The organism is Micromonospora sp. NRRL B-16802 (assembly GCF_001279555.1).
In the GTDB taxonomy this organism is placed as follows: Bacteria; Actinomycetota; Actinomycetes; order Mycobacteriales; family Micromonosporaceae; genus Micromonospora; species Micromonospora profundi.
On sequence record NZ_LGEB01000086.1, the window covers coordinates 113518 to 169501 of the forward strand.

Below are 55984 nucleotides of genomic sequence, written 5' to 3' on the forward strand. Positions count from 1 at the left end.
CCAGGTACTGGCGGGGCACGGTGTCAACGCCGCCGCCGCGCCGGACGGGCGACGTGACGACGACCGGGAAAAGGGGCACGGCACGTCGATGGCCGGCATCATCGCCGGGCGTGGTGGTGACCAGATGCGGCAGTTGGGCATCGCCCCGGCTGCGAAGATCCTGCCGGTCTCGATGGGTGCCCGGTTCAACAGCGACGACGTGACCCGCGCCGTCCGGTGGGCGGCCGACGCAGGTGCCGACGTCATCAACCTCTCCGTGAGCATCGGTGACGGTGCGCCGCCCCCGGATCTGGCCGACGCGATCACCTACGCGTTCAGCAAGGACGCGGTGCTGGTGGCCTCCGCCGGAAACGTGGAGCAGGGTGATCAGCGGGTCACCTCGCCCGCAAACATCCCCGGCGTCATCGCCGTGTCCGGTCTGGACAAGCGGGGCAACTTCTTCGCCGGCTCGGTGCGCGGCCCGGAGACGGTGATCGCGGCACCGATGGAGAGCATCATCGGGCCGGCACCCAAGGCGGTCTCGTCCAACGGCTACACAGTGGGCAGCGGCACCAGTTCGTCAGCCGCCATCATCTCCGGGGTGGTGGCGCTGGTCCGCGCCAAATATCCGCAGCTCGACGCGGCAAACGTCATCAACCGCCTGATCAAGACGGCCCGCGACGCCGGGCCGGCAGGCCGGGACCAGCAGTTCGGCTTCGGCGCGGTCGACCCGGTCGCGGCGCTGACCCGCTCGGTGCCAGAGGTGACGGCCAACCCGCTGCTGGAGGGCGCGACCGAGCCGACCCGGCCCGGTGGCGCCGCCCGGCCCGACGATGACGAGGGTCCGGCTGTCGAGTTCGGGGTGTCGAACAAGGCCGGCGCGATCGTCCAGGTCGTGCTCTGCGTGGCCGTGCCGATTGTCGCGCTGATCGTCCTGCTGGTGGTGCTCAGGCGCCGCAAGCGGCGTACCCCGGCCGTGCCCGGCCCGTCTGCCGGCGCACCCGGGTCGCCGCCGCCCGGCTGGCCTGCGGGCCCGGCCGGCTGGCAGAGCCCACCGGGGCACGTCGCGCCGCCGCAGCCCGTTCCGGGGTACGGTCCGCCGCCGGCCCAACACGGTCATCCGCCGCCGGGCTATCCGCCGCCGGCTGGCCAGCCCGCACCGGGCTATCCACCGGCCGCGCCGCCGCCGGGCGGACCCGGATGGCCGGGCACGGGCCAGGCGCCGCCGCAGTCCGGCCCACAGCAGTAGTGAGCACAGACCACCAGTCAGGGTTTCGGGGAGGGGACCGATGACGGACGACAGGACCAGCCAGCCGGAACGGTTCAAGAACGACGACATGTACATTCCGATTCCGGTCGGCACCACGCCGGTGTCAGGCCTGGCGTTGACCGGCTTCGAGATCGACAACGTCAACCATGCCGCCACGCCGGAGGGTCTCGTCACCGCGCCCGGCGAGGCCGGCGTCAAGACCGAGTGGGACGCGAGCAGCCTCGATTCCGCGATCGACTGGCTGGAAACCCACGCGGCGTACCTGAACAAGCTCACCTACAAGATGGTCGACATCCAGGACCTGATGGGTGGTGCGGCCGCGGGCATGGCGGGTGGAGTCGGCGGCCAGGCGAGCCCGCTCGGTGGGTTCGAATGGGCGGGCCGGTTGGCTGCCAAGCATCAGGGGCTCTACCGGGACACCGAGGCTGGTGTGCAGAGGCTCGCCCAGAATCTCTACGACGCGGCGGAGGCGTTGCGTCAGGTCAAGCAGAACTACGAGACGGCGGAGGAGCAGAACAGGATGTCCGCCCTCGACATGCAGCGGGTCTTCGGTGACGTGGCCGGCCGCGGCGACGGCCGTTAGGACGGGGAGGACGGCAAATGGCTCTGAGCTGGGAAGAGATGTGCCAGAAGGTCGTCATTGACGGCCGGCCTGGTGACGTGGAGAGCGCGGCGCTCGGTTGGGAACAGCTGATCAAGAACCTCAACAACGTCAAGCAGAGCCTTGAAGCCAACATCAAGGACCTGGGCGCGACCTGGAAAGGTCCGGCGTACGAGGAGTTCAAGGGTCACGTCGAGCTGATCGCCAAGGACACGGGTCAGCTCGTGGCGGACACCGAGAAGGGCGGCGGCATCGTCCAGTCGCTCAAGGCCGCCGCCGACAGCCTCAGCGCCGCCCAGCGGGACTTCCCGATCCCGGCGACCTGCGTCAACGACGTCCTGGAGGCGCGCAACGCCAAGCTGACCATCGGGGTCGGTTTCTTCGAGGCCAAGGTCTCGCCGGACTTCCTCGGCTGGCTCGACCCGGTGAGTGCCGTCGCCGACTGGATCAACGACCAGTCCAAGGACGCTGCCGAGGTCTATCAGCGGGTCAGCGGCGAGTACCAGACCATCGCCCCGAACACCCCCGGTAATGCCTTGCCCGGTGACACCGCGGACCCGACCCGTCAGCAACCGAATCTGGGTGGTGGCGGTGGTGGCGGCGGCGGTGTCGGTGGCGTGCCGAACATCGGCGGCGGCGGGCCCGGCGGTGGTCTGGGCGCCAAGCCCTCGATCAGCGGGGCGAGCCTGGTACCGGAGACGGGCAACCTGCCCGTCGGTTCCGGCATCCACCCGGCCTTCTCGGGCGAGCCCGGCACGGGCGGCTACCCAGGTGTCGGTGGTGTCCCCGGCACGGGCGGTCTCGACGAGGAGTACAGCACCGGCCTCGCGGGTGCCGGCGGCGGCGTGCCCGGTCTCGGCTCTGGCGGTGGTGGCCTCGGTTCCGCAGGCCTCGGCGCCGGCGCCGGCGGTGGCGGTGGCGGTCTGGGCAGCGCCGGGGCAGGCGGCGGCGTGCTCGCCGGAGGCGGCGCGCTCGGCCGAGCGGTCTCCCCGGGCATGGGCCCGATGATGGGCGGTGGCGGTGCGGCGGGCGCCGGTCGCGGCGGAGGCCGGGGCGCGGGCGGCCGGCTCGGCGCGGGCGGCAAGCCGGGCGGCGGGATGATGCCCGGAATGGGCGGCGTCGCCGCTGGTGGCGGCGGTGCCGGTCGGGGCGGTGCCGGTCGCGGCGCGGCGGGTGCCGGTGCGGCCGGTCGGGGCGCGGGTGCCAGAGGTGCCGGGATGGCCGGGATGGGCGGCGGTGCCGGCTACGGCGAGGACGACACCTCGCGCAACACGTGGCTGGAGGAGGACGAGGACGTGTGGGGTGCCGACGGCGGGGGAACCTCCGGCATCCTGCGCTGAACGTCTGGACGCGACGGTGCCGATGCGGTTGACCGCATCGGCACCGTTTCCTGTTCGACGCCGGCCAGTGGCCGGCGACACGGTGGTCTACTCGCTCCGGGACAGCTGATGGACGTCGTTCAGCCGGTGACCGGCGTGTCGGGACGTCGGCCGGGGCGCCAGCCGCGTCGGCGGCCCCGCGCCACGATCGGTCGCGCGATAAGCAGCAGCCCGGCGAGCAGACCGCCGACGACGGCGGCCCAGAGCGCGACGGTGCGTTGCCAGCTCAGGGGGTCTGCCGCGTTGTCGGGGGCCGGGAGCGCGTCGGGCGGCGGGTCCGAGCGGGTGCCCAGCAGACTCGACACCGCCCGGTACGGGTTGACCACGCCGAAGCCGACCTCCGCGTTGTGCCCGTCCGGCGGGTTGTCAGCGGTTCGTTCCAGCCGTTCGGCGACCTGTTCCGGTGTGAGGTCCGGGTGGGCGGATCGGACCAGCGCGGCGACGCCGGAGACGTACGCGGCGGCGAAGCTTGTGCCGCCCGTCGGCTCGGCGCGGTAGCCGGCCCCGCCCGGTGCCGGGCCGACGATGTTCAACCCTGGCGCGGCGACGTCGACGTACGCGCCGCTGACCGAGGTGCCCACGTGGCCGCCCTGCTCGTCCACACCGGCGACAGCGATCACCCCGGGATACGCGGCGGGGTAGGCCGGTTTGTCCTCCTGCTGCTCCTGCCGGTTTCCGGCTGCGGCGACCAGCACGACCCGCTTGGCGAGGGCGCGTTCGACGGCCTTCGCCAGCTCGGGGCGGGGCAGTGTCACCAGGGAGAGGTTGATCACGTCGGCGCCGTTGTCGACAGCCCAGTCGATGGCCGAGGCGATCTGCCCCGGTAGGGCTTCGTCGTTTGTGCCCTTGGCGTCCGGCAGGACCCGGATCGGCAGGATGCGGGCCCCCGGGGCGATGCCGCTGAAGGGTGCCCCGGTGCCGTCCCGGCCGGCGATGATGCCGGCCACCATCGTGCCGTGACCGACAAGGTCGCACTGGCCCTGGTTGGCGGGCAGACCGTTGAAGTCGCGCCCCGCGAGGACCTGACCCTTGAGCAGGGGGTGGATGGCGGACACCCCGGAGTCGATCACCGCGACCGTCACTCCGGCGCCCCGGGAGAGGGGCCAGGCCGACGCCGGGTCCAGTCGGCGCAGCCCCCACGGGATCTCCACCAGGCCGTCCTCCCCGGCCGGGCCGCAGGTGGGCGGTGCCGCGACGGCGGGGGAGGCGGGGACCACCAGGGCGGTGCCGAGCAGGGCCACCAGCGTTCCACTGAGGACTGCTCGAACGCCACGGCGTAATCCCGTGGTCGCGCTGGACGGCAGGCTTTGGCGCACCCGCAGAGATTACCGCCGTGCCGCATCGGGCAGCGTCCCGGCGGGGATCGGTCACGGCTGGTGTGCGGCGTCCTCGGTTGGCGCTTCGGCGAAGAGCGCGAGCAGGTCACCGACCTGGCGGTACGCCTCGGCGGGGTGCCGGAACCGGCCGGCCGGGTTGAGGGTGTACTCGTTGCGGCGCCCGACCCGCGTGCGGTGCAGGTAACCGCCCGCCTCCAGGTCGGCGACGATGGCCTGGGCGGCGCGTTCGGTGACGCCGACCTCGGCCGCCACGTCCCGCAGCCGAGCGGTGGGATCGCGGGCGATGGACAGCAGCACATGCCCGTGGTTGGTGAGGAATGTCCAGTTCCGGCTGCTGCCTGTGCTGCCGTCGGCTGTCGCCGTGCTCGCCATCGTGGGACCGCCTCTCCGGTTGCCCGCCTCGCGCCTGTCGCAGGCGGGTCGAACCGGGCCAACGTATGAAATCTATATCACGCATATCTTGACGCATCTTCTGGTGCGTGTGAACGTGGAGCCCGAGCCAGCGCCCGCCGCCGGGCCGGTCGACGTGCGGGTTGAGCAGGTCAAATGCATGGAGACGAGGTGCGGGGATGAGCCTTTCCGCAATGCCCGGTGGGCAGCCGGGTCCGCAGCGGGCCACCGATCAGGCACCGGCGCTCACCGAGCCGTCACGGGCGTACGCCGAGCTGGCCGACGGTAACCGGCGCTTCGTCAGCGGTGCTCCACGCCACCCCAACCAGGGCGCCGAACACCGGGCCGCTGTGGCCGACGGGCAGCACCCGTTCGCGGTGATCGTCGGCTGTTCCGACTCCCGGCTGGCTGCCGAGATCATCTTCGATCGGGGCCTGGGTGACCTCTTCGTGGTCCGTACGGCCGGGCACATCGTGGGCCCGGAGGTGCTGGGCAGCGTGGAGTACGCGGTGACAGTGCTCGGCACCCCGCTGGTGGTGGTGCTCGGTCACGACTCCTGCGGTGCCGTCCAGGCGGCCCGCGAGGCGGCCGCCACCGGCACCGCACCCGTGGGGCACCTGCGCGCGGTGGTCGACGCGGTGCTGCCCAGCCTGCGGCGCGCCACGACCGAGGGTGTGGACGACATCGACGGCATCGTCGACATCCACATCGCGCAGACTGTCGAGACGCTGCTCGGACAGTCGCCGGTACTGGCCGAGGCGGTGGAGCAGGGCCGTTGCGCGGTGGTGGGAATGTCGTACCGCCTGGCCATCGGTGGGGTGCGTCCGGTGACCGCCGTGCCGGTCGGTGCCGCGACCCTCGACGTGCCCAGCGTCCCGGACGGCCCGGCCGCGACCGCCGCTGCCTGACAGGACCCGGACCGCCGACCCGCCACGTGCGACGAGGGCCGCCCCGCGTGCTGCGGGGCGGCCCTCGTCTGCGGTACGTGCCGTCAGAGCAGTGACATGTGGACGTGGTCGGTGTGGTTCGACGGTCCGCTGTACGAGCTCCACCCGGTCGCCGGGAACCAGATCTGCCGGTTCCAGATCACGTAGTAGATGCCGAGTCGGTCGGCGTTGCGGATGAGGAACGCGGCGACGTTGTTGCCGTACTTGCGGGTGTCCTCGTTGTGCCACGGGGAGAAGCCGCTCTTCTGAAGCGACCAGTCGCAGGCGCGGCCCTTCGGGTGCTCCCACGGCCCGCCGGGGCGGTAGCAGCCGACGAACCGGGTGAAGCCGGCCCGCCTGACCTCCTTGTAGGCGTGCAGGGTGCGTGGTGTGACGCAGCCGGAGGTGGTCGGGTCGTCCTCGCTGCACGACTGCGGCTTCCAGTCGCCGTCGGCGGTGCGACCCGGGCCGATCCTCGCGACCGGCGAGGTGGCGTCCACGAGACCGCCTGTGAAGCCCTTGCCGCCGACGAGGGAGAGCGCCTTGTCCGCCTCGCTCTTGCGCTTGGCCATCAGGGCTGTCTGCTTCTGCTGCTCGCGGACCTCCGTGTCGAGGGCCAGCTTGGCCTGCTCGGCGCGGGACTTGACCGCGTTGACCTCGGCGAGCTTCTTCTCGTTGACCATGTTGAGCTCGTCGAGCGCCGCGGCCCGCTTGACGAAGGTGTCGGGGGCGGTGCTGTCCAGCAGCATCGCCATCGCGCCGACGCGGCCGGTGCGGTACGACTGGGCGGCGATCTGCGCGACCTGCGGTTCCAACGCGTCCAGGTCGGCCCTGGCCCGCTCGACCTCGATCGCCAACTCCAGCTGTCGCTTCTTGGATTTGTCCAGCTTGGACTTTGCCGCGGAGTAGTCGCGGTTGGCCTGCTCGATGACGTCGTTGAGCAGCTTCGGCTCGCCGTCCTCCTCGTGCCCGGACGGGGTGGGGGTCGTCGGGGCGGCATGGGCCGGTACGGGCCCGGCGAGCACGGTCAGTGCGGCGATCACGGCCACCACAGGTGTCAACCAGCGGCGTAGGGGTGCCGTCACAATGTTCCCTTCCGTCGACCGCCGACCGGGTTAGCTGACGGGTTCGGGGCGGAAGTGGCCCCTACCGCTGGCGCGGATTCACCCCAGGTACCTGGGTCCCCGGCTCGCCGGTTGGCGATTGGGCGGTGGCACCGCAGGCGCCGCTTCGCGCCTTCATCGGTAACCGGCAGCGAGGTTACCCGAGAGTCGGCCGGGTGAGCTACGCCTGGATGCCCATCAAAAGCGTCATATCGCCATGGCGTTGAGTGACCAGTGCTGCTGTCGTCGGGGCGAGGGCCCGATCTGGTCACGCTGAGGAGTGTCACCATGCCGTCTTCGTGCTCCTGTCCGGCTCTGGCCACTGGTCGGTGGCGGTGGATGGGGATGGGGTGTGCTCGGGGTCGGGCCGGCCCGCGCGTGGACGGCTGAGGGCGGCCAGTACGTCGGCTCGCTCCGGTCGCGGCCGGGGCGCGTCGCCGGTCGGGGTCGACCCGGCGGCGGTCACCAGGGCGGCCAGCCCGGTGGTAAGCGGTACGGCGGCGATCAGGCCGAGCGTGGCGACCGCGCTGCGGACGATCTCCTGCGCCAGGAACTCGCTTGTCAGGATCTGTGTGATGGGTCGTGTGTCGGCGGTGAGCAGGAGCAGCAGCGGCAGCGAGGCGCCCGCGTACGCCAGGACGATGGTGTTGACCGTGGAGGCGATGTGGGCGCGGCCGACCCGCGTGGCCGCCCGGTAGAGCTGCAACCGGCTCAGCCCCGGGTTGGCGTTCGCCAGCTCGGTGACGGTGGCGGCCTGGGTGACAGTCACGTCGTCGAGTACGCCGAGTGAGCCGATGATGATTCCGGCGAGCAGCAGGCCGTGCAGGTCCACGTCGGCCTGGAACATCGACAGCGTGGTGGCGTCCTCGCTGCCGAAGCCGGTCAGGTTGGTGGCGGCCGTGGCGATTGTGGCGAGCACTCCGGTGAGGATCAGGCTGCCCAGGGTGCCGAGGACCGCGACCGAGGTCTGTGCGGTGACCCCGTGGGTCAGATAGAGCACCACGAACATGATGAGCGCGGCGCCGACCACCGCCACCAGCAGCGGTGACCCACCGGCGGCGATGCCCGGCAGCACGAAGGTGAGCAGGATGGCGAAGCTGGCCGCGAGCCCCGCCAGCGCGGCGAGGCCCCGCCACCGGCCGAACGCGACGATCGCGGCGGCGAAGACCACCGCCAGCCACAGCAGCGGCGTTCCCCGCTGGTGCTCGGCGATGTTCCAACTGCTGGCGGCGGGATCGGTCGGGTCGGTCAGCTCGACCATTATGACGTCGTCGCCGACCTCGACCCGGGGCGCGCCCGGCCCGGCGGGAATCGGGGTCTGGACCTGCTGGCCGGCGTTCGGCCCGTCCTCGACGCGGACGTCCACCGTGCCGCAGGGTCCGGCCGACGGGCCGCCCTCGGGTGCCGGCGCTGGCGGGCAGGGTTCGGTAACCACCCGGGTCACGGTGCCGTGGTACCGCGGCACGTCCGCCCCGCCATCGGTCTGCGGCGACCCGTCCCGTGGCCAGAGCACCACCGCCGCGAGGACGGTTGCCACGAAGAGCGGCACCACCGTCGCGACGAGGATCCGTCGCACCCGCGGCGGGGCGGGTGGCGCGGAATGGCTGTGGTCGGAACCCAATGCGAGACTCCCAACGATCCGGTGCGAAGTACGTGTCAGCGGAGCGGTCGGTTCACCGTCGACGGGGGAAACGCCGCGGGAAGCGCGCCGGATCGTCGCCCGGCGATCGTCCGATCACGGACGGTCAACGTCCGGCCCAGTCGACGGGAAGCGACGCCACGACGTGGTGGCGTCGCAGCCTGACTGCGCGGCGGCGTATGGAGGCTCATCCTGGGAGATGCTATCCAGCCCGTATCGGGGCGGCAGTTCGTGACGGGGTGTCGGATAAGCGAACCGCTCGCGCGGCAGCCCTCGGCCGGGCATGTTTGAGGCATGCCGCCTCTGTCACCACCCGACCCCGACCACAAGCGGCACGGCATCCCCGCCGCACACACCGGGCATGACAAGCACGCCGGGCATGACAAGCACGCCGGGCATGACAAGCACGCCGGGCACGATCCGGCGATGTTCCGTCGCCGCTTCTGGGTCTGCCTGGTGCTCACCATCCCGGTGGTGGTGACCAGTCAGCTCGTATCGGATCAGTTGGTTCTGAGCTGGGACTTCCCCGGCCGGTCCTGGCTGGGCCCGGTGCTCGGCTCGGTGGTGTTCTGGTGGGGTGGTTGGCCGTTCCTGGTGGGCGCGGTCCGGGAGGTGCGGGACCGGGCGCCGGGCATGATGCTGCTGATCGCGATGGCGATCACAGTGGCCTACACCGCGTCGCTGGCTACCAGCCTGGGTGCCTTCGACCTGGACTTCTGGTGGGAGTTGGCAGCGCTGGTCACCATCATGCTGCTCGGGCACTGGCAGGAGATGAAGGCCATCGGGCAGGCCCGGGGCGCACTCGCGGCACTGGCCGCGCTGCTGCCGGACGAGGCCGAGCGGGTGGCCACGGACGGGCAGGTCGAGGCGGTGCCGGTGACCGACCTGCGGGTGGACGACGTGGTGCTGGTCCGCCCGGGGGGTCGGGTGCCGGCGGACGGTCGAATCGTCGACGGCAGCGCGGAACTCGACGAATCGATGATCACCGGCGAGTCGCGGCCGGTCGCGCGGTCGGCGGGCGACCGGGTGGTGGCCGGCACCGTGGCCACCGACTCGGCGATCCGGGTACGCGTCGAGGCGCTCGGCGAGCAGACCGCGCTCGCCGGCATCCAGCGGATGGTCGCGCAGGCGCAGGCCTCCGGTGGCCGCGCGCAACTGCTTGCCGACCGGTTCGCCGCCGCGCTGTTCTACGTGGCCACCGGCACGGCCGTGCTGACAGTGCTGGTCTGGACGGCGCTCGGCCGGCCCGACGAGGCGGTGATCCGCGCGGTCACCGTCCTGGTGATCGCCTGCCCGCACGCGCTCGGGCTGGCCATCCCCCTGGTCGTCGCGCTGTCGACCGCGCTTGCCGCGCGGTCCGGGATCCTCGTCAAGGACCGGTTGGCGTTGGAGCGTATGCGCACAGTGGGCGCGGTGCTCTTCGACAAGACCGGCACCCTGACCCGGGGCGAGCACGTGGTCACCGACGTGGTGGTGGCACCGGGCACCGACCGGGACGAAGTGCTGCGCATCGCGGCGGGCGTCGAGTCCGACAGTGAACATCCCTTGGCCCGCGCGATCGTGTCGGCGGCCGGTCGCGCCGGCCCGGCTCCGGCTGCCGGATTCCGGTCGCTGCCGGGCCGTGGGGTGCAGGCCACCATCGACGGCGCGGAGTACGCGGTGGGCGGGCCGGCGCTGTTGCGGGAACGGGGACTGTCGCTTCCGGCGGACGTGGAGGAGGCGACCGGGCGGTGGTCGACGCGAGGTGCGGCGGTGCTGCATCTGGTACGGCTGCCGGAGACCGTGCTCGGCGCGTTCGCGCTTACCGACGAGGTACGTCCGGAGGCCCGTCGGGCCATCGACGAGCTGCGCGCCGAGGGTGTCCGGACGATCGCCATGATCACCGGTGACGCCCGCCCGGTGGCGGAGGCGGTCGCGGCGGAACTCGGCTTCCGGCCCGGAGTCGACGAGGTTTTCGCCGAGGTGCTGCCTGCGGAGAAGGACAGCCGGGTGGCCGAACTCCAGCGGCGGGGGTTGACAGTGGCGATGGTCGGCGACGGGGTGAACGATGCGCCTGCGTTGGCGCGTGCGGACGTGGGCATCGCCATCGGTGCGGGCACTGACGTCGCGATCGAGTCCGCCGGGGTGGTGCTGGCGTCCTCGGACCCGCGTGGGGTGGGTGCCGTGGTCCGCCTGTCCCGGGCGTCGTACCGGAAGATGCGGCAGAACCTCGCCTGGGCGGCCGGCTACAACGTGGTGGCGTTGCCGCTGGCAGCGGGAGTGCTGGCGGGGGCCGGTGTGGCGTTGAGCCCGGCGGTTGCCGCGCTGCTGATGTCGGCGTCCACCATCGTGGTGGCGCTCAACGCACAGTTGCTGCGCCGGGTCAGGCTCGGGCCGGCAGCGGACTGAGGGCCAACGGCGGGCTGGGAGCGAACCGGCGCGGCAGCGGGCTGAGGGCCGGCAGCGGGCTGAGGACCGTCAGCCGCGCTTCATGAGTCGTCCGACCGCCGCCATCATCTCGGTGGCCATCTCGTCGGCCCGGCCCTCGGCGGCACCCTCGTGCATGCAGTGCCGGGCGTGCCCGTCGAGCAGGCCCAGCGCCACCTTGTCGAGTGCGGCCTGGATCGCGGAGATCTGCGTGAGCACGTCGATGCAGTACCGGTCCTCGTCGACCATCTTCTCGATGCCCCGGACCTGCCCCTCGACACGGCGGAGCCGGGTGAGCAGCTGGTCCTTGCTGGCGGTGTACCCGCGGATCGGGGTCGGTGTGGTCATGGCGACCAGGATAGCTTACCCCTGGGGGGTATGGTACTGTCGCTCTCGCTGATACCCCCACCGGGTATCGGTACATCACAAACGCACGGGTCCGCCTTCGCCTTACCCCCCGGGGGTATATGGTCGGAGGTGACGGAGGGAGTTCGTTCGATGGTCAGCACGACGTACCAGGTGAAGGGCATGACCTGCGGGCACTGCGTCAGCGCGGTCAGCTCCGAGGTGGGTGCCATCGCGGGCGTGCACGACGTCCAGGTCGACCTCGCCAGCGGCCAGGTCACCGTCAGCAGTGAGCAGCCGGTGGCTGTGGAGGACATCCGGGCCGCCGTCGACGAGGCCGGTTACGACCTCGTCGAGGCGTGATCGAAAGGCGTGCGATGAACACGGTCACCAGACTGGGCGGCTTCGCCCTCGGTCTCGCGGCGGTCTTCGGCGCGGCGTACGGGATCGGCCGGGTCGCTGACCCGGCCGCCCCGGTCGCCGAGAGCCGCCACGACGGCGGTGCCGCACACGCCTCGGACCCCACCGAGCAGGGTGGGCACGACGAGGCGGCCGGGCTGCCCGGCGGCCTGCTCGTCTCCGACCGTGGCTACACCCTCGAACCGGTCGCCGCCCCGGCCGGCGAATTCGCCTTCCGGGTCACCGGGCCGGACGGCCAGCCGGTCACCCGGTACGACGTGGCGCACGACAAGCGCATGCACCTGATCGTGGCCCGGCGGGACCTGTCCGGCTTCCGCCACGTCCACCCCGACCTCGCACCGGACGGCACCTGGCGGGTCGACACCCCGCTGGCAGGCCCCGGGCAGTGGCGGGCGTTCGCCGACTTCACCCCGACCGGCGGTGAACCGCTGACCCTCGGAGTGGACGTGACAGTCCCCGGCGCGCTGACCGAGCGCCCCCTGCCTGCCCCGGCCACCAGCACCACCGTCGACGGCTACACGGTCACGCTGGCCGGTGAGCCGCAGCCCGGCCGCACCTCACCACTCACACTCACCGTCAGCCGGGACGGCCAGCCGGTCACCGACCTGGAGCCCTACCTGGGCGCGTACGGGCATCTGGTGGCGCTGCGCCGGGGCGACCTGGCGTACCTGCACGTCCACCCGGAGGGAGCGCCCGGCGACGGGCGGACCCGGCCCGGCCCGGATGTCACGTTCTTCGCCGAGGTGCCGTCGGTCGGCAGCTACCGGCTCTACCTGGACTTCCGGCACGGCGGTCGGGTGCACACCGCCGAGTTCACAGTCGTCGCCGGCACCCCGACGGCGGACGCCCCGACGACCGGCGCCGAGCCCACCCCGAGCGGATCCGCGCCGGCCGACCACGGCACCCCCGGCCACGGGCACAACTGACGGGACGGACGATGACCACCACAAGTAGACCGCTGCCCGAGGCGCCGAACCGGATCGAGCTGGCCATCGGCGGGATGACCTGCGCCGCCTGTGCCGCCCGGATCGAGAAGAAGCTGAACCGGATGGACGGGGTCAGCGCCACAGTCAACTACGCCACCGAGAAGGCCACCGTCCGGTACGCCGACGCTGTCACACCTGACGACCTGATCGAGACCGTGCAGAAGACCGGCTACACGGCCGCTGTGCCGTCGCCGCCCGCCGCCACCGAGGAGCCGGTCGACCCGCTGAAGGGGCCGCGTACCCGGCTGTGGGTCTCCGCGGTGCTCACCGTGCCGGTGATCGTGCTGGCAATGGTGCCGCCCTGGCAGTTCGACTACTGGCAGTGGCTGTCGCTGGTTCTGGCCGCCCCGGTGGTGGTGTGGGGTGGGTTGCCGTTCCACCGGGCAGCCTGGACCAACCTGCGGCACGGCGCGGCGACGATGGACACTCTGGTGTCGCTCGGCACCCTTGCCGCGTTCGGCTGGTCGCTGTGGGCGCTCTTCCTCGGCGACGCCGGGATGCCGGGGATGACGCATCCGTTCCGCTTCGACATCACCCGCAGCGACGGCGCCGGCAACATCTACCTGGAGGCGGCCGCAGGGGTGACAGTGTTCATCCTGGCCGGCCGCTACTTCGAGGCACGGTCCAAGCGGACCGCCGGGGCAGCCCTGCGCGCGCTTCTCGAACTCGGCGCCCGGGACGTGGCGGTGCTGCGGGACGGGGTGGAGACCCGGATCCCTGTGGAGCAGCTCGCCGTCGGTGACCGGTTCGTGGTCCGCCCGGGTGAGAAGATCGCCACCGACGGGGTTGTCGACGAGGGCACCTCCGCCGTCGACGCCAGCATGCTCACCGGTGAGTCGGTGCCGGTCGAGGTCGGCCCGGGTGACGGCGTGGTCGGTGCCACGATCAACGCGGGCGGACGCCTTGTCGTCACCGCCACCCGGGTCGGCGGGGACACCCAGCTCGCCCGGATGGCCGACCTGGTCGAGCAGGCGCAGAGCGGCAAGGCGGCCGTGCAGCGGCTCGCCGACCGGATCTCCGGTGTCTTCGTGCCGATCGTCATCACCCTCGCGGTCGGCACGCTCGGCTGGTGGCTCGGCACCGGCGCCGGCCCGACCGCCGCGTTCACCGCAGCCGTCGCCGTGCTGATCATCGCCTGCCCCTGCGCGCTGGGCCTGGCCACCCCGACCGCCCTGCTCGTCGGCACCGGCCGGGGCGCCCAACTCGGCGTGCTGATCAAGGGACCGGAGGTGCTGGAGTCGACCCGCCGGGTCGACACCGTGGTGCTGGACAAGACCGGCACCGTGACGACCGGCCGGATGACGCTCGTGGACGTGGTGCCGGCCAGCGGCGACGACCGCGCCGAGTTGCTCCGGCTCGCCGGGGCGGTGGAGGCCGCCTCGGAGCACCCGATCGCCCGTGCGGTCGCCGCCGGTGCCGCCGAGGCCGGCGTGCTGCCCCCGGTGACCGACTTCGCCAACCTCGAAGGACTTGGCGTCACCGGGACGGTCGACGGTCGGGTAGTGCTGATCGGGCGGCCCCGGCTGCTGCGCGAACGCGACATCGACGTACCGCCGGAGATCGAATGGGCAGTCAGCGAGGCGGAGGCCGCCGGTCGTACGGCGATCGTCGCCGGCTGGGACGGGCGGGCCCGGGGCGTGCTCGCGGTCGCCGACGTGGTCCGGCCGACCAGCCGGGCGGCCGTGGCCCGACTGCGTGACCTGGGGCTCACCCCCGTCCTGCTGACCGGGGACAACACCACAGTGGCCCGCGCTGTCGCCGCCGAGGTGGGCATCGACGAGGTGATCGCCGAGGTGCTGCCGGCCGGCAAGGTCGACGTGATCAAGCGGCTGCAGGCCGAGGGGCGCTCGGTGGCGATGGTCGGTGACGGGGTCAACGACGCTCCGGCGCTGGCCCAGGCCGACCTCGGTCTGGCAATGGGCACCGGCACCGACGTGGCGATCGAGGCGTCCGACCTCACACTGGTCCGGGGTGACCTGGACGCGGCGGTGGACGCCATCCGGCTGGCCCGGCGCACGCTCGGCATCATCCGGGGCAACCTGTTCTGGGCGTTCGGCTACAACGTGGCGGCTCTGCCGCTGGCCGCCGCCGGCCTGCTCAACCCGATGATCGCCGGTGCCACGATGGCGCTGTCCTCGGTGTTCGTGGTGGCAAACAGCCTGCGCCTGCGGAGGTTCCGCTCGGCCGCCGGTGATCTGTGACGGCGGTAATGGTTGGACCGGAGATGCCCGGGGTACTTCTGGTGGCGAAGCGACACTCGCAATGGAGGTTGACATGGGTATCGACGACAAGATCAACAACACTAGCGAGAACGCGGCCGGCAAGCTGAAGGAAGGCGCCGGTCGGGCCACCGACAACGAGCGCTTGGAGGCCGAGGGTCGCGCCGACCAGTCCACGGCCAAGCTCAAGCAGGCCGGCGAGAAGATCAAGGACGCTTTCAAGAGCTGACGTACGACGTAACCCGCACGCCGGGCCGGTGATCATTCACCGGCCCGGCGTGCTGTGTGTCCGGCCCTCTCCCGCAGGCGTGCTCACGACCGCCGGGTGGCGCGTACGACGACGTCGTGAAGCGTCTTCTCCTGGCCCCCCGGGCCGGTGACCGTGCGGTGGTGCTCCTCGGCGGTGAGGATCTCCCAGGTGGTGCTGTCCAGGCCGGCGGTGATGTCGGCAAGGGTGACCGATGCCTCCGCGGGTGGGTGGTGCCCGTGCCCGGTGGCGCCGGGTGCGTGCAGGTGCCCGACGATCAGGAGGGTGCCGCCGGGCGCCACCCAGGTGGAGATGCGGTCGTAGAAGGCCAACTGCGGCATCGCCGGGTGCGCGTAGTGCGTCGTCACCAGGTCGAAGCGCGCCTCCGGAGCCCACGCCGTCAGGTCCGCCTCCACCCATCGCACCCGCTCGGACACCCCGCTTGCCGTCGCGCGTTCGGCGGCGACGGCGAGGGCAGCCGATGCGATGTCGACGGCGGTGACCTGCCAGCCGTGCGAGGCGAGCCAGATCGCCTCCGTGCCGGTGCCGCACCCGGCGTCCAGTGCCGTGCCCGGCGTCAGCCCGGAGGTCTCCTCGGCCAGGTACGGGTGCGGGTCGCTCGTGCCAACGGCACCGCCATGATGGCCCTCCTGCCAGCGTCGCTCCCAGTAGGCCCTGTCGAAATCGTGCTGCTCGCTCATCTGGCTGCTCCTTCGCGCGTCACAGGCGAACTGTGACCGGAGTCGGAGTGGCCCGCAAAGGTTCTTGCCGAATGGCAAAATCGGCGGCATGGACGAGCATCCGGCCGACACGCTCGACGCGGTCGGGCCGAGACTCAAGCACCTTCGGCTCCGCCGCGACCTCACGCTCACCGACCTCGCCGAGGAGACCGGCATCTCCGCGAGCACGCTCTCCAGGCTCGAAGCCGGCCTACGACGCCCGACGCTCGAACAACTCCTTCCACTCGCTCGGGTCCACGGCGTGACCCTCGACGAACTCGTCAACGCGCCACCGACCGGCGACCCCCGCATCAACCTGCGCCCTATCGCCAACGGCGACGGATCGACGGTCCTGCCCCTGACCCGCAGGCCCGGCGGCATCCAGGCGTACAAGTTCGTTCTCCCCGCCGGTGCCGACGACCGGGAGCCCGACCTGCGCACCCACGAGGGCTACGACTGGGTCTTCGTCCTCAACGGCACGCTGCGCCTGGTGCTCGGCGAACACAACCTCATCCTCAAGCCCGGGGAGGCCGCCGAGTTCGACACCCGTACCCCGCACTGGTTCGGTGCCACAAGCGCCGGTCCCGTGGAGTTCCTCAGCCTGATCGGCAAGCAGGGCGAACGCGCGCACGTCCGCGCCAGACCGAAACCCGGTTAGCGCAGGACCCGGTAGGTCACGTGCGTGACGGTCGGCCCGGCCACCACCGCCACCTGCTCCAGGCGCAGAGAATCGAGACCGTCGAGAAGCTTCTCGCCGCCTCCGAGAATGATCGGCACCAGGTGCAGTTGCAGGGTGTCGATCAGCCCGGCGGTCAGGTACTGCCGTACGGTGCTCGCCCCACCCGCGATCGCCACCCGCCGGTCGCCCGCCGCCTCCCGCGCCTGCCGCAGCGCCGACTCGATTCCGTCGGTGACGAATCGGAACTCCGTGCCGCCGTTCATCACCAGCGGCGTCCGGGGGTGGTGGCTGAGCACGAACACCGGGGTACGGAACGGGGGCTCGTCGCCCCACCAGCCCTGCCACGCCTCGTCCCAGTCGCCGGCACCCCCGCCGAACATCCGCCGACCCATGATGTACGCGCCGATATCGCGGGTCATCTCGTCGACGACCTCCGCGTCGATGTTCCGTTCGCCGCCGGTCAGCCCGTGCTGGGCCCGCCAGTGTCCAGGCCGAAGACCCACTCGTGCAGCTGGAGACCTCCCCGACCCAGCGGGTCCTGCAGACTCTGGTCCGGCCCGGCCACGTACCCGTCGAGCGAGATCGACAGCTGACTGATCACCATGCTCATGTCCTTTCGGTTCGGCCGCTTCTACAACTCCGAACAAGCCCGCAGGTAGGCCTTACCGGCCTTTCTGCATCACTACAATCACCACCGACCCCACATCGCCACCGGCGGCCTACCACCCATCACCAGGTTGATTAACGTCCCTGGACAGCACACCTAGAGCGACGTGTTGGCTTCTGTCGCGTCGGCGGGCGCCCGCATAGCGCCCTGATCGCGTATCCGGGACACGGTCGCCCGCAACCCGCCGCCGTGGATCCGCCTGAGCGCCGATGTCGACTGCTCCTCGCGCCGACCCACCGCAAGTTGGCCGCCCATACCCATGCCCATACCCATGCGGGCCCTGTCGAGCTGCCCACCAATGGGGCGGGAGACCCTCCACCAGAGCAACGCCGCGCCCCCAGATGTTTGCGAGCCCTGTCGAGCTGCCCCACCAATCGGGCGGGCGACTCCCTCCACCGAGCTGCCCCACCAATCGGGCGGGCGACTCCCTCCACCGAGCTGCCCCACCAATCGGGCGGGCGACTCCCTCCACCGAGCTGCCCCACCAATGGGCCGGCGACTCCCTCCACGGAGCTGCCCCACCAATGGGCCGGGCGGCCTCCTCCACTCCAGCGGCGACATGCCCCAGATTTGGGGCAGCTCGACAGGGCCCTACAACAGGTACCAAGGGGGCGGCCACGGCGGCGTGGCAAGCACGATGGGACGGGCCGCCCCTCGGCGGACTCATCGTGGCGGGGTCATTCTCGCGGCCTTCAACTCCAGATAGCGCTGCTCGGGCAGGCTCGTGGTGCCGCGTGCCGCCGCCAGGTACGCGTCCCGCGCCGCGCCGGGCTCACCGGCCATCTCCAGCAGGTGCCCCCGGACTGCGGCGAGCCGGTGGTGCCCGGCGGTGCGCTCGTCGGCGTCCAACTGCGTGAGCAGGGCGAGCCCGGCCCGTGGTCCGTCGGCCATGGCCACCGCCACCGACTCGTTGAGGGTGACCATCGGGTTCGGCGCGATCCGGGCCAGCAGCCGGTACAACGCGACGATCTGCCGCCAGTCCGTCTCCGCCGCCGTCGGCGCCTCGGCGTGCACGGCCGCGATGGCCGCCTGGAGCTGGTACGGGCCGGGCGGCGACCAGGTCAACGCCTCGGTGATCAGGGTGACCCCCTCCGCGATGGCTGTCGCGTCCCATCGGGTGCGGTCCTGCTCGGCCAGCGGCACCAATTCCCCGTCCGGGCCGAGCCGGGCCGCCCGGTGCGCGTCGGTGAGCAGCATCAACGCCAGCAACCCGGCCACCTCGCCGTCGTCGGGCAGCAACCCGTGCAGGATGCGGGCCAGCCGGATCGCCTCGCCGGTCAGCTCGGCCCGGTGCAGGTCCGGGCCACTGGACGCGGTGTATCCCTCGTTGAAGATCAGATAGAGCACCCGGAGCACAGTGCGCAGCCGCTCGTCCCGCTCACCCGGCGCGGGCATCGTGAACCGGGCACCGGCGGCCTCGATCCGCTGCTTGGCCCGGCGGATCCGCTGGCTCATCGTCGCCTCCGGAACCAGGTGCGCCCGAGCGATCTGGGCCGTACTCAGACCGCCGACAGCCCGGAGGGTGAGCGCCACCTGCGCCGAACCGGCAAGCGCCGGATGGCAGCAGAGGAACAGCAGAGTGAGGGTGTCGTCGGAGTCCGCCACCGCCGGCTCCGAGTCGGCCGCCGGCGCCATTGCGGCGTACGCCGGCTCACGCAGCGCCACCGCCACCTCGCGGGTCCGACGGGCGCTGTCGCTGCGCCACTCGTCGGTGAGCCGGCGGGTGGCGACGGTGAGCAACCACCCGCGGGGGTTGTCCGGTACGCCCTGCTCGGGCCACTGTGTCGCAGCGGCGAGCAGTGCCTCCTGGACCGCGTCCTCGCACCTGTCGAACTGGCCGTGCCGGCGGACCAGCAGGCCGAGGACCTGCGGCGTGAGCGCGCGCAGCAGATCCTCGACCGTCCGGTCCCCGGTCACATCTCCGTCCCGGCCTCGTCCATGATCGGGCGGACCTCCATGACGCCGCCGAAGCGGACGTCCGGCCAGCGTGCGGCGATCTCGGCGGCCCGCTGCGGGCTGTCGCAGTCGACGGTCAGGTAACCGGCGAACTGTTCCTTGCTCTCCATGAACGGCCCGTCGACGATCTCGGGTTTGCCGCCCACGGCCCGGACGGTCAACGTCTGCGACGGGTCGGCCAGCGCCTGGCCGGCGACCCACTCGCCGCTCTCGGCCAGCTCCTTCATGATCTCGTCGACCTCGCCGAACAGGGCGGTGCGGTCCTCCTCGGAAAGCTCCTCGGTGAAGCCGGGCCGGTTCCAGATCAGCAGCATGTACTTCACGGCGATGCTCCTCAAGCCTCGGTCGCGCCCCGGACGGGGTGCGGCTCACCGGAGGGTCGGAGTCGTCGCCCCGTTCCCTACCGCGTACCGAAGAAAATCGCAGAAAACCCCGGCGGTGGCGGTCCCACGCCGGGGCGGTCAGCGCGGATCGGGCCGGCCCGGCACCTGTCGGGGCTTCCTGCCGCCGCCGACATCAAGCGACGCCCGGTCGGCGGCCGAGGTGCCCGACGACCAACCCTCGGCGTCCCGGGCGCTGAGCCGGTGCCTGGTGACGCCCGGGAACAGGGTGTCCAGCCGCTCGCGGACCGCCTCGCCCCGCGCGGCGAGCACCGGCAACAGCCGTTCCGCCCCGGCCGTCTGCGCAGCCGCCTGGTCCGCCGCGTCGGTTGCCGCGTCGGTGGCCGCCCGCAGCCGCTCGCCGATCCGCAGCGCGAACGCGTTGAGGAACGACTCGTCCCACACCTTCGTCCGCCGACCTGACCCCGCCCGGCGCTCGGCACGCCCCCGCAGCATCGCACTGGTCGCCTGGACCAGCAGCGAGGTGTAGAGCACCTCCACCGCCAGCAGATCGGCGGGCCAACCCAGCACCGTGGTGAACCCGAGATCGTCGGACCAGACCGCCTCGCACCGGTTCGCCGCGGCGACCTCCTGCACCAGCAGCGCCTTCGCGCCCGCGTACGGGGCGTCGGTGCTCAGGCGTACCCCGCCGGGCACGTCGCCGCGATCCGCCCCGGCGGCCAGCAGCGCCTCGTCGATGCTGTGCCGGGCGATCAACTCCTGCGCCTTGCCGGTAAGCGCCTCCGCCTCGGCCGGGAAGGTTGTCGACTCGGCTTTGGCCAACAGCGCCCGTACCCGGTCGAGCATCGGCGACCCGCTGCGTGCCGTACCCGCAGGTCGGGCCGTCGCGGCACCGGCCGAGCCGGGTGGCGGGCGCAGCACCGCGATCGGCGGCAGGCTCTCCACAAGCGCGAGGGCGTCCACGGCAGTGCGCAGCGCGTCGGCCCGGTCCAGCCCTTCCCGCGCCGACCAGGCGGCCAGCACGCCTCGGTCGTTGTCCGACCGCGCCTCGGCGGCCAGCTCGCGCAACTGCTCGTCCCACCACGCCGGAACCGGTTCGGCCTGGTCGCGCCGCTGCGCGGCCATCGCGTCACGGACCAGCCGGGCGGCACGCGCGTCCAGCCGCCGGCTGGTGATCCGGTCCACGTCGACAGGCTGCCAACCACGCGGCCAGAGCCGCGCCACGCCACGGACCAGGCGACGCAGCAGAGCGGCGTCGACCGCCGTGGTGCCGTCCGTCGCGCCGGTGCCGACCATCAGGTGGTCCAGCTGCCGTTCGGCCAGCCGTACGTCGGTGCCGCGCACCGCCGCGAGCGCGTTGGCGACCAGTTCGTCCGCGTCCGGCACGGGGCACCTCCTTCTCCGGTTCCGCTGCCGACGAGGCGTACGCCCGCCCAGCTCCATGATCATGCCGCGAGCCGTGCCGGTGACACGAAACGGGGGATGTCGCCTGCCGCATCGGCTCCGGTGGGCATGGATCGGCCGGTCCAGGGTATTTCCGCACCGACGTGGATGTGAGGTGTGTCGTGGTCGGTTCCAGCCTGCCGAGGAGGCGCACCGTCGACGTGCCGGACGGTCGTTCCTCCACGCTCGCCGGCGTCCTGATCGGCATTGCGATCATGGCGGCGGTGGACGAGATCGTCTTCCATCAGTTGCTGGGCTGGCACCACTTCTACGACCGGTCCACCCCGTCGATCGCGCTGCTCTCGGACGGGCTGCTGCACGCCGCCGAGCTGATCGCCCTGGTCGGGGGCTTCTTCTGGTTCGCCGACCTGCGCCGACGGCGCGCACTGTCGACCCGGCTGACGTGGGGCGGCTTCCTGCTCGGCGCCGGAGGGTTCCAACTCTTCGACGGGCTGGTCGACCACAAGGTGCTCCGCGTTCACCAGATCCGTTACGGCGTACACCTGCTGCCGTACGACGTGGTGTGGAACGTGGCCGGCGCGGTGCTGCTGCTGGCCGGCGTCGCCGTCGTGTGGTCGGCCCGATCCCGTCGGGCAGGCGACGGCCCCCGGTGACAGTCGTCCCTGCCGGCCCGCAGGGCTGGCCCGCGCCGGGGACGGACGGGCCGGCGATGCTCCCGGTCGTCGCGCACGGCGGACACGGTACGGACGGGCCGGGCTGGCTGCCGCTGCTCCCCGTCGTGCTGCTGGCGGGCGGCTATCTGCTGGCGGCGTTCCGCGACCCGCGCGGCTGGGACCATCGGCGCAGCGCCGCCTGGCTGGTCGGCTGCGCACTGCTGGCCGTCGCCGTCGGGCCGCTGGGCCAACTCCCCGACGACCCGCGCGGGCACATGGCGCAACATCTGCTGCTCGGCATGCTGGCCCCGCTGGGGCTGGTCCTCGGCGCCCCGGTGACGTTGCTGCTGCGGGTCGCACCCCCGTCGGTACGCCGGGCGGTGGGTCGGCTGCTGCGCGCCCGCCCGCTGCACCTGATCGCCCACCCGGTCACCGCCGCGCTGCTCAGCACCGGTGGGCTGGCCCTGGTGCTGCTCACACCGCTGTACGCGGCGGCCGAGCGGCAGCCCACACTGCACCACGCAGTGCACCTGCACTACGTGGCCGCCGGGTACCTGCTCGCCTGGTCGCTGGCCGGGCCGGACCCGGCGCCGCGCCGTCCCGGACTGACCGTGCGGATCGGCGCGCTGCTCGGCGCGGCGGCCGGCCACTCCGCGCTCGCCAAATATCTCTACGCGAACGCCGGCAGCCTGCCTCCCGGCCTCACCGACCCGGACGTGGAGGCGTTCCGCTCCGCCGCGCAGCTCATGTACTACGGCGGCGACATCGCCGAACTGCTCCTGGCCGTGGCACTCTTCGCCAGCTGGTACAACAGCCCGGCCCGCCGGCGCTCGGCGATCAGGAGGGCCGCGGGCGACCTGGTGTCGCGGCGCTCCTGATCAGCTAGGGGTACGGGCGTTCAGGGCTGTGGAAAGCTGAGCCAGGAAGGCGCGGATGCTCTCCTCGCTGTGGGGCGTCTCGGCCTGGTCGTTGAGGGGGCCCGAGTAGCGCAGCGCCTGGTCCAGCGCGTCAAGCGTCTCGGCCCGGTCACCCGGATAGAGCCCGCCGACCACCCCGTCGGCGACACGGGTCACCACTGAATCGTCGAGCGCCCTGTCGAACTGGATCCCGTAGAGGATCCCGTTGACGTGGCCCTTCCAATTGTCCGTACCCATGAATCTCTGCTCCCCTAGAAGATCCGGCCGCCGTCCCAGCCCAGGATCGGAACACCAGCCAGGCCGTTGCGTTTGAACTCGGCGTCGAGATTGGCCATGTGGCTCACGTCGGGCTGGTAATGACCGCTGCGCGCCGTGGCGTACTGGACCATACCGTCCTTCACGACCAGCTCGCCCGCCGCCGCGACCGGCTGCCCGTTGCCGAGCGTCGAGTGGTGGAAGTCGCCAACCTTCTGGTAGTTGGACGCGTACAGGTTGCCGTTGCGGTCCATCACGAAGATGGCCTGACCGTTGCCGCTGAACACCGTCTGGGCGCTCGCCGTGTCGAACGGCTCGCCGCTCTTGGCGCTGCGCAGGACCCCGTTGCTGTCGAAGAAGACCCGGTGATCTTCGAGTTGCTCCGGAGTGAGCCGGCGCACCGCCGTCGGGAAGTGCCCGCCGGGCAGGTGCTCGTTGCGGTACTTGTCGAGCATCGGCTGCGTGTGGTGGTAGCGGGGCGTCGTGTGCGGGCCGGGCACGCGGGGACCCCCAGGGCCCTTACGCCCACCGCCCTTGCGGGTGAACTTGCGCAGCAGTGTCTTCGCCCGCTTCAGCAACTGCGGAATGATCTCCTTGACGACCCGCTCGACGACCTCCTTGATGATCCGCTGGATCGCCATCCGGGCCAGGCCGATCGAGACCGGGATCTGGGCCAGCGAGGCACCGAAGCTGGGGGCTGCCGCCGCGAGCGCGATCGCCACCTGCACGACGAGGATCGTCAGCTGGATGATCACCAGGATCTTCTGCGTCAGGGTGATGATGGCCATCACCAGCAACGCCATGCCGATCAGCTCGGCGGCCTGAGCGCCGTCCTCCATCCGGCGCGGCGCGCCCTCCTCGCCGTACCAGGCCTGCTCGAACGCGCGGACGTCCTCCCCGCGGTTGGTCGCGCTGACCTTCGCCGCGCCCGCCTGCGCCTCACCGACAGCAGTACGCAGCTTGCCGGCGAACGCGAACCACATCTGCGACGCCTCGAACAGCAACTCCTCGTCGGCCATCGGCCAGGTGAAACCGACCCAGCCCAGAGCCTCGGCCAGCTCAGGAGGTAGCTGCATACCCACTGGGCAGCTCCATCCTGGTGAAGAGTTCGGAGTTCGCGGTGTCGATCGCCTCGTACGCGTCGGCGGACTGGTCGAGGTTCGCGGAGGTCTCCAACAACTGGTCGCCCATCGACCGGAACACGTCGAGCGCGTGCGTCAGCACCTCGACGTACACGGCACCGAACAGGGAGCCCGCCTCGTCGGCACCCCACGGGCTGCCAGCCCCGTTGACAGTCGACTCCAGACCGCTTACCGCCGCGCCGAGTTGCTGGCCGGTGGCCGCGAGCGAATCCGCCGCGGCACGCAGAGCGTCGAGGTCCACCTCGATCCCGTTGGCCATCGGCTCAGCGCCGATCCATCCGGCGGGTCGCCGCGTCGAGGTCGCCGATCATCCGCTGGAACCCACGGAAGGCGTCCTCGGAGACGCGTCCGAGTTGCTCGGTGAGGGCCGCGCTGTCGACGCCGGCCGCCGCCGTCAGCTCGGCCCGCCGGGCGCGCTCGTCGGCCTGCGCCGCCTGGACCGCCTCCAGGACGTACTCGGCGATAGCGGTGGTGCCGGCGCGGGACAGGCTCGGGTCGATCACGAGGCTCTGAAGGCCGCCGTAGGCGCCGACCTCCGCCTCGACGAGCCCGCCTCCGCCGACGCCCCGGCCCACCATCTGCTCGGCGGTCGGCACCGTCGTGTCGTCGTCGGCCACCGGTTGGGCCGAGGTGGCGGCACCGGCCTGGCTCAGGAGGCGCATCGCCTCTTCGAGTGACCGGCTCAGGCCGGACGGATCGATCCCACTCGCCATGTCGTCCCCCTACGACTCGCGGTCCTACCTCCGGGGAGCGACAGTACCAACGCCCCCGCAACATTCGCGGCCCCGTGAAATCCCTTGTGGACGCAGTCGCGCGTGCCCGGAGACCTGCGCCGCCCGGCTCCCGACGGAGCCGGGCGGATCACCGCCAGTCGGCGAGGATCGCGTCGACCGCCACGGCATCGCGCTCCGGGTCGGGTGCCGGTGCGGGCCGGTCGGTGGGCGTCCGGTCGAAGCGCGGTGCCGGTGCCGGCTGGATCTCGCCGCCGACCTCGACGAACGTGCCCCGGGCTGCATTGTGCGGATGCCGGTACGCCTCACCGGGCGCGAGGACCGGAGCGACGCAGGCGTCCAGGTCGGCGAAGACCGCCGTCCACTCGTCCCGGGTCCGCTCGGCGAACCGCTCGGTGAACCGTCGGTGCAACTCGTCCCAGCCGCTCGGGTCGTACTGGGCGGGCAGGTCCGGCTCGTCGGCGAGACCCAGACCCGTCAGCAACACGGCGTAGAAGGCCGGCTCCACGGCGCCCACGGCCATGAAGCCACCGTCGGCAGTGGCGTATGTGTCGTAGAACGGTGCGCCGCCGTCGAAGATGTTGCGGCCACGCGGGGCGGCCCACAGGCCGGCGCCGAGCATCCCGTGCAGGAACGACGTGAGCAGGGCGGACCCGTCGACCATCGCCGCGTCGACGACCTGGCCGACACCGGAGCGTTCCCGTTCCAGCAGCGCGGCAAGCACGCCCACCGCGAGCAGCATGCCGCCCCCGCCGAAGTCACCGAGCAGGTTCATCGGCGCGTGTGGGCGCTCGCCGGCCCGGCCCAGTGGTTCCAACGCCCCGGCCACAGCGATGTAGTCGATGTCGTGCCCGGCCCGGAACGCCAGCGGGCCGTCCTGGCCCCAGCCGGTCATCCGCGCGTACACCAGTCGGGAGTTTCGGGCCTGGCAGGTCTGCGGCCCGAAACCCAGCCGCTCGGCGACGCCCGGGCGGTAGCCCTCGACGAGGACGTCGGCGGCATCCGCCAGGCGCAGCAGGTCCGCCACCCCCGCCGGAGACTTCAGGTCCACTGTGGTGACCCGGCGTCCCCGCTGCAACGGCCCGCCGGTCGGCGTGGCCAGCCGCCCCGCACCCGGTCCACCCGGCCGGTCCACCCGTACGACGTCCGCGCCGAGGTCGGCGAGCATCATGCAACCGAACGGCGCGGGTGCGAGACCCGCCAGCTCGACCACCCGTACCCCGGCCAGCGGTCCGCCGCGCGCCGGCGCTGCGCCGGGGCCCGCGCCCGTCACGCGATGCCAGCCGGTTCGACGGTACGGGCGGCGAGCCGCTCCTCCAGGTCGGCGGGAGGCGTGAAGCGGTCGCCGTAGCGGGAGGCCAGCTCACTGGCACGGGCCGCGAAGCCGGCCGGACCGCCCGCGTACTGCCGGACGTAGCGGATCACCCCTCCCGTCCAGGCCGGGAAGCCGATGCCGAAGATCGAGCCGATGTTGGCGTCGGTCTCGGTACGCAGCACGCCTTCGTCAAGGCAGCGCAGCGCGTCCAGCGCCTCGGCGAAGAGCATCCGCTCCTGAAGGTCGGTGAACGGCACCGCCCGGCCGGCGTCGGTGATCAGGTCGGCGAGCCCTGTCCACAGCCGCCCTCGGGTGCCGTCGTCGTAGGAGTAGAAGCCCCGCCCCGCCGCGCGCCCCGGCCGCTCGTACGCGTCGACAAGCTCGTCGACGAGCCGGTGCGCCGGCAGCGGCAGGAAGTCCCCGCTGGCGGCCTCGAACTGGCGCCGGATCCGCTGGATGAGGGTGAGGCTCACCTCGTCGGCGAGCGCCAGCGGCCCGGTCGGGTAGCCGGCCTGGAGGGCAGCCTGCTCGACAGACGCGGCCGGTACGCCCTCGGCGACCATGCCGACAGCCTCGTCGATGAACCGGCCGATGACCCGGCTGGTGAAGAAACCCCGCCCGTCGTTGACAACGATCGGCGTCTTGCCGATCCGCCGGCCCAGGTCGAACGCCCGCGCCAGCGCGACGTCGCCGGTCTGCTCGCCCACCACGATCTCCAGCAGGGGCATCCGGTCCACGGGGGAGAAGAAGTGCATGCCGATGAAGTCGGCCGGCCGGTCCACGCCGTTTGCCAGCCCGGTGATCGGCAGTGTGGAGGTGTTGGAGGCGAGCAGGGCGCCGGGTGCCAGCACCGGCAGCACCTCGGCGAACACCTTCTGCTTCAGCGCCGGGTCCTCGAAGACCGCCTCGATGACCGCGTCGCAGCCGGCCAGGGCGTCCACCTGGTCGGTGGTGGTGATCCGTTCCAGGACGGTCCGGGCATCGGCCTCCGAGGCGCGGCCCTTGCGGACCTGGCGTGCCAGCAGCCGCTCGGCGTGCTCCCGGGCCCGGTCGGCAGCCTCCGGGGAGACGTCCTTGACCACCACGTCGATGCCGGCGCTGGCACAGGCGTACGCGATTCCGGCGCCCATCATGCCCGCCCCGAGCACCGCCACCCGGCGCACCGGCGGCGCGTCCACCCCGGACGGGCGGGCGGCACCGCCGTTGACGGCCTTCAGGTCGAAGAAGAAGGCCCCGATCATGTTCTTGGCGACCTGCCCGGTGAGCAGGCCGATCAGGTGCCGGGTCTCCACTGTGAACGCGGTCTCCAGGTCGACCTGCGCGCCCTCGACGGCGGTGGCCAGGATCGCCTCCGGCGCGGGCAGCCGGGCACCCTTGAGCTGCTTGCGAAGGGTCGCCGGGAAGGCCGGCAGTTGTGCCGCAAGCGATCGGCTGGCGGGTGTGCCGCCGGGCATCCGGTAGTCCGGGCGGTCCCACGGCTGCGACGGGCGCGGGTTGGCGGCGATCCAGGCGCGGGCACGGTCCAGCATCTCCGCCTCGGTGGCCACGACCTCGTCGACGATCCCGGCGGCCAGGGCGTCGACCGGACGCATCCGGCGGCCGGTGAGCAGCACAGTTGTCAGCGCTCCGGCCAGGCCGAGCATGCGTACCGTCCGGGTGACGCCGCCGGCACCGGGCAGCAGACCCAGTGTCACCTCGGGCAGCCCGAGCCGCGAGCCGGGGGCGTCCAGCGCGATCCGGTGGTGGCAGGCGAGCGCGATCTCCAGGCCGCCGCCGAGCGCCGAGCCGTTGACGGCGGCGACCACCGGCCGGCCCAGCGTCTCCAGCCGGCGCAGGTCCCGTTTGATGGTGCCGAGCAGGTCGGCAAGCCCGGCCGCCTCGGCACGGGTCGCCCGGATCATCTCCGGCAGGTCACCACCGGCGCAGAACGTCGACTTCGCGCTCGTCACTATGACTCCGGCGAGGTCGGGCTCGGCCTCCAGCCGGTCCAGCGCGGCGCTCATCGAGGCGACGTACGCCCGGTTCATTGTGTTCGCGGACTGGTCGGGGTCGTCAAGGGTGAGCGTGACGATGGCGTCGGCACCGCTGTCGTACCGGATGGTGTTTGTCATGTGTGGTCCTCCGGTTCAGCAGCGCTCGATGACGGTGGCGACGCCCATGCCGCCGCCGATGCAGAGGGTCACGACGGTGCGGCGCAGATCGCGGCGTTCCAGCTCGTCCAACGCGGTGCCGAGCAACATCGCTCCGGTCGCGCCGAGCGGATGGCCCAGAGCGATCGCACCACCGTTGACGTTGACGCGGTCCGGGTCCAGGCCCAGGTCACGGACGTACTTGAGGACCACCGCGGCGAAGGCTTCGTTGATCTCGAACAGGTCGATGTCGTCGACTGTCAGGCCGGCGGCGGCGAGCGCCTTGTGGGTGGCCGGGATCGGGCCGGTCAGCATCAGCGTCGGGTCGGCGCCGGTGACCGCCGCGCCGACGATCCGCGCGCGCGGGGTGAGGCCGAGGTCCCGGCCGACGTGCTCCGAGCCGATCAGCACCAGCGCCGCGCCGTCCACGATTCCCGACGAGTTGCCGGCGTGGTGGACGTGCTCGATGGCCTCCAGCCAGTGGAACTTCTGCAACGCGACAGCGTCGAAGCCAGCAGCCTCGCCCATCGTGGCGAAGGACGGCGTGAGCTTGGCCAGCGCCTCCCGGGTGGTGTCCGGCCGTAGGTGCTCGTCCACGCTGAGGATCTCCAGCCCGTTGGCGTCGCGGACCGGCACCACCGAACGGGCGAAGTGCCCACCTGCCCACGCCTTGGCCGCGCGCTCCTGCGAGCGCAGCGCGTAGCCGTCCACGTCGTCGCGGGTGAAGCCCTCCATGGTGGCGATGAGGTCGGCACTCACGCCCTGCGGGACGAACGACGTGGAAAGCGCCGTCTGCGGGTCGGTGGCCCAGGCCGCACCGTCGGAGCCCATCGGCACCCGCGACATCGACTCCACCCCGCCGGCCAGCAACAGGTGCTCCCAGCCGGAACGGATCCGCGCGGCGGCGGAGTTGACCGCCTCCAACCCGGAGGCGCAGAACCGGTTGAGCTGCACCCCGCCCACCTCGTCGGGCAGCCCGGCCAACAGGGCGGCGGCGCGCGCCAGGTCACCGCCCTGCTCGCCGACCGGGGTGACGATGCCGAGCAGCAGGTCCTCCAGCCGCCCGACGTCCAGGCCCGGGTTGCGCTCACGCAGCGCGTCGATCAGGCCGACGACCAGGGAGATCGGCTTGACCCCGTGCAGCGCGCCGGTGTCCCGGCCGCGTCCGCGCGGGGTGCGGACCGCGTCGTAGACGTACGCCTCAGAGGACACGGGCGATCAGCTCCTTCATGATCTCGTTGGTGCCGCCGTAGATCTTCTGGACGCGGGCGTCGGCGTACATCCGGGCGATGGGGTACTCGGTGGTGTAGCCGTAGCCGCCGAAGATCTGCAGGCAGCGGTCCACGACCTCGCACTGACCCTCGGTGAGCCACGACTTCGCCATGGCTGCTGTCGCCACGTCCAGGTCGCCACGGTCGTGCCGGACGATGCAGTCGTCCAGGAAGACCCGGCTGACCCGGGTGCGGGTGGCGCACTCGGCGAGCACCATCCGGGTGTTCTGGTGCCCCATCAGCGGCTTGCCGAAGGCGGTGCGCTCCTTGGCGTACGCGACTGTCAGTTCGACGGCGCGTTCCATGGCGGCGACCGCCCCGACGCCGATGACCAGGCGCTCCTGGGGAAGCTGCTGCATCATCTGGATGAAGCCCAGCCCTTCGGCGCCGCCCAGCAGGTTGGCCGCCGGCACCCGGAAGTCGTCGAAGAACAACTCGGCGGTGTCGTTGCCGTGCAGCCCGACCTTGGACAGCAGCCGGCCCCGGCGGAAGCCCTCCGGGTCGCCCCCGACCTCGCAGACCAGCAGGGAGATGCCGGCGGCCCGCTGCTCGGGGTCGGTCTTGACCGCCATGACGATCAGGTCAGCGAGGCCGCCGTTGGTGATGAACGTCTTCGCGCCGGTGACCAGGTAGTCGTCACCGTCGCGGATCGCCCGGGTGCGCATCGCCTGAAGGTCGGAGCCGCCGTCGGGCTCGGTCATCGCGATGGCGCCGACCAGCTCACCACTGCACAGTCCGGGCAACCAGCGCCGCTTCTGCTCCTCGCTGCCGTACGCCACCAGGTAGCCGGTGACGATGCCACTGTGGACGGCCAGCCCGAGGCTGCTCTCCCCGGTGTACGCCTGCTCGTGCAGCAGCACCGCCTCGTGGGTGAAGCCGCCGCCGCCACCGCCGTACTCCTCGGGGACCGACAGCCCGAGCAACCCCAGCTCACCGGCGCGCCGGTAGTGCTCGCGGTCCGGGTGGCCCTGGGTCAGCAGGCGTTCGGTGTGCGGCAGCACCTCCTTGGTGAAGAAGGTGCGGGCCAGGTCGGCGAGGTCGTCGTGCTCCGGCTGCCGCCAGGGCGATGGGGGACCGTCGAGTGGGGGCATGCGCCCCACCCTCGCGCGCTGTTGGCAACCTGTCAATAAGTGCGGATCACTCGGGCGGTTAGCTGCTGGTCGACTCGCGTCGTGCCGAGGCCGCCAGCCGTTCGGCGAGCGCGAAGACGCGGTCGCGGAGTTCGTCCGGGCGTCCGATGACGAACGGCAGATCGAGCGCGGCGAGCACACCGGGCAACCAGTCGAGACTCTCCGCCCGGATCTCCACGTCCTGCCAGCCTTCGTCCGCGCCCTCTCGCACCTCGGCGACGCTGGCCGGCAGCCGCCTGCGGATCTGCTCGACTGTTCCTTGTATCCGCAGCGACACGGCGTGCTGGTACGGCGCTCGTGCCATCGAGGTGAGAAGGTGCCCGGCCGGATCGTTTCCGGCGGGCGGCTCGAACGAGCCGGGCAGAGGTCTCGCGTCCGCGATGCGGTCGAGTCGAAGGGTGCGCTCCTCGCCGATATCCGGATCGACACCGATGACGTACCACCGGCTCGCATGGTTGACCAGCCCGGACGGATGCAGCACGCGGACGCTGCGCCGGCCGTTGCCCGAGGTGTACTGCAGCGAGATCGGCCGGTGATGACGGACCGCCTCGGCGACGGCGAGTAGTACGTCGGACCGCGGCGCAGGGAGGTCACCGGGCTCGGCGGTGAAGGCGAGGGACTGGAGTGCGGCGTCGAGCCGGTCCGCGGTCCGCGGCGGCAGGACGCGACGGATCTTCGCGGCGGCTGTTTCACCCGCCGTGCCCGTTGCTGTCGCCAACCCGGCACGGCGGCCGGCGATCAGGCCGAGTAGGACGGCAAGGGCTTCGTCGTCGTTGAACATCAGCGGCGGCAGGCGATAGCCGGCGGCGAGCCGATAGCCGCCGTAGCGGCCGCGCACCGACTCCACCGGCAGGTCCAGGTCGACCAGATGACTCACGTAGCGCCGCACCGTGCGCGGTTCGACGCCAAGGCGCTCGGCAAGCTCGGCCATCGTCCGGACGCCGCCGGACTGCAGGAGCTCCAGCAGGGCGAGCACCTGGGCTGTCGGTCGTGCCACGGTCGGAACTTTATCAAGATACTGGACCGAACCTGTCCAGTATCTGTTCTACCGTGATCCCGACCGACCGATACCGAAGGGCACCGAGCAGGGAGAAGACATGGACTTCGTCTCGATCCGCATCATCACCGACGAGATCAACCGCCTGGTCGGCTTCTACGAGAAGATCACCGGCGTGCAGGCGGCCTGGGGCAACGAGGACTTCGCCGAGTTGCGTACCGCCCACGGCACGCTGGCGATCGGCAGCACCCGCACCGTCGGGCTGTTCGCGCCCGGCTCAGCCCGCCCGGCCGAGAACCACAGCGTGATCATCGAGTTTCTCGTGGAGGACGTGGACGCTCTCTACGGGAAACTGAAGGGCGTGGTGGACGAGTTCGTGAACGAGCCGACGACCATGCCCTGGGGTAACCGAGCCCTGCTGTTCCGCGACCCCGACGGCAACCTGGTCAACTTCTTCACCCCGGTGACCCCGGCCGCGATCGAGAGGTTCCGCCGTTGACCCGTCGGCGCGGCATCGAGGCCGGCGGCTCCGAGGAGGGCACGGGGGCCGTCGACGCCGAAGCCGGCGGTGTGAGCTGCCGATAGGGTCGGGCAGATGAGTGTCGAGACGGCTCCGCGCCGCCGCCGTCTGGAGCCGGACGCCCGACGCGGGCAGATCCTGGCCTGCGCGGTCCGGCTGTTCGGCGAGCGCCCGTACGCGGACGTGTCGACCACCGACGTCGCCCGCGAGGCAGGTGTCGCCCGTGGCCTGGTCAACCACTATTTCGGCGCGAAGAAGGACCTCTACCTGGAGGTCGTCCGGGTCATGGTGACCATCCCCGAGGTCGCCGTGGAACGGCTGCCAAAGGGCGACCTGCACACCCGCGTCGACGCCAGCGTCACCTGGTTCCTCGACGTGGTGTCCCGGCACAGCACCTCCTGGCTGGCCGCCGTCACGGCGCGGGGGATGGGCGGCGACGCCGACGTGGAGCGGGTGCTCGCCGAGGCCGAGGAGGTCGCCGCCGACCGGATGCTCGTCGCCGTCGGGCTCGCCGACGAGGCGGAGCACCACGAGGAGCTACGCGGGATGGTCCGGGCGTACTGCGGCCTGGCGATCTCGACCGCCCGGGAGTGGCTCCAGCGCGGCGCGCTGACCCGCCCCCAGGTGCACCTGCTGCTCACCACCACGCTGCTGACAATCGTCGAGCAGGTCATCCCGCAGGTCATCGCCGACGACGGGTCAGCGCGGCCGCACAACTGAGGAGCGCGCGCTCAGGCCGCGCGCCGGCCACCGGTCCGCGCCGCCGGAGCGGCATGGCGGTCGGCGGCCTGTCCGGCGTACGGCTCGGAGCGGACCACCCGCAGCGGCTGGTCCACCTCGTCGGCGCGGAACCGCCAGCGTGACGGTGCCTGTTGCCGCTGCGGCGAGGGCCCACCCGGGCGCAGACCGGGGCGGGACAGCAGCACGGTGATCAGGTAGCCGACCACCAGGAAGCCGTGGCTGACCAGCCGCTCCCCGCCCACCGAGCCGGTGGCCAGGTCGTTCACCGAGAGCAGCAGCAGCGTGCCGACGAACGCGCTGAGCATCGGCAGCAGTCCGGCCGGCGGGCTGCGGCGTACCGCGACGAAGAGGAAGCCGGCACCCACCGCGACGTTCCAGGCGGCCGACTCGTGCCAGAGGTGCTGGCCGGCGGGGTGCAGGTGATCGGCAGCCGCGCCCCGGCCCACCTGGGCCAGGCCGAGCACCAGCTGCACCGCGCCGAGCAGCCCGAGCGCCCCGCGCAGCCCGGCGACCAGCCGGCCGCGTCCGACCGCCAGCCGCCCGCGACCGGCCAGGCGCCGCCACCACTGCCTGCGGGCCGGAGCCTCCGCGGTGGCGGCGGCCAGGATCGCGGCGGTCCGGTCGGGCACGTCGGTGACCAAACGGGTCCGAACCCGACGGGTCACCGCGACCGCCGCCGTGAACCAGGCCCGGCAATCGGCGCACCCGTCGAGGTGCCCCTGCGCCGCCGCCCGTTCGGCGGCGGTCTCCTCCCCGTCCAGCTGCGCGGACAGGACCTCCCGCCACTGCTCACACCCCATGTACCGGTAGTCGCTCCGGCGGCCGCTCCGGTTCCCGGCGACCGTCACCCGTTGTGGAATACTCGCCGGACCATGACGCGCTACGGCCTGCTGATCCTGCCCGCCACCAACCGGGTGTACGCCCGATCCGCCGTCGACCTCACCCGGGCCGAGCTGGAGATCTTCGGACGCTCGGCGCTCGACGGTCGGATCGGTGAGTTGGACACCGAGGTCGTCGGTGGGGCGTCCTACGTCACGTTCACCGGTGACGGGCTGACCGAGCGTGACTTCGCCGTCCTGGGCAATCTCTCCGCCGGGTACGCGCTGTTCGAGATCGTCGGCGACCTGCTGCGCCCGGTCGAGTGGAGCCGGCTGGACCGCTACGACGACGACCTGCTCACCATCCAGAAGTACCCGGGCAAGACCAACGAGCAGTTCACCAAGCTGCTGCTCAACGTCACGCTGCTCGCCTCGGACTGGGCCGGCGAGCTGACCAGCCGGCGGTTCCGGGTGCTCGACCCGCTGTGCGGTCGGGGCACCACCCTCAACCAGGCGCTGATGTACGGCTTCGACGCCGCCGGGGTGGAGCGCGACCAGAAGGACGTCGAGGCGTACCGGGCGTTCATCACCACCTGGCTGAAGCAGAAGCGGATCAAGCATCGGGTGCTGGAGTCGGGTCCGGTACGGCGGGAGCGCAAGGTTGTCGGCCGCCGGGTGCGGATCGAGCTGGCACCGACCCGCGAGGAGCACAAGGCCGGTCGTACGCAACTGCTGGACGTGGTCAACGCGGACACCACCAGGTCGGCGGAGTTCTTCCGCCCGGAGACCGTCGACCTGATCGTGGCGGACGCCCCGTACGGCGTGCAGCACGGCAGTCGTACCGCCGATCAGGGGTTGTCGCGTGACCCGCTGGCGCTGCTCGCGGACGCCGCGCCGGTCTGGGCGCGGCTGCTGCGGCCCGGCGGGGCGCTCGGCATCTCCTGGAACACCCACGTGGCAAGCAGGGACGACGCGGCGGCGGCGCTCGTCGACGCCGGCCTGAGCGTTGTCGACGCGGAGCCCTACCACGCGCTGCGGCACCGGGTGGATCAGTCGATCATGCGCGACGTGCTTGTGGCCCGCCGCCCGGTCTGACCGGCCCACCGCACCCCGCCACCGCCCTCGCCGGGCTGACTGCCCACTCCGCAGCGGCCTTCCGCCCTGTTGCTGCCATTTTGTCCGGATCCTACCCATTTGGTGGGCCGGTGTGAAAACCGCGTCAAGAAACGGTTCGCCGCCGTCATGGTCGCGTCACGACCCCTGCCGACCGGCGCGTAGCGGGGCTTTGATTGCCCCGCGCGACCGGAAGGCGGTCGCGAGGAACCTAGCCGGTCTGAGGAGTCAGCGTGTCTGACGTGGTGTTCGTGGTCCTGACGGTGGCGCTGTTCGCAGCGCTCGCCCTGGTGATCCGGGCGGTGGAGAAGCTGTGAACGCGGTCAACGCCGTCGGCCTGGTGCTCGCGATCGTCCTGGGCGCGTTCCTGGTGTTCGCCCTGTTGTTCCCGGAGCGCTTCTGATGACCATGACAACAGCGGGCGTCATCTTCGTGCTGACGCTGGTGGCGGCCATCGTCGCCGTCTACAAGCCGTTCGGCGACTACATGTTCCGGGCGGTCTCCGGCACCCGGCAGTCCCGGGTCGAGCGGGGGATCTACCGACTGGTCGGGGTCAACCCGGCCGCCGAGCAGACCTGGGGCGTGTACGCCCGCAGCGTGCTGGCGTTCTCCGCCACCTCGATCCTGTTCCTGTACCTCTTCCAGCGGGTGCAGAACCACCTGTGGCTGTCGCTGGGCTTCGACGCGGTGGTGCCGCACGGCGCGTGGAACACCGCCGTGTCGTTCGTGACGAACACCAACTGGCAGTCGTACTCGGGTGAGTCGACGATGGGCCACCTGGTGCAGATGGCCGGCCTGGCGGTGCAGAACTTCGTCTCGGCGGCGGTCGGCATCTCGGTGGCGGTCGCGCTGGTACGCGGGTTCGCCCGCAGCCGCACCGGGCAGCTCGGCAACTTCTGGGTCGACCTGACCCGGATCGTGCTGCGGATCCTGCTGCCGATCGCGGTGCTCGGCGCCATCGCGCTGATGATCGGCGGGGTGGTGCAGAACCTGTCCGGCGGCACCGACGTCACGACGCTCACCGGCGGCTCCCAGACCATCACCGGCGGGCCGGTCGCCAGCCAGGAAGTGATCAAGGAGCTGGGCACCAACGGCGGCGGCTTCTACAACGCCAACAGCGCCCACCCGTTCGAGAACCCCACCTCGTGGACGAACTGGCTCCAGATCTTCCTGATCCTGCTGATCCCGTTCAGCCTGCCCCGGGTGTTCGGCCGGATGGTCGGGCAGAACCGGCAGGGTTACGCGATCGCCGCCGTGATGGGCATCCTCGCGTTCGCAAGCGTCGCCCTCACCAACGTCTTCGAGCTGGCCGGCCACGGCACGGTGCCGCAGGCGGTCGGCGCGGCTCTGGAGGGCAAGGAGGTGCGGTTCGACGTCTCGAACTCGGCGACCTTCGCCGCCGCCACCACGCTCACCTCGACCGGCGCTGTGAACTCGTTCCACGACTCGTTCACCTCGCTCGGCGGCATGATGACGATGGTCAACATGATGCTCGGCGAGGTCGCGCCGGGCGGCACCGGCTCCGGCCTGTACGGCCTGCTCATCCTCGCGGTGATCACGGTCTTCGTGGCCGGCCTGATGGTGGGTCGCACGCCCGAGTACCTGGGCAAGAAGATCGGCTCACGGGAGATCAAGTTCGCCTCGCTGTACTTCCTGATCACGCCGATCCTGGTGCTTGTCGGCACGGCGGCGGCGTTCGCCACAGGCAACAACTCCACAGCGCTCAACGTCGGCCCGCACGGCCTCTCCGAGGTGCTCTACGCGTTCACCTCGGCCAGCAACAACAACGGCTCCGCCTTCGGCGGCATCACGGTCAACACCACCTGGTGGGACACCGCGCTCGGGTTGTGCATGCTGCTGGGCCGCTTCCTGCCGATCATCTTCGTGCTCGCGCTCGCCGGCTCGCTGGCCCGCCAGGCACCCACCCCCGCGTCCGAGGGCACTCTGCCGACCCACCGTCCGCTGTTCGTCGGGATGGTCGTCGGCGTCACAGTCGTCCTCGTCGCGCTGACCTTCCTGCCCGCGCTCGCGCTCGGCCCGCTGGCAGAAGGGCTCTGACCATCATGAGGAACGAGGACATGTCCGTGACATCCGGGCAGCTCGCCACCGCAGCCGACCAGGGCAAGCGGGTCGGCGGAGGCCTGCTCGACCCCCAGCAGCTCATCCGGTCCCTGCCGGACGCCGTACGCAAGCTCAACCCGGCCACCATGTGGCGCAACCCGGTGATGCTGATCGTCGAGGTCGGCGCGGCCTTCACCACGGTCCTGGCGGTGACCGACCCGTCGGTGTTCGCCTGGGCGATCACCGTCTGGCTCTGGCTGACAGTGCTCTTCGCCAACCTGGCCGAGGCCGTCGCCGAAGGGCGGGGCAAGGCGCAGGCCGCGACACTGCGGCAGGCCAAGAAGGACACCATCGCCACCCGGCTGGTCGGCTGGAAGCCCGGCGCGCGGGCCAACAGCTACACCGACGAGGCCGTCGCAGCCCCGGAGTTGCGTCAGGGCGACGTCGTACTCGTCGAGGCGGGCGGCATCATCCCCGGCGACGGCGACATCGTGGAGGGCATCGCCAGCGTCGACGAGTCGGCAATCACCGGCGAGTCGGCTCCGGTCATCCGCGAGTCCGGCGGTGACCGCAGCGCTGTCACCGGCGGCACCAGGGTGCTCTCCGACCGGATCATCGTGAAGATCACCCAGAAGCCGGGGGAGAGCTTCATCGACCGGATGATCGCCCTGGTCGAGGGCGCCAACCGGCAGAAGACACCGAACGAGATCGCGCTGAACATCCTGCTCTCCGCGCTCACGATCATCTTCCTGCTGGCAGTTGTCACCCTCCAGCCGCTGGCGATCTTCTCCAAGGCGTACCAGGCGGCGGCACCGGACAGCGGGGCGATCACCGACTCCGGCGTCACCGGGATCGTGCTCATCTCGCTGCTTGTCTGCCTCATCCCGACCACCATCGGCGCGCTGCTCTCGGCCATCGGCATCGCCGGCATGGACCGGCTCGTGCAGCGCAACGTCCTGGCCATGAGTGGCCGGGCCGTCGAGGCGGCCGGCGACGTCAACACCCTGCTGCTGGACAAGACCGGCACCATCACGCTCGGCAACCGGCAGGCCGCCGAGTTCGTACCCGTCGAAGGGGTCGCCGTCGAGGCGATGGCCGACGCCGCCCAGCTGTCCAGCCTGGCCGACGAGACCCCCGAGGGGCGCTCGGTGGTAGTGCTGGCGAAGAACGAGTTCGGGCTGCGCGAGCGCGAGGCCGGCGTGATGCCGCACGCCACCTTCGTGCCGTTCACCGCGCAGACCCGGATGAGCGGCGTCGACCTGACCCCGGACGGCAGCGTGGACGGGGGAGCGGTGGGCACTGCCCGCCGGGTCCGCAAGGGCGCCGCCGCCGCCGTGATGAAGTGGGTACGGGAGAACGGCGGCCACCCGACCGAGCAGGTCGGCGAGATCGTGGACGCGATCAGCAGCACCGGCGGCACCCCGCTCGTGGTCGCCGAGCACGTCGACGGGGAGCCCGCCCGCGCGCTGGGCGTCATCCACCTCAAGGACGTCGTGAAGGCCGGCATGCGGGAGCGGTTCGACGAGATGCGCCGCATGGGCATCCGTACCGTGATGATCACTGGCGACAACCCGCGTACCGCGAAGGCCATCGCCGACGAGGCCGGGGTGGACGACTTCCTGGCCGAGGCGACACCGGAGGACAAGCTCGCGCTGATCAAGCGGGAGCAGGAGGGCGGCCGGCTGGTCGCCATGACCGGCGACGGCACCAACGACGCGCCGGCACTCGCCCAGGCCGACGTCGGGGTGGCGATGAACACCGGTACGTCGGCCGCCAAGGAGGCCGGCAACATGGTCGACCTCGACTCCGACCCGACGAAGCTCATCGAGATCGTGGAGATCGGCAAGCAGTTGCTGATCACCCGCGGAGCGCTCACCACGTTCAGCATCTCCAACGACATCGCGAAGTACTTCGCGATCATCCCGGCCATGTTCGCCGGCCTCTACCCGAGCCTGGACGCCCTCAACATCATGCGGCTGGCCAGCCCGGAGTCGGCGATCCTGTCCGCCGTCATCTTCAACGCCCTGGTGATCATCGCGCTGATCCCGCTCGCCCTGCGCGGCGTGCGGTACCGGCCGGCCGCCGCGTCGAAGCTGCTCAGCCGCAACCTGCTGGTGTACGGCCTGGGCGGCATCATCGTGCCGTTCATCGGGATCAAGCTCATCGACCTGCTCATCCAGTTCGTCCCGGGGATTTCGTGATGCGCCTACCCACCTGGATCGCCCAACACCTCGCCGCCCTGCGCGCCGTACTCGTGTTCACTGTGCTGCTCGGGCTGGTCTACCCGCTGGCCCTGGTCGCGGTCGGTCAACTGCCCGGCCTCAACCACAAGGCCGACGGCTCGCTGATCACCTCGGGCGGGACGACGATCGGCAGCTCGCTGATCGGCCAGTCCTTCACCGACGCCGACGGCAACCCCATCGGCCGCTACTTCCAGTCCCGCCCGTCGGCTGCCGGAGACGGCTACGACCCGACCTCCACCGCGGCCAGCAACCTCGGCCCGGAGAGCGTCGTCGACACCCTGGCAACCGACCCGGAGGAGTCCAGCGAAAGCCTGCTCACCCAGGTCTGCGGGCGCAGCCGGTCGGTCGGCGAGCTGAACGGCGTCGACGGCAGCCGTCCCTTCTGCACCGACGACGGGGTCGGCGCGGTGCTCGCGGTCTTCCGCGCCGACGGCCTGACCGGCCCCGTCACCCGGGTGGTCAGCGTCAACCAGGTCTCCCCGGCCACCCCGTTCGTGTCCTCGTACCAGGGGATGCCTGTGGAGCTGGCCCAGCCCGGCGAGGACTACGTGGCCGCCGGCGGTGTGATCACCCCGATCCGCGGCGACGCCCCCGCCGAGCCGGCAGTGCCCGCCGACGCGGTCACCGCCAGCGGCAGCGGCCTCGACCCCCAGATCAGCCCGGCGTACGCCGAATTGCAGGTCAACCGGGTGGCGCGGGAACGCGGCGCGGACCCCGCGGCCGTCCGCAAGCTCGTGCGGGAGCACACCGGCGGACGCGCGCTCGGCTTCATGGGCGAGCCGGGGGTGAACGTCCTGGAGTTGAACATCGCGCTCGACAAGCAGTACCCCGCACGCTGAATGCGTAAGGAAGGGCCCCTTCTTAACGCCTCGCGTTAAGAAGGGGCCCTTCCTTCTGATCGGAGAGGATGGTTCCGTGCCACGCGGAGAACTGCGCATCTACCTCGGAGCCGCCCCGGGCGTCGGCAAGACGTACGCCATGCTGGAGGAGGCCCAGCGGCGAGCCGCGCGCGGCACCGACGTGGTGATCGGCTTCGTGGAGACCCACGGCCGGCAGCAGACCGCCGCCATGGTCGGCGAATTGGAGCAGGTGCCCCGCCGCACGATGACCTACCGGAGCGCCGAGTTCACCGAGATGGACCTGGACGCGGTGCTGGCCCGCAGGCCGGAGATCGCTGTGGTCGACGAGCTGGCACACACGAACGTGCCCGGCTCGCGGCACGACAAGCGCTGGCAGGACGTCCAGGAACTGCTCGACGCGGGCATCGACGTGCTGTCCACGGTCAACGTGCAGCACCTGGAGTCGGTGAACGACGTCGTCGCGCAGATCACCGGCACCACCCAGCGGGAGACGGTGCCGGACGAGATCGTCCGCGCCGCCGAGCAGGTCGAGCTTGTCGACATGACACCCGAGGCGCTGCGCCGCCGGATGGCGCACGGCAACATCTACCGCCCCGACAAGATCGACGCCGCGCTCGGCAACTACTTCCGGGTCGGCAACCTCACCGCGTTGCGCGAGCTGGCGCTGCTCTGGCTGGCCGACAAGGTCGACGAGCAGCTTGAGGTGTACCGCAGCCAGCAGGGCATCGCCGCGACCTGGGAGGCCCGGGAACGTGTGGTGGTGGCGCTTACCGGCGGCCCGGAGGGCGAGACGCTGATCCGCCGCGCCGCCCGCGTCGCCGCCCGCAGCAAGGGTGCCGACCTGCTCGCCGTGCACGTCGCCCGCAGCGACGGCCTGGCCGGCGCGGACCCGGCCCAACTCGCCCGCCAGCGGGTGCTCGTGGAGAGCCTCGGCGGCACCTACCACCAGGTGCTCGGCACCGACGTGCCGGCCGCGCTGCTGGACTTCGCCCAGGGCGTGAACGCCACCCAACTGGTTCTCGGCGCCAGCCGGCGTGGGCGTCTCGCGCAGATCTTCGCCCGGGGCGTCGGGGTGACCACCACCGCGCTCTCCGGGTCGATCGACGTGCACCTTGTCACCCACAAGCAGGCAGGCAAGGGTCGCCGGGCGGCGGCGGTGCCGGCCGCGCTGTCCCGACGCCGGAGGCTGCTCGGCTTCGTCCTGGCCGCGCTGGGCATGCCCCTGCTCACCCTGCTGTTGAGGACGCTGCCCGACCTGACGCTCACCAACGACATCCTGCTGTTCCTCGCCGGAGTCGTCGGGGTCGCACTCGTCGGTGGCGTGTGGCCGGCGCTTGTCGCCGCGCTGGGCGGCTCGTTGCTGCTCAACTGGTTCTTCACACCGCCCTACCGCACGTTGACAATCGCCGAGGCGGACAACCTGCTCGCCCTGGCCGTCTTCGTCGGCGTGGCGTTGGCGGTGAGCTGGGTCGTCGACGTGGCCGCCCGGCGTACCCGCGAGGCCGCCCGCGCCGCCGCCGACGCGCAGACCCTCGCGGCCGTTGCCGGTGGCGTCCTGCGCGGCGAACGCCCGTTGCCCGCCCTGCTGGACCAGCTCCGGGAAACATTCGGGCTGCGCGCGGTGAGCGTGCTGGAGTTGGCCGAGGAGGCCAGTGGCCGTCCCGACCGGTCCCGCGAGGAGCACGCCTGGTGCGTCGTGGCCAGTGTCGGCGAGGAGCCTGCCTGCACGCCCGACGGCGGCGAGACGGCGGTACCCGTCGACGACCGGATCACCGTCGTGCTCAGCGGCCGCCGACTGGAGGCCGCCGACCGGCGGATCGTCGAGGCGTTCGCCGCCCAGGCCGCCGTCGCGCTGCGCCAGGAACGGCTCGCCGAGGAAGCCGCCACCGCCAAGCCCCTCGCCGCGGCAGACCGCATGCGCACCGCGCTGCTCGCCGCGGTCAGCCACGACCTGCGTACGCCGCTGGCGTCGGCGAAGGCAGCCGTCACCAGTCTGCGCAGCCACGACATCGAGTTCGACGAGTCCGACCGAGAGGAGTTGCTGGAGACCGCCGAGGAGTCGCTTGACCGCCTCGCCCGGCTGGTCGCCAACCTCCTGGACATGAGTCGACTCCAGGCCGGCGTCCTCGGCATCACCGCTACCGCGATCGGACTGGAGGACGCCGTACCCCTGGCGTTGGACGAACTTGGCCCGGCGGCCGCGACCGTCGCCACTGACATCCCGGCCGACCTACCGGCCGCCACCGCCGACCCGGGCCTGCTGGAACGGGTGCTGGTCAACATCGTCGCCAACGCGCTGCGCTACAGCCCACCCGACAAGCCACCCACGATCACCGCGAGCGCGCACGCCGGGCAGGTGGAGCTGCGGGTGATCGACCGGGGGCCGGGCATCCCGGAGGACCAGTGGGAGAACGTCTTCCTGCCGTTCCAACGCCTCGGTGACAGGGACAACCAGACCGGTGTCGGTCTCGGTCTCGCCCTGTCCCGGGGGCTTGTCGAGGCGATGGGTGGCAGCATCATCCCGGAGACCACCCCCGGCGGTGGGCTCACCCTGGTGCTGCGGCTGCCCGCCGCGCAGTCCAGCTCGGAGGGGCCGCAGGAATGACGCGCATCCTTGTCGTCGACGACGAACCGCAGATCCTGCGTGCCCTGCGGATCAACCTGCGTGCCCGCCGGTACGACGTGGACGTCGCCGGCACCGGCGCGGCCGCGTTGAAGGCCGCCGCCACCCACCCGCCGGACCTTGTGGTGCTGGACCTCGGCCTGCCCGACATCGACGGCGTGGAGGTGATCCGTGGCCTACGCGGATGGACGGCCGTGCCGATCATCGTGCTCTCCGGTCGGGCCGGCAGCGAGGACAAGGTGGCGGCGCTCGACGCCGGTGCCGACGACTACGTCACCAAGCCGTTCGGCGTGGAGGAACTGCTGGCCCGCATCCGCGCGGTCACCCGACGGCTGGGTACGTCAAGCGAGGCGGTGCCGGCACTGCGGATCGGCCAGCACACGGTCGACCTGGCCGACCGCAGCGTACGGCGGGACGACGGCACCGAGGTCAAGCTGACACCCACCCAGTGGAGCGTGCTGGAGAAGCTGGTGCGGCACCCCGGCAAGCTTGTCAGCCAGCGGCAGCTCCTGCAGGAGGTGTGGGGGCCGGAGTACCAGAACGAGACCAACTACCTGCGGCAGTACCTGGCCCAGTTGCGGCGCAAGCTGGAGGACGACCCGGCCCGCCCCCGGCATCTCATCACCGAGCCGGGAATGGGCTACCGCTACCGCCCCTGACCTGGGCGCCTGCGGTGGCCGCCAGGGCGGGCACCCGGACCGGCGCGGTCGGTGCCGCCCGGTCGCCGATGCTTTCGGGGAGCGGTGGCGCCACCAGCAGCGGGTCGACCTGGATCCGGTCGATGCCGAGCGGGCGCAACATGCCCCGCAACGCCGACTCGCAGAGTTCCTCCCACTGCTGGTCCGCACCCATCGCGGCGACGAGCAACTCGACCCGGGTGAAGGCGATCCCCACCCGCTGCCCCTGCGGTGAACGGCCGGTCCGCACCGTCCGTACCTGCCGTCCCGGCAGATTCCGCACCGGAACGGCGTACCTTATCGCTGCCTCGTCCATCGTCGGTTGGTCCTCTCTGTCGATCCCACGGCGGTAAGCGCCCGCCGATCCCCGGCGGGCAATGGTGGGGAGGCTCATGCGGCGGGTGCCGCCCAGGCCCTGGTGTCCTGCGCCGTACGCGGCTCCGCCGGATCGGTCAGGTCGAGCGCGCGGAGGATGTGGTGCGCCACCGTGACCTCCACCCCGGCGCGGCGACGCAGGTCGGCCACGGCGCGGTGCAGCACTGTCATGCTGTCGGCGGAGAGCCGCACCACGGCGTCGACGTCGGCGGCGATCCACCACGCGGCGACGGCGCAGGGCTCGTGCCGCAGGTACTCCACAAGGTGACTGCCGGGCGCGGACGGGCCGAGCCGGACGCTCACCAGCGCCTCGTGCCGGCGATCCGGCTCGCCCGCACCCGTGGAGTGCTCGGCCGGGCCGCTGTCCGGGTCAGTGGCCGGCAACGGGTGCCCCCGTTCCCAGCGCGTCATCCGCCAAGGACTCATGGACCCATCGTCACCACCGGTCGGTGGAGATGGGCCCGCCTATACGCCGTTTCGACGGGTCGTCGCCCGTTCTTGACGCGCTGTTCACGCGCCCGATCGGCTGCGGGAAACTGAGCCGCCTGAAGCCGGGCGGCGGTCAAAGCGGGAGGGACCGGCGCCACTGGCTGGCGGACCGGTGTCGGGCACGCTGACCAGGGGGGTACCGTTTCGGACGGACCAAGATCGGCTTACGAGGAGGCCCGGTGCAGACGACGACGGTGGACATCCCGACAGGCGACGGAGTGGCGGACGCCTCTCTGACCCGGCCGGACGAGGACGGCCCGTTCCCGGCGGTGCTGCTCTACATGGACGCCTTCGGCCCGCGCCCGCGCCTGGTCGAGATGGCGGAACGGATCGCCTCCCGCGGCTACCTGGTGGTGACGCCCAACCTGCTCTACCGGGCTGGCCGGGCACCACTTGTCGACCTGTCCCGCCTCGGCGACGCCGACCAGCGCAGCGCGATCTTCGAGAAGGTCATCCCGCTGATCCGCGCGCTGACCGCCGACGTGATCAGCCGGGACACCGCCGCGTACCTCGACTTCCTGGCCGCCCGCGACGACGTCCGGCCCGGCCCGGTCGCGATCACCGGCTACTGCATGGGCGGCATGAACGCGCTGCGGGCAATCGAGGCGCACCCGGACCGGATCGTCGCGGCGGCGAGTTTCCACGGTGGGCGAATCGTCCTCGACGAGCCGGACAGCCCTCACCTGGGCGTCGGCTCGATTACCGGCGAGGTGTACTTCGGGCACGCGGACAACGACCAGTCGATGACGCCCGAGCAGATCGCCACCCTGGAGAAGGCGCTCGACACCGCAGGTGTGCGCTACCGCTCGGAGCTGTACGAGGGCGCCCACCACGGCTACACCATGTCCGACACCCCGGCCTACAACGAGCAGGCCACCGAACGGCACTGGGCCGCCCTGTTCGACCTGCTGGACCGCAACCTGCCGACAAGCTGAGGCCAGCGGGACGGCTGCGGGCCGGACAACACCGCCACAACTGGTGTACGGCGTGTCCGGCGTCAGCCGAAACCGCCCGCGTTGCGTCCGTTGCGGGGCCGCCCCGGCGTACGGGTGGTGACGCTGAACCGACCGTCGGGCTCCATCCGCACCTCGCGGACGTCCGCCAGGTCGGAGACGCCCTGCTGGCGTAGCAGGGTGTGCAGCTCCTCGTTGGTGATCAGCTCACGGCGCATGTTCTCCCGCATGATCTCCCCGTCGCGGACAAGCACCAGCGAGCTGGGCCGGATCAGCCGCGCGGCGGCCTGCCAGCGGTACGCGACGGCGTTCAACAGGTACGACCAACCGATGATCACCCCGACCAGCAGCAACCCGTCGGTGATCGAGTTGTAGCCGCCGGACATTCCGTTCTGCGCGGCATCGGCGAGCAGCACGATCACCAGCAGGTCGGTGACGCCGGTGGTGCCGCTCTCCCGCTTGAGGATGACCCGCAGGAGCGTGAACAGGGCGAGGTACATGACGCTGCCCCGTACCAGGATCTCCAACACCGGGGTGTCCGGGATGAACACCTTGCCCCAGTCGGCCATCCGACGGGCTACCCGCCGGCCGCCCAGCCATGCCTCCCGGCAGCCTCCTGCTGCTCGGCACCTGCGCGGCGGGGCCGGATCAGCCGGTGGCGGTAGCGGTGGGCAGGCCGGGGACCTCGACGTCGACCGCGAGCAGCGCACCGTCCGTGGCGCCTGGCTCGGTGAGCCCGAGTCGGGCGGTCCCGATGAAGAGCCGGCGCAGGTCGGGGCCGCCCAGGCAGATGCCGGCCGGCTGGCGGGCGGGGAGCTGGATGTGGCGGTCCAGCGTCCCGTCGGGCCGGTAACGGCGTACCGCCGAGCCGCCCCACAGCGCGACCCAGAGGTGGCCCGCCGCGTCGACTGTCATCCCGTCCGGGGAGCCGTCGGAGTCGGCGAGTCGCAGGAACGGTTCCCGCCCGTGCAGGGCACCGGTGGTCCTGTCGACTGTGAACCGGTCGACCTCGCCGCGCGGAGTGTCGGCCAGGTACATGGTGGTGCCGGTGGCATCGAACGCCGGCCCGTTCGGGATGGTCAGCCCGGTCACCGCCGGCACCGGTGCCGCGCCCGGGGCGAGCAGGTAGAGAGTGCCCTGGCCGGGCAGTACCGCGTACGTCATGCTGCCGGCCCAGAAACGGCCGTGCGGGTCGGCGACCGCGTCGTTCATCCGGGTCGGCTCGGGTGCGTCGGCGACCAGGTCGGCGACCGGTCGGGCGTCGCCGGTGGCGGGCAGCACCGTGACGCCGGTGCCGGCGGCGGCCAGCCAGTCGCCGACACGGCCGGCCAGCGGGGCGACCGCGCCGAGCGGAACGTCAAGGCGGCGCAGCTCCCGCAGCGGGCCGGGGCGGTCTCCGTCGGTCTCCAGCAGTCGACCGGCGAGCAGGTCGACCAGGACCAGCCGGTCGTCGACCCAGCGCAGCCCTTCGCCCAGCTCCAACAGGTCAGGGGCCCAGACGGTCGGTTCGGTCAGCTCCATCGTGCTCCTCCAACGATCTCCGGCGGTCGAGGTCGGCCGCCGCGCCGGTCAGCGGATAGTGCCGCCCGGCCCGTGGTCGAGTAGCGCCAGCTCCGCCCGGTCGGGCAGGCCCTCCCAGTCGCCCCGGGTGGCGACCGCGAACGCGCCGGTGGTGACCGCCCGGTCCAGCCGCGCCGGTACGTCGTCGCCATCCAGCCAGCCGGAGAGTAGCCCGGCCACGAAGGCGTCGCCGGCCCCCACGGTGTCCACCACCGGAACCTGGCGGGCCGGCCGGTGCACGGTGCCGGTGGCGCTGTGGCTGGTGGCCCCGCCAGCGCCGTGCTTCACGACGACCTCGGTCACGCCGGCCGCGTGCAGCGCAGCGATCGGGTCGGCGGCGTCGGTGAGGACAGCCAGCTCGTCGTCGGAGGCGACGACCAGGTCGATCGAGGGCAGCAGCGGTCGCAGCGCGGCGGCCGCCTCGCCGACCGACCAGAGCCGGTTGCGGTGGTTGACGTCCAGACAGACGGTGCTGCCCGCCGCACGCGCGAGCCGCACCGCCGTCACCACCGCGTCGTACGGCTCCGCGCCGAGCGCGCAGGTGATGCCGGTGACGTGCAGCAGCCGGGGCGGTCGGGCCGGCGTGTCGAACGCCGGCGTGACGTCGGCGGGGCGCAGCCGGGACCCGGCGGAGCCGGCGCGGTGATAGGTGACCCGGTTGATGTCGGCGACCCGGGCCTCGAAGAGGATCAGCCCGGTGGGGGCCGTCGGGTCGACACGGGCCCAGGTCAGGTCGACGCCTTCGGCGCGCAGCGTGCGGCGGACCAGTGCACCGGGCTCGTCCGCGCCGGTGACCCCGACCCACGCCGCGTGGTGGCCGAGCCGGGCCAGCCCGATCGCCACTGTCGACTCGGACCCGGCCACGGAGATCCCGGCGGTGCCGCCCAGCCGCAACGGCCCGGTGGTGCGGAAGGCCGCCATCGTCTCGCCGAGGGTGACCAGGTCGGTCACGAGCGGACCGCCGCGACGAAGGTGGCGGCCCGCTCGCGCAGCGCCGCGCGGTCGCCGCCACGGACGGCATCGCCGAGGAGAGGTGAGCCGACCCCGACCGCCACCGCTCCCCGGTCCAGGTAGCGCCGGACGCTGTCCGCGTCCACCCCGCCCACCGGCACGAACGCGGTGTCGGGGAACGGGTCGCGCAGCGCACCCAGGTAGTCGGGACCGCCGAGAGAGGCAGGGAACAGCTTGATCGCCGTGGCCCCGTCGCTTGCGGCCCGTACGACCTCGGTGGGGGTGAGCGCGCCGGCCAGCACGGCCAGACCGAGTCGGACGCCCTCGACGACGCTCGGTGCCACCGCCGGGGTGACCAGGAAGCCTGCGCCCGCGTCGGCTGCCGCGCGGGCGTCTTCGACGCTGAGCACGGTGCCCGCGCCCAGCGCGAAGTCGGGTCCGAGCGCGATCCGGGCGCCCCGGATGATGCTGAGGGCGTCCGCGCTGGTCAGGGAGACCTCGATCAGCGCGACGCCGCTGTCGGCCAGGGTGAGCACCGAGGCCAGCGCGGCCGCCGGGTCCGGGCCGCGCACGATTGCCAGCAACCGGTGGGTACGCAGCTCGTCGAGCAGGTTCATCGCGAATGTCCTCAGTGGATGCGGTGGGCGGAAATGGTGAGCCGCCAGGCAACCTCGCCAGCGGGTGGGACGATCGCCGCGTCGTGCGGGCCGGCGTCGGCCAGGTCGAAGGCGGCGCCGAGCATCGGCTCGACCCCGACGCTTCGGTAGGGGGCGACGGCCGGCCAGCCGCCCAGGTTGCGCCAGAGCGCGGTGCTGCGGGGCTGCCCGTCACACTCCAACTCCAGTGTCAGCCGGTCGGGGCTGTCGATCACCTGGACCTTCGGGCAGTCGAGCAGCACCGCCCCGACCGCGGTCCCGTCGTCGGGGCCGAACGTGTCCAGCGGTAGCCCGGCCGGAGCGGGCCACGTACCGGTCAGCCACGGGCTGCCGGTGGGCCAGGCGCCGGGCGGCAGCAGGGCGGCGGCCTCCGGGTGCAACCGGGTGGGGGTGCCGGCGGGCGCGTCGAGGTGGGCGTCGGGGGAGAGGCCGAGCAGGGCGTGCGCGGCCCACACGAAGCGGTATCCCGGGTCGGCGGCCAGCCGGTAGTCGGCCACCACCACCCCGCCGGAGTCGCTGATCCGGCGGGTCAATGTGAACGCCGGCCGCTCGATGACCACGGTGCCAGGGCCAGCGGTTCGCCACGGGCGGGACCACACCTCGCCGTGGTCGGGCTCGCCGCGCACTGTGGGCAGGCACTCCTCCAGCCCTCCGGCGTCGACGAACGGGTCGCCGGGGCGTACCTCGTGGCGGCCCGGCTCCGGGCCCCGCCACAGCCACTGCCGGTCGCCGCCGTGCAGGCGGGTCCACCGGCCGCCGCGGGCCGCGTCGTACTCCACGCGCAGCGGGACCCGCGTCGGGCCGGTCACCATTCGGCGAACGATCCGTCGCGGTGCTGCCAGACCGGGTTGCGCCAGGCATGCGGTGTACGCGCGGCCTCGCGGACCGCCGCCTCGTCCACAGTGATGCCCAGGCCGGGCCGGTCGAAGCGGGCGATGTGCCCGTCCACGAACCGGAACGGCTCCCGGTCGACCACGTAGTCCAGAAGCTCCGAACCAACGTTGTAGTGGATGCCGATGCTCTGTTCCTGAATCAGGAAGTTCGGCGTCGCGAAGGCCACCTGGAGGCTCGCCGCCAGCGAGATCGGCCCGAGCGGGCAGTGCGGGGCGAGCAGCGCGCCGTACGTCTCGGCCAGCGCGGCGATCCGGCGGACCTCGGAGATGCCACCGGCGTGCGACAGGTCCGGCTGCACCACGGCGACCCCTGCCTGCAACGGGCTGAGGAATTCGGAGCGGCCGTAGAGGCGTTCGCCGGTGGCCACCGGGATCGGGGTGCCGGCCACGATGTCCCGCAGGTGGTGGGCCTGGTCGGGCAGGACCGGCTCCTCCACGAAGAGTGGGCGCAGCCCGGCCAGTTCGGGCAGGATCCGGCGGACGGCGGCCATCCCGGCTCTGCCGTGGAAGTCCAGGGCGATGTCCCGCTCGGGGCCGAGCACCTCGCGGGCGGCGGCGACCCGACCGACCACCGCGTCCACCTCGGCGGAGGTGGGGATGGGAGAGAGTCGCCCGCAGGCGTTCATCTTGACGCCTGTGAGACCCGCGGCGACCTGCGCGGCGGCGGCGTCGGCCACCTCATCGGGCTCGTCCCCGCCGATCCACGAGTAGATCCGCACCCGGTCGCGCACCGGCCCGCCGAGCAGTGCGTGCACCGGCGCGCCGTACGCCTGCCCGGCGATGTCCCACAGTGCCTGGTCGAGGCCGGCGACCGCGCTGGAAAGGATCGGGCCGCCGCGATAGAAGCCACCCTTGGTGAGCACCTGCCAGTGCTGCTCTATCCGAAGTGGATCCTCGCCGATCAGATATTCGGAGAGCACCTCGACGGCGCTGCGCACCACCTCGGCGCGTCCCTCGACTACCGGCTCACCCCACCCCACGAGCCCGTCGTCGGTCTCCACCCGGCAGAACAACCACCGTGGCGCGACCAGGAAGGTCTCGATCCGCTCGATCTTCACTGACTGCCCCTTCGTCCCCGTGCCTTTTCGACGTCGCGGACGGCCTTGTCCAGCAACTCACGCATTGCGGTCTCGGCCGCCGTCTCGTCCCGGGCGCGCAGCGCGTCGACCACGGCGCGGTGACTCGGCACCGGGTCGTCGTGGGCGGCACCGCCGTGTACGAGCCGATCCCGTTCGGCGAGGCCCGTCTCCATCACCACTTCCATGCGTTCCAGCAGCTCGTTGTGGGTGGCGGCGAGCAGCCCGCGGTGGAAGGAGAGGTCGGCGGCGACGGCGGCCGTGGGGTCGCCCTCGGCCTCGGCCATCTCGGCCAGTGCCTGGTCCAGTGCGGCGATGTCGTCGTCGGTGCACCGGCGGGCTGCCAGCCGCGCGGCGGCCGGCTCGATGATGGCGCGGACCTCGTGCAGTTGGTCGAGCAGCGTTTCGTGGGGGCCCTCGGCGAACTGCCAGCGGATCACGTCACCGTCGAGCAGGTTCCAGTCGGCTCGCGGCCGGACGAACGTGCCGCGCTTCTGCCTGGCGTCGACGATGCCCTTGGCCGAGAGGACCTTCAGCGCCTCGCGCAGCGCCGTCAGGCTGACGTCGAACTCCTCCTGAAGGGCGGCGATGTTCAATGTCGACCCGGCGGCGATCTCACCGGTGAGGATGCGGCGGGCGATGGCCTCGACGGTCTGTCCGTGGACGCCGCGGCTTGCATACTGTGCCAATGGTCTTCCGGCCTTTTCGCTGGTGTCGGGTTCGATCTTTCAGGCCGAGGTTTTCACCGCTGTCCAGCCACCGTCCACCACTAGGCTCGCGCCGGTGACGTAGGCGGCATCCGGTGAGGCGAGGAAAGCCACCGTCGCGGCCACCTCCTCGGGTGTGCCGAACCGCTTCGCGACGGTCTCCTCGACGCTGCGCTGACGGTCCTCTTCGGACACGTCCGCCCAGGCGGCGGTGAAGATCGGGCCGGGCAGCACCGTGTTGACCCGGACCCGCGGGCCGTACTCCACGGCGAGCTGGCGGCCGAGCGCGACCAGGCCGCCCTTGGCCGCCGCGTACGCGGGACGGCCGGGCAGCCCGACCAGGGCGTGCACCGACGAGATCAGCACCACCGCTCCGGACCGTTCCCGCAGGTCGTCGAGGCAGGCGCGGACGCCGAGGAAGGAGCCGGTGAGGCTGACGCCGAGCTGGTGGTCCCAGGACTGCCGGCTGGTCTCGTGGGCCGGGGCGACCTGCACCGCGTAGGCCGTGCTGATCAGGATGTCCACCGGACCGAGGCCCGCCCGGACGGCGGCCACGGCGGTCGACCAGTCGGCGTCCACACTGACGTCGCCCATTACGGACAGTGCCCGGTCGCCGCGTGCTGTCAACTCGGCGGCCAGCGGGCCCGGGTCGGTCACGTCGAGCAGCGCGACGGCGGCTCCCTCGGCGGCCAGCCGCCGGGCGATGGCCGTGCCGATCCCGCCCATGGCTCCGGTGACCAGGGCATTCTTCCCTTCGAGGCGGCGCATAGGCTGACCTCCCTGACCGTGGTGTCGGTATCAACTAATCATTAATTACGAAGATATCTTGACAGCCGGCGAGGGCCGATGCAACCTTCTGGTCACACACATTCACATGGCCGACACATGGCGTCGTGACGTTGCGTGTCGTAGAGGAAGGACACCCTCGTGAGCGACTTCGACCCCGGTCGCCGGCGATTCCTTGGCCACCTCGGGCTTGCCGGCCTCGGCGCCCTTGGCGCCGGCTCGTTGCTCAGCGCGTGCGCCAGCTCGGCAAGCGGGCCGACGACGGGCAACGGCTCCGGCGCGGTGACCATCCAGTCGAACCTCTCCTCGCCGCAGGCCAAGGCGGCGATGGAGAAGCTGATCGAGAGCTTCAACGCGCAGGGCAAGGGCACGGCGAGCCTCAACACGGTCGCCTCGGAGACCTTCCGCACCCAGTTGCCGACCTACCTCACCTCCGCCAACCCGCCGGACCTCTACACCTGGTACGCGGGCTCGGTCGCAAACGACTACGCGAGCCGCAACCTGCTGCTGGACGTCTCCGATGTCTGGAAGTCACTTGGCGACTACCCGCAGTCGCTGCGGACGCTCTCCACCGACGGCAGCGGCAAGCAGGTCTTCGTACCGATGAACAACTACTGGTGGGGCTTCTTCTACCGTAAGTCCAACTTCGCCAAGTGGGGCGTGCAGGAGCCGAAGACCTGGACCGACTTCCTGGCCCTGTGCGAGACGCTGAAGAGCAAGGGCGTCCCGCCGATCGGCATCGGCCTCGGCGACACCCCGTGGGTGGCCTCGGCCTGGTTCGACTACCTCAACATCCGGATCAACGGCGCGCCGTTCCACCGCGAGTTGCTCGCCGGCAAGCAGCGCTTCGACGACCCCAGGGTCAAGGCGGTCTTCACCCGCTGGCGGGAGGCCCTGCCCTACTTCGACCCCAAGGGCAAGGCGTACCCGTTCCAGGAGGCGACCACAGCGCTGCTGGCCGGCAAGACCGGCATGTTCCTGATCGGCACGTTCTTCGCCGACGCGGCACCCAAGGACGCCCTCGGCGACCTGGACTTCTTCCGGTTCCCGATCATCGACCCGGCGGTGCCGCTCGCCGAGGAGGCCCCCACTGACGGCTTCTTCGCCAGCGCGAAGACCGCCAACCCGACCGGTACGAAGGCGCTGCTCACCTACCTGTCCTCGGTCGAAGCGCAGGAGGCGTACGTGAAGGCCAGCTCCGGCATCGTGCTGCCGGCCAACCCGAAGGCCAGAGCGTCGGACTCTCCGCTCGTGGTCAAGGGCAAGGCGATGCTCGACGAGGCCAAGGAGCTGACCCAGTTCTTCAACCGCGACTCAAGCGACGCGCTCCAGCCGACCGCGGACACCGCGCTTACCAAGTTCATCGACAAGCCGGACCAGATCGACGCGATCCTGCGGGAGTGGCAGGCCGCCGCCGAGAAGGTCTTCAAGGGCTGACGTGACAGCAACGATCTCCACGACTTCGGTCACCCCCACCCGGCGGCGGCGACGGTCGGCTCGACTGTCGCCGCTGCTGGTGGCGTTCGTCCTGGTGCCGTTCCTGGTCGAGAGCATCTGGGTGTTCTGGCCGGCGCTCCAGGGCTTCTGGTTCTCCCTCACCCGCTGGGACGGCATGTCGCCGCCGGCCTTCGTCGGCGCTGACAACTACGTCGAGCTTGCCGGCGACGCCACCTTCCGGGGTGCGCTCGTCAACACGGTGATCTGGCTGGTGCTCTTCGGCGGCCTCTCCGTGCTGGGCGGCTTCGGCATGGCGCTGGTCCTGCAGAAGGAGCGGCGCGGGGTCGGCTTCTACCGCGCCGCGCTGTTCACCCCTGTGGTCTTCTCGCTTGTGGTGACAGCGCTGGTCTGGCGGGTCTTCTACCAACCCGACGGCATCGCCGACACGCTGTTGCGGGCCGTCGGCCTGGAGCAGCTGATCCGGCCCTGGCTTGCCGACCCGCAGACCGCGTTGTACGCGGTGATCCTGCCCGCGCTGTGGCGGCAGATCGGCTACGTGATGGTGCTGTTCCTGGCCGGGTTGAAGGCCATCGACCCGGCGCTGCACGAGGCGGCCCGGATGGACGGCGCGAACTCCTGGCAGAGGTTGCGGCACGTCACGATTCCCCAGCTCAAAGGGGTAAACGCGGTGGTGCTGTCGGTCATCGTGATCGATTCGCTGCGGTCGTTCGACATCGTCTGGTCGCTGACGAAGGGCGGCCCGTACCACTCGTCGGAGCTGCTCAGCACCTACATGTACTCGACAGCGTTCCAGAGCCTGCGGCTGGGCTACGCCTCCGCGATCGCCGTCGTGATCTTCGTGCTCGCGCTCGCCGTCATCCTCGGCTACCTGGTCCGCGCGTTCCGGGAGGAAGCGTGATGAACAAGCTCCGCACCGGGGCCTTCCACACCGGCATGATCCTGCTCTCCCTGCTGTGGCTGGGCCCGGTGATCTGGGTCGTGGTGATGTCCACCCGATCGTTCGACGACATCGCCGCACACGGCGTGGGCAGCCTGCCCCGGTCGTTCACGCTGGACACCTACCGGCAGGCGTGGACCGACGGTGGCGAGCTGCGGGCGCTGATCAACAGCATGCTTGTCACAGTCCCCTCGGTGCTGTTGAGCCTGGGGCTGGCCGCGATGGCCGCATTCGCGCTTAGTCGCTTCCGGATCCCCGGCCGGCGGACCATCCTGCTGCTGATGCTCGCCGGCAACCTGCTGCCGCCGCAGATCCTGCTCATCCCGGTGGCGAAGTTCAGCGAGTTGACCGGCCTGTACGACACGCTCTGGGCGCTGATCGCCGTGCAGGTCGGCTTCGGGCTGGGCTTCTACACCTTCGTCCTGCACGGCTTCATGCGGGACCTGCCGGGCGAGATTCAGGAGGCGGCGACGATCGACGGCGCGGGCACTGCGCAGATCTTCACCAAGGTGATGCTGCCGCTGACCCGGCCCGCGCTTGCCGCCCTCGGCGCGCTCTCCTTCACCTGGATCTTCAACGACCTGCTCTGGGCGATCACCGTGCTGCGTACCGACGACAACATGCCTGTCACACCGGCGCTGCTCGGCCTCCAGGGGCAGTTCGTCTCGTCCTGGAACGTCATCGCGGCGGGCACTGTCATCGCGGCTGTCCCCACCGTCGCGGTGTTCCTGCGCTTCCAGCGGCACTTCGTCTCCGGTCTGGCGCTCGGAGCGGTCAAGTGAGCGCCCAGCGCTGGACGCTGCGCGGCGCGCACACCGAGTACACGGTGACGGTGCCCGCACACGGCCGCTGGCTGGAACTTGTCGCGTGGGGGCCGCACGGCGTCTCGGAAGGGCCGTCGCCTGTCGCCTACGGCGGCCCGGTTCCGTTCCTCACCGCCGGGGACGCCGCCCCCATCGAGTACGCCACCGACGCCGACCGCCCGTTCACGGGTGCCGATCTGGTGGTGGAAACCCCTTCCGGGCAGCGCCGGGTCGGCTTCGGGCACACCGGGGCACGGGCCGACGCCGACGGGCGGGAGCTGGCTGTCGACTTCGCCGACAGGGTGACCGGGCTGCGGGCCACGGTGCACTACCGGGTGCCTGCCGGCACCGACGTGGTGCAGCGGTGGGTCGAGCTGACAAACGGCGGCGGGTACCCGCTGCGGGTGGTCCGGGCCCTCTCGGGCGGGTTCAATGTGCCGACGCCGCACGGTGCGCTGCTCAGCCACCAGTGGGGGCAGTGGTCGCAGGAGTTCCAGCTCTCCCACGTCGAGCTGGGCCACGGCACGTTCAGCATCGGCAGCTCCCAGGGCGTACCCGGGCATCTGCACGTGCCCTGGCTGGCCGTGCGGGACACCGCAGCCCCGACCGGCGCGGCCTGGGGGATGGCCCTGGCCTGGACCGGCTCGTGGGAGATCAGCGCCGAGCGGGACACCGGCGGCCTGACCCGGGTACGGGCCGGCCGTCAACTTGTCGACGGTCCGCTGGAGCTGGCACCAGGTGAGCGGTTGGGGCTGCCTGTGGTCGCCGGGGCCTACAGCCCGGACGGCCTGGACGGGCTGGCCCGGGTCTGGCACACCCACCAGCGGCTGCTGGCCGCCGACCGGCTCACCCCGCGTCCGGTGCTCTACAACTCCTGGGAGGCCACCTACTTCGCCGTCGAGGCGCAGAGCCAGTTGGCGCTCGCCCGGATCGCCGCCGAGCTGGGCGTGGAGACGTTCGTGGTGGACGACGGCTGGTTCGTCGGCCGCAACGACGACACGGCCGGGCTGGGCGACTGGACGCCGGACCCGGCGAAGTTCCCGGCAGGCTTCGACGCGTTCATCGCCGACGTCCGCGCGCTCGGTCTGAACTTCGGGCTCTGGGTCGAGCCGGAGTGCGTCAACCCGAAGT

57 protein-coding genes and 1 riboswitch (2 of these 58 running past the window's edge) are annotated in these 55984 nt (G+C 71.7%); of the genes, 26 read left to right on the forward strand and 31 right to left on the reverse strand.

Annotation, left to right across the window (positions count from 1 at the left end; translation table 11 throughout):
* The 3 genes in view from ADK66_RS23645 to ADK66_RS31620 are tightly spaced (at most 40 nt apart) and all read left to right on the forward strand, a layout consistent with a single transcriptional unit that may run on beyond the window.
* A protein-coding gene (locus ADK66_RS23645; protein WP_082377621.1) for a S8 family serine peptidase crosses the window boundary here: on the forward strand, window positions 1-1228 show its 3' portion. Its footprint begins 245 nt before the window's first position; only the last 1228 of its 1473 coding nucleotides appear in the window; its start codon lies beyond the left edge, outside the window; the stop codon is at window positions 1226-1228.
* Window positions 1229-1268: 40 nt separating this feature from the next.
* A complete protein-coding gene (locus ADK66_RS23650) occupies window positions 1269-1832 on the forward strand; it encodes a WXG100 family type VII secretion target (protein ID WP_053658915.1) in 564 nt (187 codons plus the stop codon).
* A 17-nt stretch (window positions 1833-1849) separates the two neighbouring features.
* Complete coding sequence (locus ADK66_RS31620; protein ID WP_157552868.1) at window positions 1850-3190, forward strand: WXG100 family type VII secretion target; 1341 nt, start codon at window positions 1850-1852, stop codon at window positions 3188-3190.
* Between the two features lie 119 nt (window positions 3191-3309).
* Here ADK66_RS31620 and mycP read toward each other — a convergent pair whose 3' ends face one another.
* The gene (gene mycP, locus ADK66_RS23660; protein WP_231640163.1) at window positions 3310-4470 is read right to left on the reverse strand and encodes a type VII secretion-associated serine protease mycosin; all 1161 of its coding nucleotides are present in this window, start codon (window positions 4468-4470) and stop codon (window positions 3310-3312) included.
* A gap of 126 nt (window positions 4471-4596) precedes the next feature.
* Entirely contained in the window at window positions 4597-4938 is a 342-nt protein-coding gene (locus ADK66_RS23665) for a MarR family winged helix-turn-helix transcriptional regulator (protein ID WP_053658919.1), read from the reverse strand.
* A gap of 197 nt (window positions 4939-5135) precedes the next feature.
* On the opposite strand from ADK66_RS23665, the gene ADK66_RS23670 reads away from it, so the two are divergent.
* On the forward strand, window positions 5136-5864 hold the full coding sequence (locus tag ADK66_RS23670; protein WP_082377625.1) for a carbonic anhydrase: 729 nt from the start codon (window positions 5136-5138) through the stop codon (window positions 5862-5864).
* 83 nt (window positions 5865-5947) lie between these two features.
* Here the strand turns inward: ADK66_RS23670 and ADK66_RS23675 are convergent, their stop codons facing one another.
* Window positions 5948-6967 carry a hypothetical protein gene (locus tag ADK66_RS23675; protein WP_053658923.1) on the reverse strand — a complete coding sequence of 340 codons (1020 nt, stop codon included), beginning with the start codon at window positions 6965-6967 and terminating at the stop codon, window positions 5948-5950.
* Window positions 6968-6971: 4 nt separating this feature from the next.
* Window positions 6972-7102, reverse strand: a riboswitch (cyclic di-AMP (ydaO/yuaA leader).
* Window positions 7103-7268: 166 nt separating this feature from the next.
* Complete coding sequence (locus ADK66_RS23680; protein WP_053658926.1) at window positions 7269-8606, reverse strand: YibE/F family protein; 1338 nt, start codon at window positions 8604-8606, stop codon at window positions 7269-7271.
* Window positions 8607-8918: 312 nt separating this feature from the next.
* On the opposite strand from ADK66_RS23680, the gene ADK66_RS23685 reads away from it, so the two are divergent.
* Window positions 8919-11012 (forward strand): heavy metal translocating P-type ATPase, encoded by a 2094-nt coding sequence (locus ADK66_RS23685; protein ID WP_082377626.1) that lies wholly within the window; start codon window positions 8919-8921, stop codon window positions 11010-11012.
* 69 nt (window positions 11013-11081) lie between these two features.
* On the opposite strand, the gene ADK66_RS23690 is transcribed toward ADK66_RS23685, so the two are convergent.
* Window positions 11082-11378 (reverse strand): metal-sensitive transcriptional regulator, encoded by a 297-nt coding sequence (locus ADK66_RS23690; protein WP_053658928.1) that lies wholly within the window; start codon window positions 11376-11378, stop codon window positions 11082-11084.
* Window positions 11379-11528: 150 nt separating this feature from the next.
* Here ADK66_RS23690 and ADK66_RS23695 point away from each other — a divergent pair, with 150 nt between their 5' ends.
* The 4 genes from ADK66_RS23695 to ADK66_RS23710 all read left to right on the forward strand — a co-directional run bounded on the left by ADK66_RS23695 (window position 11529) and on the right by ADK66_RS23710 (window position 15229).
* Window positions 11529-11738: a heavy-metal-associated domain-containing protein gene (locus ADK66_RS23695; protein WP_053658930.1), complete on the forward strand. Its 210-nt coding sequence runs from the start codon at window positions 11529-11531 to the stop codon at window positions 11736-11738.
* A 14-nt stretch (window positions 11739-11752) separates the two neighbouring features.
* Window positions 11753-12721, forward strand: coding sequence for a hypothetical protein (locus ADK66_RS23700; RefSeq protein ID WP_053658931.1), 969 nt, complete (start codon window positions 11753-11755; stop codon window positions 12719-12721).
* Between the two features lie 11 nt (window positions 12722-12732).
* The gene (locus ADK66_RS23705) at window positions 12733-14982 is read left to right on the forward strand and encodes a cation-translocating P-type ATPase (protein ID WP_053658933.1); all 2250 of its coding nucleotides are present in this window, start codon (window positions 12733-12735) and stop codon (window positions 14980-14982) included.
* A gap of 73 nt (window positions 14983-15055) precedes the next feature.
* Window positions 15056-15229, forward strand: coding sequence for a CsbD family protein (locus tag ADK66_RS23710; protein ID WP_053659429.1), 174 nt, complete (start codon window positions 15056-15058; stop codon window positions 15227-15229).
* 83 nt (window positions 15230-15312) lie between these two features.
* Here ADK66_RS23710 and ADK66_RS23715 read toward each other — a convergent pair whose 3' ends face one another.
* The gene (locus ADK66_RS23715; RefSeq protein ID WP_053658935.1) at window positions 15313-15948 is read right to left on the reverse strand and encodes a class I SAM-dependent methyltransferase; all 636 of its coding nucleotides are present in this window, start codon (window positions 15946-15948) and stop codon (window positions 15313-15315) included.
* An 88-nt stretch (window positions 15949-16036) separates the two neighbouring features.
* Here ADK66_RS23715 and ADK66_RS23720 point away from each other — a divergent pair, with 88 nt between their 5' ends.
* On the forward strand, window positions 16037-16624 hold the full coding sequence (locus ADK66_RS23720) for a helix-turn-helix domain-containing protein (RefSeq protein WP_053658938.1): 588 nt from the start codon (window positions 16037-16039) through the stop codon (window positions 16622-16624).
* Here the strand turns inward: ADK66_RS23720 and ADK66_RS23725 are convergent.
* The 5 genes from ADK66_RS23725 to ADK66_RS23745 all read right to left on the reverse strand — a co-directional run bounded on the left by ADK66_RS23725 (window position 16621) and on the right by ADK66_RS23745 (window position 20995).
* On the reverse strand, window positions 16621-17148 hold the full coding sequence (locus ADK66_RS23725; RefSeq protein WP_231640164.1) for a dihydrofolate reductase family protein: 528 nt from the start codon (window positions 17146-17148) through the stop codon (window positions 16621-16623). The genes ADK66_RS23720 and ADK66_RS23725 overlap by 4 nt on opposite strands.
* Window positions 17106-17249 (reverse strand): hypothetical protein, encoded by a 144-nt coding sequence (locus ADK66_RS32395; RefSeq protein ID WP_231640165.1) that lies wholly within the window; start codon window positions 17247-17249, stop codon window positions 17106-17108. The genes ADK66_RS23725 and ADK66_RS32395 overlap by 43 nt, the downstream gene beginning before the upstream one ends.
* Window positions 17250-17975: 726 nt before the next feature.
* Window positions 17976-19229, reverse strand: coding sequence for an RNA polymerase sigma factor (locus ADK66_RS23735; RefSeq protein ID WP_053658941.1), 1254 nt, complete (start codon window positions 19227-19229; stop codon window positions 17976-17978).
* Window positions 19226-19582 carry a YciI family protein gene (locus ADK66_RS23740; RefSeq protein WP_209274626.1) on the reverse strand — a complete coding sequence of 119 codons (357 nt, stop codon included), beginning with the start codon at window positions 19580-19582 and terminating at the stop codon, window positions 19226-19228. Before ADK66_RS23740 ends, ADK66_RS23735 begins: the two co-directional genes overlap by 4 nt.
* A gap of 147 nt (window positions 19583-19729) precedes the next feature.
* Window positions 19730-20995 carry a DUF2786 domain-containing protein gene (locus tag ADK66_RS23745; protein ID WP_053658945.1) on the reverse strand — a complete coding sequence of 422 codons (1266 nt, stop codon included), beginning with the start codon at window positions 20993-20995 and terminating at the stop codon, window positions 19730-19732.
* A 179-nt stretch (window positions 20996-21174) separates the two neighbouring features.
* On the opposite strand from ADK66_RS23745, the gene ADK66_RS23750 reads away from it, so the two are divergent.
* Window positions 21175-21666 (forward strand): DUF2243 domain-containing protein, encoded by a 492-nt coding sequence (locus ADK66_RS23750; RefSeq protein WP_082377628.1) that lies wholly within the window; start codon window positions 21175-21177, stop codon window positions 21664-21666.
* Window positions 21663-22544, forward strand: coding sequence for a cytochrome c oxidase assembly protein (locus ADK66_RS23755; RefSeq protein ID WP_231640166.1), 882 nt, complete (start codon window positions 21663-21665; stop codon window positions 22542-22544). Before ADK66_RS23750 ends, ADK66_RS23755 begins: the two co-directional genes overlap by 4 nt.
* Here ADK66_RS23755 and ADK66_RS23760 read toward each other — a convergent pair whose 3' ends face one another.
* From ADK66_RS23760 to ADK66_RS23800, 9 genes are all read right to left on the reverse strand, one after another.
* Window positions 22545-22820, reverse strand: a complete 276-nt coding sequence (locus ADK66_RS23760) for a hypothetical protein (protein ID WP_053658947.1) — start codon at window positions 22818-22820, stop codon at window positions 22545-22547.
* Window positions 22821-22834: 14 nt separating this feature from the next.
* The gene (locus ADK66_RS23765; protein ID WP_197281623.1) at window positions 22835-23920 is read right to left on the reverse strand and encodes a hypothetical protein; all 1086 of its coding nucleotides are present in this window, start codon (window positions 23918-23920) and stop codon (window positions 22835-22837) included.
* Window positions 23898-24239, reverse strand: coding sequence for a WXG100 family type VII secretion target (locus ADK66_RS23770; protein ID WP_053658951.1), 342 nt, complete (start codon window positions 24237-24239; stop codon window positions 23898-23900). Before ADK66_RS23770 ends, ADK66_RS23765 begins: the two co-directional genes overlap by 23 nt.
* A 4-nt stretch (window positions 24240-24243) precedes the next feature.
* Window positions 24244-24693, reverse strand: a complete 450-nt coding sequence (locus tag ADK66_RS23775) for a YbaB/EbfC family nucleoid-associated protein (protein WP_053658953.1) — start codon at window positions 24691-24693, stop codon at window positions 24244-24246.
* A gap of 148 nt (window positions 24694-24841) precedes the next feature.
* Window positions 24842-25984 (reverse strand): CaiB/BaiF CoA-transferase family protein, encoded by a 1143-nt coding sequence (locus ADK66_RS23780; RefSeq protein ID WP_053658954.1) that lies wholly within the window; start codon window positions 25982-25984, stop codon window positions 24842-24844.
* Entirely contained in the window at window positions 25981-28137 is a 2157-nt protein-coding gene (locus ADK66_RS23785; protein ID WP_053658956.1) for a 3-hydroxyacyl-CoA dehydrogenase NAD-binding domain-containing protein, read from the reverse strand. The genes ADK66_RS23780 and ADK66_RS23785 overlap by 4 nt, the downstream gene beginning before the upstream one ends.
* A 15-nt stretch (window positions 28138-28152) precedes the next feature.
* Window positions 28153-29367 carry an acetyl-CoA C-acetyltransferase gene (locus ADK66_RS23790; RefSeq protein ID WP_053658958.1) on the reverse strand — a complete coding sequence of 405 codons (1215 nt, stop codon included), beginning with the start codon at window positions 29365-29367 and terminating at the stop codon, window positions 28153-28155.
* Complete coding sequence (locus ADK66_RS23795; RefSeq protein WP_053658959.1) at window positions 29357-30517, reverse strand: acyl-CoA dehydrogenase family protein; 1161 nt, start codon at window positions 30515-30517, stop codon at window positions 29357-29359. Before ADK66_RS23795 ends, ADK66_RS23790 begins: the two co-directional genes overlap by 11 nt.
* Window positions 30518-30575: 58 nt before the next feature.
* Complete coding sequence (locus ADK66_RS23800; protein ID WP_053658961.1) at window positions 30576-31553, reverse strand: YafY family protein; 978 nt, start codon at window positions 31551-31553, stop codon at window positions 30576-30578.
* 100 nt (window positions 31554-31653) lie between these two features.
* On the opposite strand from ADK66_RS23800, the gene ADK66_RS23805 reads away from it, so the two are divergent.
* Both ADK66_RS23805 and ADK66_RS23810 read left to right on the forward strand, forming a co-directional pair.
* Complete coding sequence (locus ADK66_RS23805) at window positions 31654-32052, forward strand: VOC family protein (protein WP_053658963.1); 399 nt, start codon at window positions 31654-31656, stop codon at window positions 32050-32052.
* 96 nt (window positions 32053-32148) lie between these two features.
* On the forward strand, window positions 32149-32793 hold the full coding sequence (locus tag ADK66_RS23810; RefSeq protein ID WP_053658965.1) for a TetR/AcrR family transcriptional regulator: 645 nt from the start codon (window positions 32149-32151) through the stop codon (window positions 32791-32793).
* 11 nt (window positions 32794-32804) lie between these two features.
* Here ADK66_RS23810 and ADK66_RS23815 read toward each other — a convergent pair whose 3' ends face one another.
* Window positions 32805-33614 carry a zf-HC2 domain-containing protein gene (locus tag ADK66_RS23815; protein WP_053659435.1) on the reverse strand — a complete coding sequence of 270 codons (810 nt, stop codon included), beginning with the start codon at window positions 33612-33614 and terminating at the stop codon, window positions 32805-32807.
* 72 nt (window positions 33615-33686) lie between these two features.
* Here ADK66_RS23815 and ADK66_RS23820 point away from each other — a divergent pair, with 72 nt between their 5' ends.
* From ADK66_RS23820 to ADK66_RS23850, 7 genes are all read left to right on the forward strand, one after another.
* Entirely contained in the window at window positions 33687-34727 is a 1041-nt protein-coding gene (locus tag ADK66_RS23820) for a TRM11 family methyltransferase (protein ID WP_053658967.1), read from the forward strand.
* Window positions 34728-35058: 331 nt separating this feature from the next.
* Window positions 35059-35148 carry a K(+)-transporting ATPase subunit F gene (gene kdpF, locus ADK66_RS23825; RefSeq protein ID WP_036390805.1) on the forward strand — a complete coding sequence of 30 codons (90 nt, stop codon included), beginning with the start codon at window positions 35059-35061 and terminating at the stop codon, window positions 35146-35148.
* Complete coding sequence (kdpA, locus tag ADK66_RS23830; protein ID WP_053658969.1) at window positions 35148-36803, forward strand: potassium-transporting ATPase subunit KdpA; 1656 nt, start codon at window positions 35148-35150, stop codon at window positions 36801-36803. Before kdpF ends, kdpA begins: the two co-directional genes overlap by 1 nt.
* Before the next feature lie 20 nt (window positions 36804-36823).
* A complete protein-coding gene (gene kdpB, locus ADK66_RS23835) occupies window positions 36824-39007 on the forward strand; it encodes a potassium-transporting ATPase subunit KdpB (protein WP_053658971.1) in 2184 nt (727 codons plus the stop codon).
* Window positions 39007-39888: a potassium-transporting ATPase subunit C gene (locus ADK66_RS23840; RefSeq protein WP_053658973.1), complete on the forward strand. Its 882-nt coding sequence runs from the start codon at window positions 39007-39009 to the stop codon at window positions 39886-39888. The genes kdpB and ADK66_RS23840 overlap by 1 nt, the downstream gene beginning before the upstream one ends.
* Window positions 39889-39964: 76 nt before the next feature.
* Window positions 39965-42514, forward strand: coding sequence for a DUF4118 domain-containing protein (locus ADK66_RS23845; protein ID WP_053658975.1), 2550 nt, complete (start codon window positions 39965-39967; stop codon window positions 42512-42514).
* The gene (locus ADK66_RS23850; RefSeq protein WP_053658977.1) at window positions 42511-43191 is read left to right on the forward strand and encodes a response regulator; all 681 of its coding nucleotides are present in this window, start codon (window positions 42511-42513) and stop codon (window positions 43189-43191) included. Before ADK66_RS23845 ends, ADK66_RS23850 begins: the two co-directional genes overlap by 4 nt.
* Here the strand turns inward: ADK66_RS23850 and ADK66_RS23855 are convergent.
* Window positions 43154-43525, reverse strand: coding sequence for an SAV_915 family protein (locus ADK66_RS23855; RefSeq protein ID WP_157552871.1), 372 nt, complete (start codon window positions 43523-43525; stop codon window positions 43154-43156). The genes ADK66_RS23850 and ADK66_RS23855 overlap by 38 nt on opposite strands.
* A 74-nt stretch (window positions 43526-43599) precedes the next feature.
* Entirely contained in the window at window positions 43600-44010 is a 411-nt protein-coding gene (locus ADK66_RS23860) for a hypothetical protein (protein ID WP_157552874.1), read from the reverse strand.
* Window positions 44011-44252: 242 nt separating this feature from the next.
* Here ADK66_RS23860 and ADK66_RS23865 point away from each other — a divergent pair, with 242 nt between their 5' ends.
* Window positions 44253-45008, forward strand: a complete 756-nt coding sequence (locus tag ADK66_RS23865) for a dienelactone hydrolase family protein (protein ID WP_053658984.1) — start codon at window positions 44253-44255, stop codon at window positions 45006-45008.
* Between the two features lie 62 nt (window positions 45009-45070).
* Here the strand turns inward: ADK66_RS23865 and ADK66_RS23870 are convergent, their stop codons facing one another.
* The 8 genes from ADK66_RS23870 to ADK66_RS23905 all read right to left on the reverse strand — a co-directional run bounded on the left by ADK66_RS23870 (window position 45071) and on the right by ADK66_RS23905 (window position 51637).
* A complete protein-coding gene (locus ADK66_RS23870; protein ID WP_053658986.1) occupies window positions 45071-45595 on the reverse strand; it encodes a DUF421 domain-containing protein in 525 nt (174 codons plus the stop codon).
* Window positions 45596-45674: 79 nt separating this feature from the next.
* Entirely contained in the window at window positions 45675-46547 is an 873-nt protein-coding gene (locus ADK66_RS23875; RefSeq protein WP_053658988.1) for an SMP-30/gluconolactonase/LRE family protein, read from the reverse strand.
* A 48-nt stretch (window positions 46548-46595) separates the two neighbouring features.
* The gene (locus tag ADK66_RS23880) at window positions 46596-47537 is read right to left on the reverse strand and encodes a sugar kinase (RefSeq protein WP_082377629.1); all 942 of its coding nucleotides are present in this window, start codon (window positions 47535-47537) and stop codon (window positions 46596-46598) included.
* On the reverse strand, window positions 47534-48154 hold the full coding sequence (locus ADK66_RS23885; RefSeq protein WP_053658989.1) for a bifunctional 4-hydroxy-2-oxoglutarate aldolase/2-dehydro-3-deoxy-phosphogluconate aldolase: 621 nt from the start codon (window positions 48152-48154) through the stop codon (window positions 47534-47536). The genes ADK66_RS23880 and ADK66_RS23885 overlap by 4 nt, the downstream gene beginning before the upstream one ends.
* Before the next feature lie 11 nt (window positions 48155-48165).
* The gene (locus ADK66_RS23890; RefSeq protein ID WP_053658991.1) at window positions 48166-49005 is read right to left on the reverse strand and encodes a hypothetical protein; all 840 of its coding nucleotides are present in this window, start codon (window positions 49003-49005) and stop codon (window positions 48166-48168) included.
* The gene (gene dgoD / locus ADK66_RS23895; protein ID WP_053658993.1) at window positions 48999-50144 is read right to left on the reverse strand and encodes a galactonate dehydratase; all 1146 of its coding nucleotides are present in this window, start codon (window positions 50142-50144) and stop codon (window positions 48999-49001) included. The genes ADK66_RS23890 and dgoD overlap by 7 nt, the downstream gene beginning before the upstream one ends.
* Window positions 50141-50851 carry a FadR/GntR family transcriptional regulator gene (locus tag ADK66_RS23900; RefSeq protein WP_053658995.1) on the reverse strand — a complete coding sequence of 237 codons (711 nt, stop codon included), beginning with the start codon at window positions 50849-50851 and terminating at the stop codon, window positions 50141-50143. The genes dgoD and ADK66_RS23900 overlap by 4 nt, the downstream gene beginning before the upstream one ends.
* Window positions 50852-50890: 39 nt before the next feature.
* Window positions 50891-51637: an SDR family NAD(P)-dependent oxidoreductase gene (locus ADK66_RS23905; protein WP_053658997.1), complete on the reverse strand. Its 747-nt coding sequence runs from the start codon at window positions 51635-51637 to the stop codon at window positions 50891-50893.
* Window positions 51638-51796: 159 nt separating this feature from the next.
* Here ADK66_RS23905 and ADK66_RS23910 point away from each other — a divergent pair, with 159 nt between their 5' ends.
* The 4 genes in view from ADK66_RS23910 to ADK66_RS23925 are tightly spaced (at most 1 nt apart) and all read left to right on the forward strand, a layout consistent with a single transcriptional unit that may run on beyond the window.
* Window positions 51797-53092: an ABC transporter substrate-binding protein gene (locus tag ADK66_RS23910; protein ID WP_053658999.1), complete on the forward strand. Its 1296-nt coding sequence runs from the start codon at window positions 51797-51799 to the stop codon at window positions 53090-53092.
* A 1-nt stretch (window position 53093) separates the two neighbouring features.
* On the forward strand, window positions 53094-54011 hold the full coding sequence (locus ADK66_RS23915; protein ID WP_053659001.1) for a carbohydrate ABC transporter permease: 918 nt from the start codon (window positions 53094-53096) through the stop codon (window positions 54009-54011).
* Window positions 54011-54832 carry a carbohydrate ABC transporter permease gene (locus ADK66_RS23920; protein ID WP_053659003.1) on the forward strand — a complete coding sequence of 274 codons (822 nt, stop codon included), beginning with the start codon at window positions 54011-54013 and terminating at the stop codon, window positions 54830-54832. Before ADK66_RS23915 ends, ADK66_RS23920 begins: the two co-directional genes overlap by 1 nt.
* A protein-coding gene (locus ADK66_RS23925; protein WP_053659005.1) for an alpha-galactosidase crosses the window boundary here: on the forward strand, window positions 54829-55984 show its 5' portion. 923 nt of this gene lie beyond the right edge of the window; 1156 of the gene's 2079 nt are visible here — the first part of the coding sequence; it begins with the start codon at window positions 54829-54831; its stop codon lies beyond the right edge, outside the window. The genes ADK66_RS23920 and ADK66_RS23925 overlap by 4 nt, the downstream gene beginning before the upstream one ends.

Coding starts and splice junctions, on each gene's coding strand:
- ADK66_RS23650 (WP_053658915.1), top strand. CDS start 1,269: ATGACGGACGACAGGACCAGCCAGCCGGAACGGTTCAAGAACGACGAC.
- ADK66_RS31620 (WP_157552868.1), top strand. CDS start 1,850: ATGGCTCTGAGCTGGGAAGAGATGTGCCAGAAGGTCGTCATTGACGGC.
- ADK66_RS23665 (WP_053658919.1), bottom strand. CDS start 4,938: ATGGCGAGCACGGCGACAGCCGACGGCAGCACAGGCAGCAGCCGGAAC.
- ADK66_RS23670 (WP_082377625.1), top strand. CDS start 5,136: ATGAGCCTTTCCGCAATGCCCGGTGGGCAGCCGGGTCCGCAGCGGGCC.
- ADK66_RS23685 (WP_082377626.1), top strand. CDS start 8,919: ATGCCGCCTCTGTCACCACCCGACCCCGACCACAAGCGGCACGGCATC.
- ADK66_RS23690 (WP_053658928.1), bottom strand. CDS start 11,378: ATGACCACACCGACCCCGATCCGCGGGTACACCGCCAGCAAGGACCAG.
- ADK66_RS23695 (WP_053658930.1), top strand. CDS start 11,529: ATGGTCAGCACGACGTACCAGGTGAAGGGCATGACCTGCGGGCACTGC.
- ADK66_RS23700 (WP_053658931.1), top strand. CDS start 11,753: ATGAACACGGTCACCAGACTGGGCGGCTTCGCCCTCGGTCTCGCGGCG.
- ADK66_RS23705 (WP_053658933.1), top strand. CDS start 12,733: ATGACCACCACAAGTAGACCGCTGCCCGAGGCGCCGAACCGGATCGAG.
- ADK66_RS23710 (WP_053659429.1), top strand. CDS start 15,056: ATGGGTATCGACGACAAGATCAACAACACTAGCGAGAACGCGGCCGGC.
- ADK66_RS23715 (WP_053658935.1), bottom strand. CDS start 15,948: ATGAGCGAGCAGCACGATTTCGACAGGGCCTACTGGGAGCGACGCTGG.
- ADK66_RS23720 (WP_053658938.1), top strand. CDS start 16,037: ATGGACGAGCATCCGGCCGACACGCTCGACGCGGTCGGGCCGAGACTC.
- ADK66_RS32395 (WP_231640165.1), bottom strand. CDS start 17,249: ATGGTGATCAGTCAGCTGTCGATCTCGCTCGACGGGTACGTGGCCGGG.
- ADK66_RS23740 (WP_209274626.1), bottom strand. CDS start 19,582: ATGCTGCTGATCTGGAACCGGCCCGGCTTCACCGAGGAGCTTTCCGAG.
- ADK66_RS23760 (WP_053658947.1), bottom strand. CDS start 22,820: ATGGGTACGGACAATTGGAAGGGCCACGTCAACGGGATCCTCTACGGG.
- ADK66_RS23770 (WP_053658951.1), bottom strand. CDS start 24,239: ATGGCCAACGGGATCGAGGTGGACCTCGACGCTCTGCGTGCCGCGGCG.
- ADK66_RS23775 (WP_053658953.1), bottom strand. CDS start 24,693: ATGGCGAGTGGGATCGATCCGTCCGGCCTGAGCCGGTCACTCGAAGAG.
- ADK66_RS23785 (WP_053658956.1), bottom strand. CDS start 28,137: ATGACAAACACCATCCGGTACGACAGCGGTGCCGACGCCATCGTCACG.
- ADK66_RS23795 (WP_053658959.1), bottom strand. CDS start 30,517: ATGCCCCCACTCGACGGTCCCCCATCGCCCTGGCGGCAGCCGGAGCAC.
- ADK66_RS23805 (WP_053658963.1), top strand. CDS start 31,654: ATGGACTTCGTCTCGATCCGCATCATCACCGACGAGATCAACCGCCTG.
- ADK66_RS23810 (WP_053658965.1), top strand. CDS start 32,149: ATGAGTGTCGAGACGGCTCCGCGCCGCCGCCGTCTGGAGCCGGACGCC.
- ADK66_RS23815 (WP_053659435.1), bottom strand. CDS start 33,614: ATGGGGTGTGAGCAGTGGCGGGAGGTCCTGTCCGCGCAGCTGGACGGG.
- ADK66_RS23820 (WP_053658967.1), top strand. CDS start 33,687: ATGACGCGCTACGGCCTGCTGATCCTGCCCGCCACCAACCGGGTGTAC.
- kdpA (WP_053658969.1), top strand. CDS start 35,148: ATGACCATGACAACAGCGGGCGTCATCTTCGTGCTGACGCTGGTGGCG.
- kdpB (WP_053658971.1), top strand. CDS start 36,824: ATGTCCGTGACATCCGGGCAGCTCGCCACCGCAGCCGACCAGGGCAAG.
- ADK66_RS23840 (WP_053658973.1), top strand. CDS start 39,007: ATGCGCCTACCCACCTGGATCGCCCAACACCTCGCCGCCCTGCGCGCC.
- ADK66_RS23850 (WP_053658977.1), top strand. CDS start 42,511: ATGACGCGCATCCTTGTCGTCGACGACGAACCGCAGATCCTGCGTGCC.
- ADK66_RS23855 (WP_157552871.1), bottom strand. CDS start 43,525: ATGGACGAGGCAGCGATAAGGTACGCCGTTCCGGTGCGGAATCTGCCG.
- ADK66_RS23860 (WP_157552874.1), bottom strand. CDS start 44,010: ATGAGTCCTTGGCGGATGACGCGCTGGGAACGGGGGCACCCGTTGCCG.
- ADK66_RS23870 (WP_053658986.1), bottom strand. CDS start 45,595: ATGGCCGACTGGGGCAAGGTGTTCATCCCGGACACCCCGGTGTTGGAG.
- ADK66_RS23875 (WP_053658988.1), bottom strand. CDS start 46,547: ATGGAGCTGACCGAACCGACCGTCTGGGCCCCTGACCTGTTGGAGCTG.
- ADK66_RS23885 (WP_053658989.1), bottom strand. CDS start 48,154: ATGAACCTGCTCGACGAGCTGCGTACCCACCGGTTGCTGGCAATCGTG.
- ADK66_RS23890 (WP_053658991.1), bottom strand. CDS start 49,005: ATGGTGACCGGCCCGACGCGGGTCCCGCTGCGCGTGGAGTACGACGCG.
- ADK66_RS23905 (WP_053658997.1), bottom strand. CDS start 51,637: ATGCGCCGCCTCGAAGGGAAGAATGCCCTGGTCACCGGAGCCATGGGC.
- ADK66_RS23920 (WP_053659003.1), top strand. CDS start 54,011: ATGAACAAGCTCCGCACCGGGGCCTTCCACACCGGCATGATCCTGCTC.